The organism is Kitasatospora sp. NPDC022856 (assembly GCF_055561235.1).
Genome location: NZ_JBVHHE010000033.1, coordinates 1 through 57,671 on the forward strand (window position 1 = coordinate 1; position 57,671 = coordinate 57,671).

The following is a 57,671-nucleotide window of genomic DNA, read 5'->3' on the forward strand; positions in this document are numbered from 1 at the left end:
TGGCACGCTGTTGAGTTCTCAAGGAACGGACACTTCCTTCGGACCGCCTTCCAGCGGGCCCTCCGGGCGCTTCGTTCTTTCGTGTTTCCAGCTTATCAGATGTTTTCCGCTCCGTTTTTCGGAGTTTCATTTACCTGACCGGCTTTTGCCTTTCGGCGCCCCCGAACTCTAGCAGAGTTTTTCGGGCCGTTTTCCGCCTGTTGTTCTCGAATTTCGTTCGAGAACTTCCGGCAGGCCGTCCCGTGGGGCAACCCGGAGAACACTACGCACCGGGTCGCCCCACGTCAAACTGGCCGTGGGGAGGCTCAGACCTCGACGACGACCGGCAGGATCATCGGCCGGCGGCGGTAGTTGTCCGCCACCCACTTGCCCATGGTCCGGCGCACGAGCTGCTGGACCTGGCGGACCTCCAGGACACCGTCGCCCGCCGAGCGGTCCAGTGCCTCCTGGAGCTTGGCCGTCACCGGGGCGAACGCCTTGTCGTCGATGCCGGAACCGCGGGCCTGGATGGTCGGACCGCCCACGATCTTCCCGTTGGTGGAGTCGACCACCACGAAGACCGAGATGAAGCCCTCCTCGCCGAGGATCCGGCGGTCCTTCAGGGACGCCTCGGTGATGTCGCCGACGGACGAACCGTCGACGTAGACGTAGCCGGCCTGCACCTTGCCCACGATGCGGGCGACGCCGTTCTCCAGGTCGACGCAGACCCCGTCCTCCGCGATGACCGTGCGGTGCTTCGGGATGCCCGTCGCGATGCCGAGGTCGGCGGCGGCGCGCAGGTGGCGCCATTCGCCGTGCACCGGCATCAGGTTGCGCGGCTTGCAGATGTTGAAGAAGTACAGCAGCTCGCCGGCCGAGGCGTGGCCCGAGACGTGCACCTTGGCGTTGCCCTTGTGCACGACCTTGGCGCCCCAGCGGGTCAGGCCGTTGATCACCCGGTACACGGCGTTCTCGTTGCCGGGGATCAGCGACGAGGCCAGGATGACGGTGTCGCCCTCGACGATGCGGATCTGGTGGTCGCGGTTGGCCATCCGGGACAGCGCCGCCATCGGCTCGCCCTGCGAACCGGTGCAGATCAGCACGACCTCCTTGTCCGGGAGGTCGTCCAGCTGCTTGACGTCGACGACCAGGTTGCCGGGGACCTTCAGGTAGCCGAGGTCGCGGGCGATGCCCATGTTGCGGACCATCGAGCGGCCGACGAAGGCGACCTTGCGCTTGTACTCGTGCGCGGCGTCCAGCACCTGCTGGATGCGGTGCACGTGGCTGGCGAAGGAGGCGACGATGATGCGCTTGTCGGCGTTGGCGAAGACGTTCCGCAACGCGGCCGAGATGTCCCGCTCGTGCGGGATGAAGCCGGGGACCTCGGCGTTGGTGGAGTCCACCAGCAGCAGGTCCATGCCCTCCTCGGCCAGCTTGGCGAAGGCCGGGAGGTCGGTGAGGCGGCCGTCGAGCGGCAGCTGGTCCATCTTGAAGTCACCGGTGGCGACCACCATGCCGGCGGGCGTGCGCACGGCGACGGCCAGCGCGTCCGGGATGGAGTGGTTGACCGCGATGAACTGGCAGTCGAAGGGGCCGATCCGCTCGCGGTCGCCCTCCTTCACCTCCAGCACGTACGGGTGGATGCGGTGCTCGGCGAGCTTGGCCTCGATCAGCGCCAGGGTGAGCTTCGACCCGATCAGCGGGATGTCCGGGTTCTCCCGGAGCAGGAACGGGACGGCACCGATGTGGTCCTCGTGCCCGTGGGTCAGCACGATGCCGTCGATCTTGTCGAGCCGGCCCCGGATGTAGCTGAAGTCCGGGAGGATCAGGTCGACGCCGGGCTGCTCGTCCTCGGGGAAGAGGACCCCGCAGTCGACGATGAGAATGCGGTCCCCGAATTCGAGGACCGTCATGTTGCGGCCGATCTCGCCGAGGCCGCCGAGCGGAGTGATGCGCAGGGCGCCCTCCTTGAGGGCCGGGGGCGCGCCGAGTTCGGGATGCGGGTGGCTCAAAAGACTCTCCTCACGACGCACGCCATATGCCTGGGGTCCTCCCCGAGAGACATATGGCGTGCGTACTCAGTGTCGGTTTCCTACTGGGTAAGTACTCTCACGCCTTCGTTCCGGTCCAGCGGCGGCCCTCCTGGGAGGTCCGGCGAGCCGGGGCGCGCACGTCTTGTCTGTTACAGGTGTACCCCGCCGGCGGCGAGATCCTTCTTCAATTGCGCGATCTCCTCGGAAGTCGCGCCGACCAGCGGCAGCCGGAGCGGGCCGGCGGGCCGGCCCTGCAGCTCCAGGGCCGCCTTGGTGAGGATGACACCCTGCGTGCGGAACATACCGCTGAAGACCGGCAGCAGGCTCTGGTGGATCGCCGTGGCCTTGGCCACATCCCCGCCCAGGTAGGCGTCGAGCATGCTGCGCAGCTCCGCGGCGACCACGTGCCCGACCACGCTGACCACACCGACGGCGCCGACCGAGAGCAGCGGCAGGTTGAGGATGTCGTCGCCGGAGTACCACGCCAGGTCGGAGCGGGCGATGGCCCAGGCGGCGGCGCCGAGGTCGCCCTTGGCGTCCTTGTTGGCGACGATCCGCGGGTGCTCGCCGAGCCGGACCAGCGTCTCGTGGCTCAGCGCGACACCGCTGCGGCCGGGAATGTCGTAGAGCATGACCGGCAGGCCGGTGGCGTCCGCGATGTGCGTGGTGTGCCGGTACAGGCCCTCCTGCGGGGGCTTGCTGTAGTACGGCGTGACGACCAGCAGGCCGTGGGCCCCGGCCGCCTCGGCCTGGCGGGCGAGGTCGGCGCTGTGGTGCGTGTCGTTGGTGCCGACACCGGCCACCACGTGGGCGCGGTCCCCCACCGCTTCCACGACGGCGCGAACCAGCCGGGCCTTCTCGGCGTCGCTGGTGGTCGGGGACTCACCGGTGGTGCCGTTGAGGACGAGGCCGTCGTTGCCTGCGTCGACGAGGTGTGCGGCGAGGCGCTGGGCGCCGTCGAGGTCGAGCCCGCCGTCAGCGGTGAACGGGGTCACCATCGCGGTCAGGACCCGGCCGAACGGCGTCTGGGGGGTGGAGGTCGGAGCCATGCGTCCAAAACTACTCGTAGGCGGTGGGGCGGTACCCAGGCCGGTCCAGGGTTCGGACAGGTGTGGCGCGCGGAGCGGCACAAAGATGGGATTCCGGTGCTGCATGCTCGGGGGTTCACGCAGCACCGGAATCCGTGTCACGAGCGTAGGGAGCGGCTAGAAAAGCCGCAATCCAGACATGCCAGGCAAGCCGCCCATATGCCTGTCTCCCCAGGTCAGGGGGCGACCCGGCCGTGCTTCTCGAAGGCCGCATGGGTGAGCGGCATGAGCCGGGCCCACTGCTCCTCCATCTGCTCGGCGACCATCTCGATCTCGCGCTGCGGGAACGACGGCACCGCGGCGTTCTCCTTCTTGGTCCGCAGCGACAGGAAGTGCATCAGCGAGCGGGCGTTGCAGGTCGCGTACATCGAGGAGAACAGGCCGACCGGCAGCACGGCCCGGGCCACCTCGCGGGCGACACCGGCCGCCAGCATCTCCTGGTACGCCCGGTAGGCCCCCTGGTAGGCGGCCTCCATCTGCTCGGCGACCACGTCGAACTGCTTCGGCGTGCCCTCGACGAACTCGTAGCGCCCCGGGCGGCCCTGCTGGACGAGCTTGCGCTGCTCCCCGGGCACGTAGAACACCGGCTGCAGCTCGCGGTAGCGGCCGGACTCCTCGTTGTACGACCAGCCGCTGCGGTGGCGGTGGAACTCCCGGAAGACGAAGATCGGCGCGCTGATGAAGAAGGTCATCGAGTTGTGCTCGAACGGCGTACCGTGCCGGTCCCGCATCAGGTAGTTGATCAGACCGGTGGACTTCTCCGGGTCCTGCTGCAACGCCTCCAGGGACTGCTCCCCGGCCGTCGAGACCCGGGCCGCCCAGATGACGTCCGAGTCGGCGGCGGAGCTGCGGACCAGCTCCACGGTGACATCGCTGCGGAACCTGGGGGCGGTGGGTTCGTCGGTCACGCGGTACTCCTTGCGGGTTCGTTGGTGCGGTGCAGCCGGATCGCGTGCTGCATGGTCTTACGGGCGCGCGGGGTGTCGCCGGCGTCGGCGTACGCCACCGCGAGGCGGAAGAAGACCCGCCAGTCGCCGGGCGAGGCCTCCGCCTCGGCCTTGCGGCGGGCGAACACCGCGTCGGCCGAGTCCCGGTCGATCCGGCCGCCGGCGGTGCGCTTCAGCTCGTCCACCGGCAGGCCGCCCTCGGCCTCCAGCTCGCGGGCGAGCCGCTCGCTGGCCCGGCCGAAGCGGACGGTCTGGCGCAGGAACCAGACCCCGATCGGCGGGACGACGAAGGCGCACAGGCCCAGGCCGATGCCGAGCGGCTTGCCGGTGGCGATCAGCTGGACGCCCTCGCCGACGCAGACCAGGGCCACCAGCAGCAGCACGCCGGAGAGGACGAAGAAACCGGTACGGGAGGTCACCGGTCGCTCACAGGTCCAGGAAGTTCTCAAGGCCCACGGTGAGACCGTGGTTCTCGACGACCTTGCGCACCCCGAGCAGGATGCCCGGCATGAAGCTGCTGTGGTGCAGCGAGTCGTGCCGGATGGTGAGGGTCTCGCCGGTGTCGCCGAACATCACCTGCTGGTGCGCCAGCAGACCGCGCAGCCGGACGGCGTGCACCGGGATCCCGTCCACGTCCGCGCCGCGGGCACCGGGCAGGCTGTGCGTGGTCGGGTCCTGCTGCGGCGGGCGGCCGGCCTCGGCGCGGGCCGCGGCGATCAGCTGCGCGGTCCGGGTGGCCGTACCGCTCGGCGCGTCGGCCTTGCGGTCGTGGTGCAGCTCGACGACCTCGACCGACTCGAAGTACCTGGCGGCGGTCTGGGCGAACTTCATGCCCAGCACCGCGCCCAGCGAGAAGTTCGGCGCGACCAGCACACCGAGCGGCCGCGGCTCGCCGCCCGGCATCAGCCAGCCCTCCAGCTCGCCCAGCCGCGCGTCGTCCCAGCCGGTGGTCCCGGTGACGACGTGGATGCCGTGGTGGACGCAGTAGTCGAGGTTGGCCATCACCGAGTCGGGGTGGGTCAGCTCGACAGCGACCTGGGCCCCGGCCCGGGTCAGCTCGTCGAGGTCCGATCCCCGGCCCAGGGCGGCGACCAGCTCCAGGTCGGGGGCGGCCTCGACGGCCTTGACCGCCTCGGAGCCGATCCGGCCCTTGGCGCCGATCACGGCGACACGCAGCGTCATGGTGAGAAGTCCCTTCAGACCAGCAGGTCGGCGAGCCGGGCGGCCCGCTTGTCGTTGATCGGACCGATCAGCGCCAGCGAAGGCCGGTGCGCGCCCAGCACATCACGGGCCACCGCGTGGACGTCGTCCAGGGTCACGGCCGCGATCCTCGCCAGCATGTCGTCCACCGAGAGGTGGTGGCCGTAGCTCAGCTCGGCCTTGCCGATCCGGTTCATCAGGGAGCCGGTGTCCTCCATGCCGAGCACGGTGGAGCCGGAGATCTGGCCGATCGCCCGGCGCAGCTCCTCCTCGGTGATGCCGTCGGCGACCACCTTGGCGAGCTCCTCGCGGCAGATCCGCAGCACCTCCTCGACGCGCTTGGGCTGGCAGCCGGCGTAGATGCCGAACAGGCCGCTGTCCGCGTAGGAGGACGAGTACGAGTACACCGAGTACGCCAGGCCGCGCTTCTCCCGGACCTCCTGGAACAGCCGCGAGCTCATCCCGCCGCCGAGTGCCGCGTTCAGCACGCCCATCGCCCAGCGGCGCTCGTCGTGGCGCGGCACCCCGGGCACGCCGAGCACCAGGTGGGCCTGCTCGGTGGAGCGGTTGAGCACCTCGACCTTGCCGGCGGTGCGCACGGCCTTGACGCCGCGGCGGGCCTCGGCGGGCTCGGCCCCGGAGCGCGCCAGCAGCGCCGCGAAGGCCTTCTCGACCTGGCGGACCACCTTGCGGTGGTCGAGATTGCCGGCCGCGGCGACGACCAGGTGCTCGGGCTTGTAGCGGCGGTGGAAGAACCCGGCGATCTGGTCGCGGGTGAGCCCGTTGACCGTCTCCTGGGTGCCGAGGATCGGGCGGCCGAGCGGGCCGCTACCGAAGATCACCTTGGCGAAGAGGTCGTGCACCACGTCACCCGGGTCGTCCTCCGCCATCGCCATCTCCTCCAGGATGACGCCGCGCTCGGCCTCGACGTCCTCCGGGCGGATCAGCGAGCCGGTGAGCATGTCGCACACCACGTCGATGGCGAGCGGCAGGTCGGTGTCGAGCACCCTGGCGTAGTAGCAGGTGTTCTCCTTGGCGGTGAAGGCGTTCATCTCACCGCCGACCGCGTCCAGGGCGGCCGAGATGTCCAGCGCGCTGCGCCGCTCGGTGCCCTTGAAGAGCAGGTGCTCCAGGTAGTGCGTGGCTCCGTTGAGCTGGGGGGTCTCGTCCCGCGAACCGACTCCGACCCAGATGCCGAAGGTCGCGGAGCGCACCGTCGGCAGGGTCTCGGTGACGACCCGCAGGCCGCCGGGGAGGACGGTGCGGCGCACCGTGCCGGCGCCGTCCACGCCCTTGAGCAGGGTCCGGGTGGTGCCGGGGCGCTGCTTCGCCGCCGAGGCCTGGGCCACGGGGTGTACCTCCGTAGAAAGCATGTGCAACAACAGGGTGCGGCCCGCACGCCGACGGGGCGTGCGGGCCGCGGCCGCTTCTATCGAACCGGGGGGCTAGCGGCGCTTCACTCGGAAGCGGCCTCGCCACCCTCTTCGCCCTCGACGACCGGGATCAGCGAGAGCTTGCCGCGCGGGTCGATCTCGGCGATCTCGACCTGGACCTTGGCGCCGACGGCGAGCACGTCCTCGACGTTCTCCACGCGCTTGCCACCGGCCAGCTTGCGGATCTGCGAGATGTGCAGCAGGCCGTCCTTGCCCGGCATGAGCGAAACGAACGCGCCGAACGTCGTGGTCTTCACCACGGTGCCCAGGTAGCGCTCCCCGACCTCCGGCATGGTCGGGTTGGCGATCTGGTTGATCGTCGTACGGGCAGCCTCCGCCGAGGGACCGTCGACCGCACCGATGTAGATGGTGCCGTCGTCCTCGATGGTGATGTCCGCGCCGGTGTCCTCCTGGATCTGGTTGATCATCTTGCCCTTGGGGCCGATGACCTCACCGATCTTGTCCACCGGGATCTTGATGGTGATGATGCGCGGCGCGTTCGGCGACATCTCGTCGGGCGCGTCGATGGCCTCGTTCATCACGTCGAGGATGTGCAGGCGGGCGTCCTTGGCCTGCTTCAGCGCGGCGGCCAGCACGGAGGCCGGGATGCCGTTCAGCTTGGTGTCCAGCTGCAGCGCGGTGATGAAGTTGCGGGTACCGGCGACCTTGAAGTCCATGTCGCCGTACGCGTCCTCGGCGCCCAGGATGTCGGTCAGCGCGACGTAGTGCGTCTCGCCGTCGATCTCCTGCGAGATGAGGCCCATGGCGATACCGGCGACGGCGGCCTTCAGCGGCACACCGGCGTTCAGCAGCGACATGGTGGAGGCGCAGACCGAGCCCATCGAGGTGGAGCCGTTGGAGCTCAGCGCCTCGGAGACCTGGCGGATCGCGTAGGGGAACTCCTCGCGGGTCGGCAGCACGGGCAGGATCGCCCGCTCCGCCAGCGCGCCGTGGCCGATCTCGCGGCGCTTGGGCGAGCCCACGCGGCCGGTCTCGCCGACCGAGTACGGCGGGAAGTTGTAGTTGTGCATGTAGCGGCGACGCGTCTCCGGGGAGAGCGTGTCCAGCTGCTGCTCCATGCGCAGCATGTTCAGCGTGGTGACACCCAGGATCTGGGTCTCGCCGCGCTCGAACAGGGCCGAGCCGTGGACGCGCGGGATGGCCTCGACCTCGGCGGCCAGGGTGCGGATGTCGGTGACACCGCGGCCGTCGATGCGGACCTTGTCCTTGATGACGCGCTCGCGCACGACCTTCTTGGTCAGCGCGTTGTACGCGGCGCTGATCTCCTTCTCGCGACCCTCGAACTCCGGCAGGAGCTTCTCGGCGGCGATCGCCTTGACGCGGTCCAGCTCGTTGTTGCGCTCCTGCTTGCCCGGGATGGTGAGCGCCTGGGCCAGCTCGTCCTTGACCGCGGCGGTCAGGGCGGCGAGCACGTCGTCCTGGTAGTCCAGGAAGACCGGGAACTCGCCGGTGGGCTTGGCGGCCTGGGCGGCCAGCTGGGACTGCGCGGCGCAGAGCACCTTGATGAACGGCTTCGCGGCGTCCAGACCGGCGGCGACGACGTCCTCGGTCGGCGCCTCGGCGCCGCCCTCGACCAGCTTGATGGTCTTGTCGGTGGCCTCGGCCTCGACCATCATGATCGCGACGTCACCGTCGGGCAGGACGCGGCCGGCGACGACCATGTCGAAGACGGCCGACTCCAGCTCGGAGTGGGTCGGGAAGGCCACCCACTGGCCCTTGATCAGCGCGACGCGGACGCCGCCGATCGGGCCGGAGAACGGCAGGCCCGCCAGCTGGGTGGACGCGGAGGCGGCGTTGATGGCCACCACGTCGTACAGGTGGTCGGGGTTGAGCGCCATCACGGTGACGACGACCTGGATCTCGTTGCGCAGGCCCTTGACGAAGGACGGGCGCAGCGGGCGGTCGATCAGGCGGCAGGTGAGGATCGCGTCCTCGGAGGGCCGGCCCTCGCGACGGAAGAACGAGCCGGGGATGCGCCCGGCGGCGTACATCCGCTCCTCGACGTCCACGGTCAGCGGGAAGAAGTCGAAGTGCTCCTTCGGCTGCTTGGAGGCGCTGGTGGCCGACAGCACCATGGTGTCGTCGTCCAGGTAGGCCACGGCGGAGCCGGCGGCCTGACGGGCCAGGCGGCCCGTCTCGAAGCGGATGGTACGGGTGCCGAAGGAACCGTTGTCGATCACGGCTTCGGCGTAGAACACGTTCTCTTCCACCTGGAAGATCTCCTCTTTCGTACGTCTCCGGGAGAGCGCCCCCGCGCATCGCTGCCGGTGGCCCGGGGCCCTCGTGCGCTCTTGCGCAGAGGAAGGCAGTCGGGCCGGTCTTCGATCGAAGCCTCCGGTGGGCCCCGCTCGGTCTGCGGGGCTTCCGGCGGCCACTACCGAGGACCGGCGCCTCTCGGCTGCCGGGCCGGGGCGGGCGGTCCGCGTCTGGACGCTCTCTCGGATGCGGGCGGCTTCCGTTTGAAGCCTTCGTCCCGCGGGGGGTCGGGGTCCTTCGCCCGGGTGGCGCGGTGTCGCGCCATCACCCGGCATGCCCACAACCCTACGGTGCAATCCTCGGCCACCAGGGGAGGTGCGCGCGAGTTGTTATGCGGTGCCGGGTCGCGGGTCGGCGACCGCGGCATACGCGCGAGGGGCGGCTCCCCCGGTGTGGGGAGCCGCCCCGAGCGGCGGTCTTAGCGGGCGCCACCGGCGGCACCGCGGCGGATGCCCAGGCGGTCGACGAGCGTACGGAAGCGCTCGATGTCCTTCTTGGCCAGGTACTGCAGCAGGCGGCGGCGCTGGCCGACCAGGATCAGCAGGCCACGACGCGAGTGGTGGTCGTGCTTGTGGGCCTTGAGGTGCTCGGTCAGGTCCGAGATGCGGCGCGAGAGCATGGCGACCTGGACCTCGGGGGAGCCGGTGTCGCCCTCCTTCTGGCCGAACTCGGCGAAGATCTGCTTCTTGACGTCAGAGGCGAGAGCCACTGCAACTCCTTTGAGGTGGTACCGAGCGGGCCTGGTCTACGGCACAGGACTCTGCGAGAACTCGGTGTCGTGACTGAGTGCGGCCGGCGGTCGGCGACCCGCGAGGGGCGGACACCCTGCTGCACTCGAAGGGCAAGCGTACCAGTGTGCCCGGTGCGACCGGTCAGCCGGTGGCACCGCGGACCAGGCCGTAGACCTCCAGCACGCCCAGCGCCAGCGGGACGAGGGCGATCAGGGTGAGGCTGTCGACCAGGTCCAGGATGCGCCCCCAGAACGGCGAGACGCCGAGCCGGGGCACCACCAGGGCGATCGCGGTGAGCACCGCGGCGCCGAAGGCGATCGAGGTGGCCAGCCAGATGGTGCGCAGGTCCACGTCGGTGGAGCTGGCGGCCTTCAGGATGAACAGCGGGGTGTGCAGCGAGAGGCCGACGATCAGCAGCGACAGGCCGAACAGGCCGGCGATGGTGAGGCTGAAGACCTGCGCGGTGTAGCGGAACAGCCGGGCGCGCAGCATGGTGGCGATGCCGAGGGTGAGGGCGAGCAGCTCCGGGAAGAGCTCGTCGGTGAAGCCGAGGACGGCGCAGGTGCCGACGATCACCGCGGCGCAGCCGCCGACCAGGCCGACCAGCACCTCGTGGCCGCGGCGGGCCTGGTGGGCGATGCGCTCGTACTGGACGGCCTCGGCGCGGCCGGCCTCCTCGTCGTAGTCCCGGCTGCGGGTCCGGGTCTGGCCGGGGGCGCTGAAGCCGACGGGCAGCCGGGCGAACCGGGCGGAGAGGCCGGGCAGGAAGCCGATCACGGCGACGGCGGCGACGCCGGTGACCGCGGCGATGTGGTTGGCCGGGGTCGACGGCAGCAGGACGGCCGCGAAGGTGGCCAGCGCGCCGGCGGCGGACACGAAGGCGGCGGCCACGAACAGCGAGTCCTTCTCCGGCAGCAGGCCGACCAGCAGGACGGCCACCACCAGGACGGCGACGCAGCCGGTGAGGAACTGGAGCCGGCCCGGGCCGTCCCACGGGTGGGCGACCGCGATGAGGCCGCTGCCGCCGATCAGGGCGTGCGGCAGCGCGCCGAGGCCGAGCGCGAGCGCGGCCCAGGCGTCCTGGTACACCCGGGCGCGGACGCCGGCCAGGGCGGTGAGCACGACGGCGATGACGCCGGACAGGACGCCGGGCAGGCCGTGCATGTCGTGGCGCAGGTCGGAGAACCAGAGCGCGAAGCCGAGCAGGGTGAGCAGCACGCCGGCGCCGATCAGGCCGAAGGCCCGCATCAACTCGGGGCTCCAGAACCGGCGGTCGGCCTCGACGGCGGTGGCGATGGCGTCGGCGACGTCGTCGTAGACGGCCGGCGGCAGCGACTCGGCGAACGGGCGCAGGCTGAGCAGGTCGCCGTCGCGGACCTGCTGCGCGGCGAGCGGCAGACCGCTGTCGAGCACGGTGCCGTCGCGGCGGACCAGGTGGAAGCCGGTCGGGGCGCCGTCGGGCTGGGTCTGCCCGGAGAGCCGCAGCACCTCGGGGTAGACGTCGGCGAGCGGGACGTCCTCGGGCAGGGCGACGTCGATCCGGCTGTCCGGGGCGACGACGGTGACGCGGCAGAAGCCGGTCGCGGCGGAGGTGCTCATGCCCCCACCTCGCGGACGCTCGACGCGTGCCGGGAACGGCGCGCTTCCCTGACGAGTGGCTCGTTCCGCTCGCTCACTGCGCACCCCTCGATCGCTCGACGCACTGGGCGCTCCCCCTTGTTGACGGTGCCGCTGTACCGGCGGCGGTTCCTGCTGGCTGCTGGCGCGGGCCGGTCGGGGCTGGAACTGACTCGATCCGGCCATGAGTTGGCGCGGCGTTACCCTACCCGTTCCGTTCCGGCCCACCGGCGCGCAGGGGCCGGTGGAACGGCGGCCGGCGGGGCCCCGGGCACCACGGGGCCGCCCTGGCTGATCCGCCGGAACGCGCCCCAGTAGGATCGGCCCCTGCGCAAGGCGACGGGGGCAGGGGCCGCGCTCCTCCCCGGGTGCCTGCGGTCGGCGGAGCGGGGGCGGCGTCACACGGGGCGCCCTCACCCGTACGTATCCAGTTTGCGTGAGGGCTGATGCCGAAGTGAACGATCAGACCGTTCGAAACCGCGGGGTGGGGTGCGTATGAGCGTGATCACGGTCAAGCGCCCCGCGCGGGCCTATCCCCCGGCGGTGCCGGACGAACCGGTGGAGTTGGTCACCCCGCCCGAGCTGCCCCGGTCGGGCGGCGAGGACTGGATGATGAGCCTGCTGCCGATGCTCGGCATGGGCGGGTCGGCGGTGTTCTTCTTCTCGCCCGGCGCACAGGCCCCGATGAAGATCATGGGCGGCCTGATGGTCGTCTCGACCGTCGGCATGGCGCTGGCGCAGATCGTGCGGGCGCGCAAGGGCGGTTCCACCGCCACCGCCGACGAGCGGCGCGACTACCTGAAGTACCTGCAGCAGATGCGCCGCCAGGTCCGCCGCACGGCGGAGCGCCAGCGCGGCGCGCAGCTGTTCCTGAACCCGGAGCCGGACCAGCTCTGGTCGATCGTCGCGGACGGCCGCCGGCTCTGGGAACGCCGCACCGGGGACGCCGACTTCGCCCAGATCCGGGTCGGCCGGGGGCCGGTCCAGCTGTCGACCCCGCTGGTGGCGCCGCAGACCGCGCCGATGGAGGAGCTGGAGCCGCTCGCCGCGGCCGCCATGCACACCTTCCTCAAGGCCCACGGCACGCTGCAGGACCTGCCGTTGGCGGTCTCGCTGCGCGCCTTCTACCACATCACGGTGTGCGGCGACCCGGACACCGTGTACGGCAACGTCCGGGCGATGATCGCCCAGTTGACGACGCTGCACTCGCCGGACGACCTGCTGGTGACGGTGGCCGCGGCGCCGGGCGCGGTGGAGGAGTGGGAGTGGACCAAGTGGCTCCCGCACAACCAGCACCGCAAGGACAGCGACGGCGCGGGTTCGCGCCGGCTGATCGCCACCGGCCTCGGTGAGCTGGAGTACCTGCTCCAGGACGAACTGGCGGGGCGCCAGCGCTTCGTGCGCGACGCGGCGCCGTCCTCGGACCAGCCGCACATCATCGTCGTGATGGACGGCGCGTCCGTCCCGCACGACTCGCTGCTGGCCGGCGCCGAGGGCGTGCACGGGGTGACCATCGTCGAGGTGGTCCCGGGCGACCTGGACGAGCCGACCGGCCACCTGATCGTGACGGTGACCCCGGACGAGCTGGTGCTGCGTTCGGCCTCCGGCGCGACGTACTCCGGCACCCCGGACACGCTCTCCACCTGGCAGTCCGAGGCCCTGGCCCGGCAGCTGGCGCCGTACCGGATCTCGGCCGGCGGCGACGACGAACCGCTGCTGTCCAACCTGGACTTCACCGAGCTGATGAACTCGGGCGACCCGGGCTCGTTCGACGTGACGCGCAGCTGGCGGACGCGGGCGCAGCACGAGAAGCTGCGGGTGCCGATCGGCGTCGGGGCCGGCGGCGAGCACGTCTACCTGGACATCAAGGAGGCGGCGCTCGAAGGCATGGGCCCGCACGGCCTCTGCGTCGGCGCGACCGGCTCCGGCAAGTCGGAGCTGCTGCGCACCCTGGTGCTGGGCCTGGCGATGACGCACTCCTCGGAGACGCTGAACTTCGTCCTCGCGGACTTCAAGGGCGGCGCGACCTTCGCCGGGATGGCGGACATGCCGCACACCTCGGCGGTGATCACCAACCTGGAGGGCGAGCTCACCCTGGTCGACCGCATGCGCGACGCGATCGAGGGCGAGATGAACCGCCGGCAGGAGCTGCTGCGCTCGGCCGGCAACTACGCCAACCTCAACGAGTACGAGCGGGCGCGCGCGGCGGGTGCGGCGCTGGACCCGCTGCCCTCGCTGGTGCTGATCATCGACGAGTTCTCCGAGCTGCTCACCGCGAAGCCGGACTTCATCGACATGTTCATCCAGATCGGCCGGATCGGCCGTTCGCTGGGCGTGCACCTGCTGCTGGCCTCGCAGCGCCTGGAGGAGGGCAAGCTGCGCGGTCTGGACACCTACCTGTCGTACCGGATCGGTCTGCGCACCTTCTCGGCGGCCGAGTCGCGGGCGGCCATCGGCGTGCCGGACGCGTACCACCTGCCGCCGGTGCCGGGTGTCGGCTACCTGAAGTTCGGCACCGACGTGATGGACCGGTTCAAGGCCGCGTACGTCTCGGGGCCCTACCGGGCGCCGGGGCAGCAGCGGTCGACCGGCGGGCGGCTGGTGACGGCGCAGCCGGTGCTGTTCACCGCGGCCGAGGTGCCGGTGCTGGAGCCGCCGGTGCAGGAGGTGGAGCCGGAGGTCGTGGAGCAGGACGACGCGCTGGTCGACACCGTGCTGGACGTCTTCGTGCAGCGGATGGCGGGGCAGGGCCCGGCCGCGCACCAGGTGTGGCTGCCGCCGCTGGACGAGGCGCCCAGCGTCGACCAGTTGCTGCCGCCGCTGCAGGCGACCGCGGAGCGCGGTCTCACCTCGCCGGGCTTCGGCGCGCTGGGCCGGCTCAACGTGCCGGTCGGCATCGTGGACCGGCCGCGCGAGCAGCGCCGCGACGTGCTGCACCAGGACTACTCGGGTGCGGCCGGTCACGGTCTGATCGTGGGCGGCCCGCGGTCCGGCAAGTCGACGCTGGTGCGCACCACGGTGGCCGGGTTCGCGCTCACCCACACGCCGCTGGAGGCGCAGTTCTACCTGCTGGACTTCGGTGGCGGCGGCTTCCAGTCGCTGCAGGGCCTGCCGCACGTCGGCGGGGTGGCCGGCCGTCTGGACGCCGAGAAGGTGCGCCGGATGATCAGCGAGGTGCACGGGGTGCTGAACCGGCGCGAGGAGCTGTTCCGGGCGACCGGGATCGACTCGATCGCCACCTACCGGGCCCGGCGGGCCAGCGGTCAGCTGCCGGACGAGCAGTTCGGCGACGTCTTCCTGATGATCGACGGCTGGAACACCTTCAAGCAGGAGTTCGAGATGCTGGAGCCGGTGATCGGGGACGTCGCCCAGCGCGGTCTCGGGTACGGCGTCCACCTGATCATCACGGCGGCCCGCTACGCGGAGGTCCGCCCGGCGCTGAAGGACCTGCTGCAGAACCGGACCGAGCTCAAGCTCGGTGACGCGATGGAGTCCGAGGTGGACCGCCGGGTGGCGCAGAACATCCCGGCCCTGCCGGGGCGCGGCGTCACCTCCGGCAAGCTGCACTTCCTCTCCGGCCTGCCCCGGCTGGACGGCTCGTCCTCGGTGGACGACCTCCAGGACGGGGTGACCGCGCTGGTCGCCGCCGTGGACGCGGCCTGGACGGGCCCGCGCGCGCCGCAGGTCCGGATGCTGCCGGCGGTGCTGGACGGCCACTCGCTGCCGAAGGGCTTCGAGTACCCGGAGCGCGGGGTCGCCTTCGGCGTGGACGAGGTCGAGCTGGCGCCGGCGTTCGTCAACTTCGAGACGGACCCGCTGTTCATCGTCTTCGGCGACACCGAGTCCGGTAAGTCGGCGACGCTGCGGATGCTGATCAAGCAGATCACCGAGCGGTACACCCCGGACCAGGCCGGCATCGTGGTCGGCGACTACCGGCGCGCGCTGCTCGGCGCGGTGCCGCAGGAGTACCTGGTCGAGTACGCGGCCGCGCAGCCGGCCATGACCAGCATCGTGGAGATGCTGCGCGGGGCCTGCTCGCGCCGGCTCCCCGGTCCGGACGTGACCGCCGACCAGCTGCGCAACCGCAGCTGGTACAGCGGCAAGGACATGTTCGTGATCGTGGACGACTACGAGCTGGTGGCGACCGGTTCGGGGAACCCGCTGGCGCCGCTGGCCGAGTTCCTGCCGTTCGCCCGGGACATCGGCCTGCGCATGATCATCGCGCGGAGCGCGGGCGGCGCCGGGCGTTCGCTCTACGAGCCGGTGATGCAGCGGATGCGGGAGCTGGGCGGCCAGGGCGTGATCCTCTCCGGCAACAAGGACGAGGGCGCGCTGCTGGGCACGGTCAAGCCGCAGCCGCTGCCGCCGGGCCGGGGCGTGTTCGTCTCGCGTCGGATCACCAGCGGGCAGATGGTGCAGACGGGCTGGTTGCCGTCGGCGTAGCGGGAGCGGCCGCCCCCGGTGGCGGTGACGGAAAGTGAGGGAAGGGGTCGGGTTCCGAGGAGCCCGGCCCCTTCCGCGTCCACGTGCTGAAACGTTATGGAGATCTTTCCGGCCCTGGGCTGCGGTTCCCGCACCCCGGGCGGGCGGTGACCGGCGCCGGGAAGCCGCCTGGGCGACCTTCTCCGAGCCGGTCATCAGCCTTGGAATGAGCGCACGCAATGCTCCGTTCACCTTGGATTCAAGCGCGATGTGGCAGAGGTAACAAGTCGGACATGCGTGACAATCACCGTCGGTGATCATCGGATCGCATGTTTATGCCCACCTTCGCAACGGATTCCGAAGCATTTCCGGCATTGACGCAGTCATTACGGCCAGGGTTCCATGACGGCCCGGGAGCGAAGGACCAGAACCCCACAGCAGCAAGCCAGCGGAGGCGATACCGCTCCCTCTCCAGGACCGCACAGAGCCGATCGGAAGCCACATGACCGACACGCTTCGCCCGCCACACGCCGTAGCCCCCACTACGGCGGCCGAGGGCGCCGCCTCCCCCCAGACGCTCAAGCGCTCGATCGGCGTCGTGGGCGGGACCCTGCTCACGCTGTCCTGCGTCACCCCGGCCTCCACGCTCTTCGTGATCGTCCCGGAACTGTTCTCCAGCATCGGCAGCGCCACCGCGCTGGCCATCGCGATCGGCTCGGTGCTCTGCATCGCGGTCGCCTTCTGCTACTCCGAACTCGGCACCCTGATCCCCAGCGCCGGCGGCGAGTACGCGATGGTCGGCACCCTGGCCGGGCGACTGGCCGGCTGGCTGGTCTTCGTGCTCTCGCTGATCGTGGTGCTGATCGTCCCCTCGGTGATCGCCCTCGGCACCGCCGACTACCTCGCCCCGGTGCTGCACGTCGACAAGCCGATCGCCGGCGCCGCGGTGATGCTCGCCGCCACCCTGGCCGGTCTGCTGGACCTGCGCGCCAACGCCTGGATCACCGGCGTCTTCCTGGTCCTGGAGGTCGTCGCCGCCGGTGTGGTGTCGGTGCTCGGCTTCGCCCACGCCAACGGCGACGCGCCCAGCCTGCTGCACGGGGTGGTCGCCGGCGACGGCGGCGCCACCACCACGGTGAGCATCGGCGCCATCGTCGGCGCGCTCGGCATCGCCCTCTTCATCACCCAGGGCTTCTCCACCGCGGTCTACCTCTCCGAGGAACTGGAGGACCCGCGCCGCAACGTCTCGCGCACCGTGCTGTGGACCCTCGGCATCTCCGCCGCGGTCATCCTGATCCCGGTCACCGCGATCACCATGGGCGCCCCCGACCTGGCCACCCTGACCTCCGGCGACATCTCCGGCATGGTCACCGCGTGGAGCAACTCCGCCGTCGGCACCTTCATCAGCCTCTGCGTGGCGCTGGCGATCATCAACGCCGGCATCGTCATGGTCATCCAGAACTCCCGGGTGCTGTTCGCCTCGGCACGCGACAAGGCCTGGCCCGAGCCGGTCAACAAGGCCTTCTCCACCCTGGGCCGGTTCGGCTCACCGTGGGTGGCCACGCTGGCCGTGGGCCTGCCGGGCGCCGCGCTCTGCTTCGTCAAGGGCGAGCTGCTCAGCGAGATCACCGGCGTCGCCGTCACCGGGATGTACCTGCTGGTCGCGATCGCCGCGCTGCTGTCGCGCCGCGATCGGCACAAGCACGCCACCGCCTGGCGGATGCCGCTCTGGCCGGCCGTCCCGGTGGTCCTGATCGTCGTGCTGGTCTACATCATCACCCAGCTGGACACCGTGCCCCTGCTGTGGACCGGCGGCATCACCGCCGCCGCCACCCTCTACTGGCTCTTCTACCTGCGGCCCCGGCAGGAGACCCGCTGGGTGATCAGCCTGCCCGAGGACCAGCAGGCCTGACCCCGGCGGGGCCCCCCGACCCCCACCCCTCCCCCACACGGCGGTGCCCGGACCACTCCCCCTCTGGTCCGGGCACCGCCGTTCCGCACGCGCCGGCCACCCCGGGGTCGGCCGGTCGGACGCGGGCCGACCGGCCGGCGCAGGCTCGCGGCGGGGAGAAGGCTCCGGATCAGTCCGTGGGGCGCCGGCGGTGGTCGCGGAGCACCACGCCGCCGCCGATGAGCAGCGCGACGAGCAGGGCGCCGACGCCCAGGACGTAGGTCGCGGTGCGGCCGTCGCGGTCGGCCTGGGTCTCGCCGAGGCCGAGCGGCTGCGGCACGATCGGGGCGGCGGCCAGCTGGACGGGCTCGTCCGGCTTCGCCTTGTACGGCGGGTCCTCGGGTGCCTTGGTGACGGCCTTCACCGGGTCCACCACGCCCCAGCCGATGTACGCGTTCGCCTCGTGCCCGGTGCGCTGCGCGGTCTGCTCGATCCGGGCGCGCACCTGCGCCGGCTTCCACCTGGGGTGGGCGCCGAGCAGCAGCGCGGCCAGGCCGGCGACGTAGGGCGCGGCGAAGCTGGTGCCGTTGTCCACGCACTGGCCGCCCCGGGGGACGGTGGAGAGCATGTCGACGCCGGGCGCGACGACGTCCACGAAGTCGCCGTACTGGGAGAACGGGGCCCGCTCGTTGTTGCGGTCGGAGGCTCCGACGGCGAGCACGGTCGGGAACGCGGCGGGGTAGGTGTCGCCCTCCTTGCCGTCGTTGCCGGAGGAGGCGACCACCACGATGTCCTTGGCCTCGGCGGCCTCGACGGCGGCCTTCAGCTCCGCGTAGCCGCCGAAGTCGGCGTTGCCGGCGCCGCGCACGTCCTGCGAGATGTTGATGACCTTGACGCCCCGCTGGATCGCGATGTAGATCGCCTCGACCAGGGTGTAGACGTCACCGTTGCCCTCGGCGTCGTTCTGCCGGATCGACAGGATGCCGGCGTCCGGGGCGATGCCGACGAAGCCGGTCTGGTCGTAGTGGCCGGCCGCGATGATGCCCGCGACCTTGGTGCCGTGGCCGACGAGGTCGTCCTTGCCGGTGCCCTCGACCTTCTTCTTGTCCTTGTCCTTCAACAGCGAGCCGCCGTCGACCACCCGGTTCGCCAGCTGGGGGTTCTGGTCGTTGACCCCGGTGTCGATGACCGCGACGGTCACCCCCGCACCGGTGACGGTGCCGCCCTGCCAGAGCTCGTCGAGCACCATGCGCTGCAACGACCACGGCACGGCCTGCACGTTCTGGGCGTCCTTGGCGCAGTCACCGGCGGCGGCGATGCCGGGCCCGTCCGCGTGGGCCGGGGCGGCCAGCGGACCGCCGAGCACCGCGAGCGCGGCCACCGTCGCGGCCGCCTTCCGGTACCTGACTACGGACACCCTGCCACCCCTCTTGTCGTCCACCCGTGTTGCGCGCCAGGGGCGGGTGCCCGGACCGGGCACCCGCCCCTTCGGCGGAATCGATCGCCCCCACGACCGGGGGCGGGATCCGTCAGCCCCAGAGCTTGGCGTTGTTGTTCTCGGTGCTGTTGTAGCTCTCGGCCGCCTTGTCCAGCGAGCCGGCGATCTGGGACAGCACCTGCTGCAGGTGGCTGGCGCGGGAGTCCCACTTCGCCTGGTGGGCCTGGTAGCCCTGCTGAGCGGCACCCTCCCAGCTGGAGGCGATCTTGGTCACGCCCGCCTTCAGCTCCTCAAGCTGGGAGTTGATGCGGTTGGCGGTGGCGCGAACCTCGCTGCCGGCGTTCCGGACAGTTTCGAAGTTGACGAGAATGTGGTCGGACACGATGTCTCCTTGTCGAGGAACCGACGCGCTCCCTCACCAGGGGCCGCCGGTGAATGACCTGGCAGAGAGGGGATCAGATCTTGCCGGCGCCGAACGCCGCCTGCTGGTCCGCGTCGGTCGCCGAGTACTGCTTGGTCGTGATCTCGATCGCGCTCTTGATCGCCTTCAGCGACTTGTTGAGCTCGACCGCGTCCTCGTTGAACTGGCCCTGAAGGGTCTTGTAGGCCGTGGCCGCCTGACCCTGCCAACCGCCGGCGATCGAACCCACCAGGCTGTCGAGCTTGCGAATCTCGCCCTCGATCTGGCCGATGACCTCGTCCATGTGCTTGGCGAAAGCCAGCATCTCCTGAGCGGTCGTCTTGAACTGACCCATGCTCTACCGTCCCCCATGAGACAGACATTGTGTCCGGACCGCCGTTCCCGGCCGGTCCGCCGCATCACCGGTGTGATGTCCAGCAGCACTGTAGTCGGCACACGCAACTCGCCCAACACCGGGGAACCGCTAGTTACCAGACCATGACACTGGGGCCAATTCCGTTGCCGGAACGGGCCGGTCAGGCGTTCTGCTGCTGGGCCGCGGTCTTCGCGTTCAGCGCCGGACCGGACGGCACCAGGGCCGACCAGGCCAGCGGCACCGGCACCGGCTGCAGGCCCTGGTAGCCGAGCCGGGCCTGGTTGCCGCCGGCCTCGTCCTGCTGCTGACCCGGCTGCCCGGCGGCCGGGTCACCGGGCTGGACGGTCGGGGTCGCGGTGACGGTCGGGACCGGCTTGCCCGGCTGGGCGGACGGCGCGGCCTGCGCCCCCTTGCCGCCGGTGGTGTTGGCGGGGACGGCGTAGCGCAGCCCGGTCTCGGTGATCAGGTAGTCGCTGCCGGAGCCGCCCGCACCGCCGTCCAGCGCGCGGTAGAAGAGGCCCTGACCGGGAGTCACATAGGCCGAACCGACGCCGCTGCTGTGCTTCGCCGGGAAGTCCGGGCCGGCCCAGACACTGCGCCGCGGCGTCTTGCCGTCCTCGGCCATCCCGTCGAACGTGCTGCAGATCACCGGCTTCGCGTCCTTCGCCGCCTGCCAGTTGTTGGCCGGCGCCCCCGTCCTGGTCGGCCAGTCGTCGGCGTCCTTCAGCGGGGTGCTGGAGTTGAAGGCGGCGTAGTCGGCCGGCATCAGCTCGTCGATCCGCGGCGTCCGGTCGGCGTCCTGGTTGTAGAGCCCCTGCCACGCGGGATTCTGCCGGATCAGCTCGGCCTGGAGCTGGGTGACCACGAACAGCTGGTCCTTGCCCACCACGAAGTTCCGGTCGCCGTACCGGACCAGCCGACCGATCTTGCGGTCCTCCGGCTTCTGCAGCGCCACCGAGGAGTTCGGACCCTTGACGTCCGGGACCAGCCCGTCGATCTTGGGGAACTGGATCACCGAGCCGGTGACCAGGGTGTCCATCCACTCCCTCTTCACCGGCTGCGGCTTCGCGCTCGCCCCGAAGATCGCCGCCATCAGCTGCTTCTTGTCGCTCTCGGAGGTCTGCGTCCCCCCGATGGCGTGCTTGCGGCCCTGCGAGTCGATCAGGTAGAGGTTCAACTTGCTCTGGTCGATCGGCGGCTGGCCCGGGCCGGGCTGCGCGGCGACCTGCTGGTCGTCGATCTCCTTCACCAGCAGCGCCTGGTCGGTGTCCAGCACCCGGTCCTTGGCAGCCAGCGTCTTGGCGTCGGCACCGCCCGCGAGGAACAGCGCCTGATTGGCCGTCTCCTGCTTGTCGTCCGGACCGGGGCTGTCGCAGACCGACCACTTCATCGGCTTGCTCGCGTTCTCCTTGGTCGGCAGCCGGTCCGGCGCGTTCGGGATGCCGATGGTCGGGCCGTGGCTCGGGTACTTGTCGAGCACCTCGTCGGCGACCACCACCACCTTCGCGTCCACCGGCAGCACCAGCCGCGCCGAGGACATGTTCAGCACCTGGTGCAGCCGCTTGGTCTTGCCGTCCGGATCGGTCAGCACCACGTACCGGGTGGTGCTCTTCTTGCCCTGCACGATGTTCTTGCCGCTGTCCCAGCCCACCGGGGCGCTCGGCTTGAACACCCCCCAGACCCCGAACGCGCCGACCACCAGAGCGCCCACGATGACGCTCGGCAGGATCGCCTTCACCGGCCGCGGCGCGTCCTCGTCGCTGCCGCCCCCGTTGGGCAGCAGGAACGCGCCGACCGTTCGCTTCCGCGCGAAGGTGTAGGCGTTCAGCTCGTCCCGGCGTGATGCCATGCTCGTCGTCTCCCCTGTCTGACCGACATACCCCGTGGTCCGCACCCGCCGGGCGAGAGCGGCTTCGAACCCTCTACGATGCGGCAGCAGACGGTGAGTACGGTACGGGTACGGTTCGCGAACCGGCCAACCGGGCCGCGACAACTGATTCAGAGAGGGTCACTCGGGGGATGCCAAGCCAGACCGCTCCAGGGCGCCGCAGCACCGACGAGGGCAGGGGATCGCGCCGCTCCGGCCGACGGGCCCGGCCCGAACGGGGCCAGGTCGCCGAACCCGCGGCCGCCGTCGGGCCGACGGCCCCCGTACCGGTCCGCGTCCACCCCAGGCCCGGGCTGCTCGGCGGCCGGCTGAGGCTCCAGCAACTCGTGCTGGTCGAGGTCGCGGTGGCACTCGTGGCGGTCGGCTGGACGATCAGCAAGCCGGTGGCCGGCGGCTTCGGCGCCGTCGCCCTGGCGCTGGTCGTCCTCGCGGTCATCCCGCTGCGCGGACGCACCATCCCCGAGGCGGTGCGGGTGCGCGCCGCCCTGAAGGCCCGTCGCAAGCAGGCCCGGACGAACGTCCCGCCGGTCGGTACCGACCCGGCCATCGCCCCCGCGCTGGAGCTGGAACCCGCCCTGCGCACCTGCACCCACGCCACCGAGACCGACTTCGGCGGCCGGCCGATGCGCCGGGAGACCGGCATGGTCGGCGACGGCACCTTCCTCAGCTCGGTGCTGCTCGTCCAGGCCAAGGACCAGCCGCTGCGGCCGGTGCGCACCGCGCTGCCGCTGCCGCTGGACGTGATCTGCTCGGCACTGCGGGTGGACGACATCACGCTGGAGTCGGTCCAGATCGTCCAGCACACCCAGCCGGCGCCGGCCCCGCACCTGCCCGAGCAGTCGCTGGCCGCCCGCGCCTACCAGGAGCTGCCCGACGGCACCGCCACCCCCGGCCTGCGGCTGACCTGGGTGGCGCTCAAGCTCGACCCGGAGCGCGCGGCCACCGCCGTCCGCGCCCGCGGCGGCGGCGAGGAGGGCGCCCGCAAGGCCCTGCAGCGGGTCACCGACCAGCTCGCCGGGCGGCTCAACAGCGCCGGGTTCAACGCCACCGTGCTGGACGAGCGCGAGCTGATCGCCGCACTGGCCATCTCCACCTGCGCCAACCCGCTCGCCGTGGCCGGCCGCCAGGGGACCGGCAGCGGTGGCGGCAGCGGCCGCCGCACCCAGGAGAGCAACCGCTTCTGGCGGATCGACGACCGCTGGCACAGCACCTACTGGATCTCCCGGTGGCCGCAGCTCAGCCGCCCCGGCGGCGCCCCCGGCCGGATCGCCGCGCCGGACCTCGTCAACCTGATCACCGGCTCGCCCGCCCTGGCCAGCACGTTCAGCCTGACCGCCGGTCACGGCACCGGCGGTTCGGTGGCGATCAGCGGCCACGTCCGGGTGACCGGGCGCAGCGAGAGCGAGGTCGTCCAGGTCGGACGACTGGTGGAGGCCCGGGCGCAGAGCACCGGCCTCGGCCTCGCCCGACTCGACCTGGAGCAGGCCCCCGGCATGCTCGCCACCCTGCCCCTGGGAGGTGCTTCCTGATGGCGTACCAGACCTACCCGACGCCCGGCCCGCAGCCCGGTTCCACCGAGCAGCCCCGGGTCCGGCCGCGGATCCTGCCCGGCTTCGGACTGCGCGGCCCGCGCCGCGAGAAGCACGTGCTGACCACCGAGGACCTCGGCGCGCTCTCCTTCCCGGTCGGCGACGACGGCGTGCTGATCGGCGAGGACGTCCAGAAGCAGCCCGCCGTGCTCGGCCTCTTCCGGCCCAGCGCCTACGACCTGGTCCTGGTCGGCGGCGTCTGGACGGCCCAGGTCATCGCGTTGCGGGCGGCCGCCACCGGCGCCCGGATCGCCGTCGAGACCGCGCGCGGGCAGCTGTGGGGACCGATGGCGCAGGCAGCGGGCGGCGGCCAGCCGTGCGTGACCGTCCACCAGGTCGGCCGGCTCGGCCCGCAGGGCGCCTCGGTGACCTCGCCGGTGCTCGTGGTGCGCGACCTCGGCGCCCGCCCGCCGCGCAGCCGGCTCTCCGCCGCGCCCTGGCAGACCACCCTGACCCTGCTGCCCTACCTGGGCCCGAACGCGGCCCGGGTGCTGAACGCCGCCGACCTGGTCGGCGTGCAGCGGGTCTCGCCGCAGGAGGCCGAGCTGATCGGCCGGGTGCTCTCGCTCGGCCCGCAGGACATCGCCGCGCTGCCCACCCTCGGGGACGACATGACGCTCTGGACGACCCGGATGCGCCGCCAGTACGTACGGACCGTCGCCGGGCAGGCCGAGCAGCAGGTCCTGGGCGGGGCACGACGCATGGACTGACCTGCCGGGACCCGATCGCGCCCCGGGCGAGATGAGACTCCGCCTTCAACGGGGGGTGGTGCACGGCCTAGTCTTTGATGCGGCAACGGCACCGCGACGAGCGGCGGCGAACACGAGGGAGCCCTAGGTGAGCAGCGATCGGGACGGCGTCTACGTCGGCGACAACGCGGCGGAGGACGACGACGACTGGTCCGACGCGCCCGACTACACTCCCCCGTCCTGGTACGTGCAGACGGACTCCGCGGCGGCTCCGGCCGCCGGTCCGGGCCCTGGTCCGGGCGCCGGTCCGGCACCCGTCCAGGCGGGCGGAGCACCGGACGGGGCGGCCGCTCCGGCGGCGGGCGGCGGCCCGGCCGCACCGGCACCGGCACCGGCACCCGTCGTGGCACCGGTCCCCGCGCCCGTGCCCGCGGCCGAATCGTTCGTCGCACCGGCCGTTCCCCCGGCCGCGGACGGTCCGGCGGCGGCGCCGGTCGCCGCACCGGCTCCGGTGCCCGCCCCCGCGCCCGTCCCGGCCGCCGAGCCGGCCCCGGCCGTCGCGACCGCCCCGGAGACGGCTCCGCCGGTCCCCGCGCCGGCCACCCATGTCGAGGCGCAGCACGTCCCGTTCGCCGCGCCCACCGCCGGTGGGCCCGCGCCCGCCCCGGCGCCGGGCCCCGCCCCCGAACAGCCGCAGGCCGCGGCGGCCCAGCCGTGGCCGCCGGCCGACGTGGCCGCGCACCAGCAGCCCGGCCCGGCCGTGCCCCCGCCGCAGCAGCCGTACGCGGAGCCGCAGCCCTACCCCGGGCCGCCGCAGCAGGCCCAGCCGCCGGCCTACGCCGAGCCCCAGCAGCAGGCGCCGCAGCAGGCCCAGCCCCAGCCCTACGCGGACCCGCAGCCGTACGCCCAGCCGCAGCCCTACCCGGAGCCGCCGCAGCAGGCCCAGCCGTGGCCGCAGCCGGCACCGCCGCAGCAGCCGGCCGACCCCCAGGAGCAGCAGGCCGCCGCCTGGGCGGCCGCCCAGCAGGCGCCCGGCCCGCAGGCACCCGGCCCGCAGGCACCCGGCCCGCAGGCACCGCCGGTCGACCCCCGCCAGGGCGGCTGGCCGCAGCCGACCCCGTACCAGCAGCCGCCGCAGCAGCAGGCCCAGCCCCAGCAGCCCCAGCCCCAGCAGCCCCAGCCCCAGCAGCCGGGCCCCGCCCAGCCGTGGCAGCAGCAGTCCGGGGTCCCGCAGGCACCCGCCGCGTTCCAGCAGTCCGCCGCCCCGCAGCAGGTCTCGCACGGCGCACCGCTCGGCTACACGGCCGCCGTCGAGCTCTCCTCGGACCGGCTGCTGCGCAACCAGCCGAAGCAGCAGCGCCAGCAGCCGCGCTTCCAGTTCGGCGGCAAGGCCGCCGCGGCCGAGCGCGGCCGCAAGCTGGAGGTCATCCGGACGCCGGTGATGAGCTGCTACCGGATCGCGGTGATCAGCCTCAAGGGCGGCGTCGGCAAGACCACGACCACCACCGCGCTCGGCGCGACCCTGGCCAGCGAGCGCCAGGACAAGGTGATCGCGATCGACGCCAACCCGGACGCCGGCACCCTCGGCCGCCGGGTCAAGCGCCAGACCGGTGCGACCATCCGCGACCTGGTGACGGCCATCCCGCACCTGCGCAGCTACATGGACATCCGTCAGTTCACCTCCCAGGACCTGCACTCGGGCCTGGAGATCCTGGCGAACGACGTCGACCCGGCCGTCTCGACCACCTTCAACGACTCGGACTACCGCCAGGTCATCGACGTGCTGGGCCGCCAGTACCCGATCATCCTGACCGACTCCGGCACCGGCCTGCTGTACAGCGCGATGCGCGGGGTGCTGGACCTCGCCGACCAGCTGATCATCGTCTCCACGCCGAGCGTGGACGGCGCCTCCTCCGCGTCGACCACGCTGGACTGGCTCTCCGCGCACGGCTACGCCGACCTGGTGCAGCGCAGCATCACGGTGGTCTCCGGGGTCCGCGAGACCAGCAAGATGATCAAGGTCGAGGACATCGTCGCGCACTTCCAGACCCGCTGCCGCGGCGTCATCGTGGTGCCGTTCGACGAGAGCCTGGCGGCGGGCGCCGAGGTCAACCTCGACATGATGCGGCCCAAGGTCCGCGAGGCGTACTTCGAACTCGCCACCCTGGTCGGCGAGGACATCGTCCGCGCCCAGCAGGCCGCGGCCCAGCAGTCCGGCTGGCAGCAGCAGGCCCACCAGCCCCCGCAGCCCACCGCCCCCTACCCGGGCCAGCCGCAGCCGTACGCCGACCCGCAGCAGCCCTACCCGCAGCAGGCCCAGCAGCAGCCGTACCCGCAGCCGGGCCAGGGCGGCTACCCGGCCGGCGGACCCGCGCCCGGCGCGCCGTGGGCCCCGCAGCCGGGGCAGGCCCCGCCGCCCCCGCCCGGCTACGGGTACCCGCAGGCCCAGCCGGGGGCCCAGCAGCCCCCGCAGGACTGGCAGCAGCAGCCCCAGCCGCCGGCCGGCGGGTACGGCTACCCGCAGCCCCAGCCGGGCGCGCAGCCGCCGCCCCCCGCCGGGTACGGCTACCCGCAGCAGCCGCAGCCGTAGCGAACCGAAAGGGCCCGCCGGGCCGTCCACGGATCCAGGGGATCCGTGGACGGCCGGCGGGCCCTTCGGCATCCGCGACCGGTCCGGTCAGCCCCCGTCGGTGAGCTCGCGGGCCTGCTTCACGTCGTCGGCCATCCGGTCCAGCAGCGCGTCGATCGAGTCGAACTTCTCCATCCCGCGCAGGTAGGCGAGGAAGTCGACCGCGACGTGCAGCCCGTACAGGTCCAGGCCGACCCGGTCGATGGCGTACGCCTCCACGGTGCGGGCCGTACCGTCGAAGGTCGGGTTGGTGCCGACCGAGATCGCGGCCGGCATCAGCTCGCCGTCCGCCGTCAGCCAGCCCGCGTAGACGCCGTCGGCCGGGATCGCGCTGTGCGGCACCGTGTCCACGTTGGCCGTCGGGAAGCCCAGCTCGCGGCCGCGCTGGGCGCCGCGCACCACCACGCCCTCGACCCGGTGCGGGCGGCCCAGCACCTCGCCCGCGCCGGCCATGTCACCGGCCGCGACCAGCCGCCGGATGAGGGTGGAGGAGAACGGCTCGCCGTCCCCGGCCGCCCCGCGCACCTGGAGGTCGACCACCTCGACGTCGAAGTCGGCGGCCCGGCCCAGCTCGGCCAGCAGCGCGACGTCGCCCGCCGCGCGGTGCCCGAAGCGGAAGTTCGGCCCCTCGATGACCAGCCGCGCGCCCAGCGCGTCCACCAGCACCTGCCGGACGAAGGTCTCCGGGGACTCCTGGGAGAACTCGGAGGTGAACGGCAGCACCAGGACGGCGTCCACCCCGAGCGCCTCGATCAGCTCCGCGCGGCGCGGCTGCGGGGCGAGCAGCGGCGGGTGGCTGCCCGGGCGGACCACCTCGCTCGGGTGCGGGTCGAAGGTGACCACGACCGAGCGGACGCCGAGCTCACGGGCGCGCTCGACCGCCCGGTTGATGATCAGCTGGTGCCCGCGGTGCACACCGTCGAACGACCCGATGGTGACGACGCTGCGTCCCCAGTCCCCGGGGATCTCCTCCAGGCCACGCCAGCGCTGCACCCTGACCGCTCCTTGTTCCCTACGGCGCGTACCTTCTGTACGCTCAAACGCTCAAACCCGAACCCCTATAGCGTGCCATGCGCCCGCCCCTGCTTCGGCACCGGAAGGCGGGTTGGGCGCACCGCCGGCTGTCCGGTCCCGGACACCGGGGTGGGAACCGGCTCCGGCGGGGTCGCCCGGTCCGCCTCCCGCCCGGCCTCGGCGGCGGCCTCCCGCGGGTCGCGCCCGGCCGCCGCCGGCTCCCGCAGCCGGGCCGACCGGGGGTCGGCGGGCCGGGCCGGGGCCTCGCCCTCGGGCCACCGGGCCAGCAGCAGCGCGAACGCCGCCGAACGGCCCGCGCAGCGGGCCAGCAGCTCGTCCGCGTCCGTGAGCCCGGCCGCGGCGCGGGCCAGCACCGTCCGGGCCCGCGCCGGGCGCTCGGCCGCGCAGTGCTCGGCCAGCCGCTCCACGACGGCGGCGAGCACCTCCTGGTCGCCCTCGGTGGCCAGCAGGGTGTCCAGGAGTTCGCAGCGCAGGGCGTCGGCCTCGGCATCGGCCACCGGGACCGCCAGCACCTGGGCGAACGGCCGCCGCACCGCCACCGGACCGGCCGCCAGGGCGCTGCCGAGCAGCACCCGCAGCTCCAGCCGGGCGGCCGGTCCCCCGGCGGCGCCGCGCGTCAGCCGGCGGCCCAGGTAGTCGACGGCGACCGCGCCCGCCAGCGCCGGGCGCTCCCGCAGCAGCCGGGCCGCCAGTTCGGCGCCGCGCCGGGTGGCCTGCGGCGTCCGGGCGTCGGCCAGTACCCGCAGCGTCTCGGCGACGGCCGCGCCGGGGGCCGCCAGCCGCTGCGCGAACGCGGCCAGGACGGGCTCGGGGTCGCTCTCCAGCGCCGGGGCCAGCGCCCGGGCGGTCAGGAAGCGGTCCTCGCCGTGCCGGTACGCCGCCAGCGCGGCCGGGAGGTGCCGGGCCCGGGCCCGCGGGTCGCGCACCAGCAGCGCCAGCGCGGCGCCGTGCAGGCACGGCTCCTCCTCGCGGGCGAGCAGGGCCAGCGCGGCGAACCGCAGCAACTCCGGTCCGGCCCCGCGCGCGTAGGCCGCGGCGCGCAGCGCGTGCACGGCGGCGGCGACGTGCCGCTCGGGCCGCCGGTCGTGGCTCCAGCGGTCCACGGCGCGGCAGAGCGCCGACGGCTCCTCACCGGCGAGCACGGTGAGCAGCGCGTCCGCCCGGGGGTGCGCCGCGTCGGCCAGCGCCTCCGTCAGGTCGTCCAGGGCCAGCGCGCGGTGGTGGTACAGCAGGTCGTGGGCGAGGTCGGCGACGGTGGTGCCGGGGCGGCCGGGCAGCCCGCGCGGGTCGTCGAACCAGGCGCAGAGCAGCGGCATCACCCGGGCCGGGTCGGCGCGCAGCCGCTCGGCCGTGGCGGCGAGGAACGGCCGCGCCGGTCCGTCGGCGGTGACCAGTCGGCGCAGGAGTGCCAGTTCGCTCTCGACCGGCAGGCCCAGACCGGTCCAGAAGCGCGGACCGAAGCGGCCCAGACCGGCCGCCGGGAGCCGCTCGAACCCGCCGGCCGCCGGTGCCACCTCGGCGATCCGGCCGGCCAACTGGGCGAGCAGCGCCCGGTGTTCGTCCAGATCGGGGCTGGCGGCCAGCCCGGCGGCGAGCAACCGGCCGGCCCACCAGCCGGGTTCGCTGCCCGGCGGGCGCAGGTCCAGCGCCCGCCAGAGCCGGTGCAGCCACGGGTCCAGCGCGGTGGCGCCCCAGGTCTCGGCCAGCCGCCCGAGCGCGGACGCCACCGGGGCGACGCGGTGCCGGGGCACCGTACGGGCCTCCCCCGGCGGCGGGGTGTCCTCGGCCTCGCCGAGGAGCAGCCGCAGCGCCGCGTCCAGGTCCAGGTGCAGGCCCTGGAGCCAGTCGGAGAACTCGCCGTGGGCGAGCCGGAAGCCCGGGCCCGCGGGCACGAACAGGCCCTCCGCCAGCACCGCGGCCGCCCAGTTGCCGGGTGGGAAGAGCTCCTCGAAGGCGGCCCGGCCGAGCCCGCCCTGCTCCGCGCCGAGCATCCGCCGGGCCGCCTCGTGCACCCGCCCGGCCACCGCGGCGGCCAGCCTGCGCACCCGGCCGGGCGACGGACCCACCGGCCGCCCGGCACCCCGCCGGTGGGCGCCCGGGCGCCGGGGCCGCCCGTCGGCGGCGATCCGCTGGGCCACCCGCAGGCAGCAGAGGTCCAGGTGGGCCGCGAACAGCTCGCCGCGGCCCACCGGCTCCCCGCGCAGCCCCTGCGCCCACAGCTCCCCGGCCAGCCGGACGGCGAGCGGGTGGCGGGCGTCCGCGGCCGACGTCCAGTCCGGCGGCAGCCCGTAGCGGCGGCGCACCCGGTCGGCGGCCTCGGCCGGGAGCGGGCCGAGCCGGTGGACGGCGAAGCTCCCGGCCGCCCCCGCGCAGCGGCAGTCGGCCCCGGCCGGCCCGGCCGTGGTGCCGCCCGCCGGTAACTCGTCACCGTCCCACGGCTCCCGGTCCCACGGCGGGCCGTCCCCGCCGTGCTGCGGACACCCCGCCGGCGCCGTACCGGGCCCGGCCGCCGCGCGGTCGTCGTCGAGGCCCGCCAGCAGTTCCCAGGCCTCGTCCCCGCAGGCGGTGAGCAGCCGGGCCCCGACCGCCGTCAGCCACTCCCCGGCCTCCCGCAGCCAGGCCCGGTCGAGCGGGACGGGCGCCTCCTCGGGGCCGTCCAGCACGATCAGCAGCGGCCGCCGCGCGGCCGCGCAGAGGGCGGCCACGGCGTCCGGCCCGGGCGGCGGCCGGGTGCCGAGGCCGGCCGCCGCCGAGGCCAGCGCCCGCCGCACCGCCGCGGCGAGCGAGGCGTCCTCGGCGCGCAGGTCGGCGCCGCGCAGCCAGAGCGTGGGAAGCGCCCGGTCCTCGCCGCCGCGCCGGACGGCGAGGGCCGCGAGCTCGGTGGTCCGGCCGGAGCCGGGGGCGCCGACCAGCGCGGTGACCGTCGCCCGCGGATCGTCCCCGGCCAGGCCGTCCGGGCGGTCGACCCGGTCGGCGGCCAGGGCGGCCACCCGGCCGGGACCGGCCCCGGCGGCCGCCACCTGGGCGGCGGCCAGCCGCAGCACCCCCGCCAGGTTCAGCGCCGATCCGTACGCGGGGACACCGGCGGCGTTGCGCGCCAGCGCCTCGGCCAGCGCCGGCGCGCCCTCGCCCGACCCGCTGCCGTTCGCCGGGGCGGCGGTCAGCGCGCCGCCCTGCTCCGGTGCCCGCAGCGCCGGAGCGGCGACGCCGATCACGGCGCCGCTGCGGGCGTCCAGCACCGGCGCCCCGGCGGGCACCGGCCCGGTGCCCGTGACGACCGGCAGGTCCAGCAGCAGCACCCCGCCCAGCAGGTGGAAGCGGTCGGGCCGGGTGTAGACCGCGCCGGTGACGCCCAGCACGCCGCAGCGCAGGGCGACCGTCCGCTCCCCCTCGCCGGTGAACGCGGGCAGCAGCACCTCCCGCCCGGCGGCCACCGCGCCCGGCGCCGCGATCGGCAGCGGGGGCACCGGCAGCCCGCCGACCCCGTCGGTCCGCAGCAGGGCCAGGCCGTGCCCGGGCAGCGGCAGGACGCTGTCCGGGCCCAGCACCCTGGTCTGGCCGCCCGGGGTGTGCAGGACGATCCGGTCGAGGTCCGCGACGCTCTCGTGCGCGGTGAGGACGGTCCCCTGCGGGTCCGCGACGAACCCCAGCCCGCGCAGTCGTCCGTCGAGGTCGCGGATCCGCAGCAGGTAGCGCCCCGGATCGTCCGCCACCCCGTCGCCGTCCAGTGCTCCCGGCATGCGTGCAGCCCTCCCGGCAGGGCCGAGCGGCCCGGGAGGCGGACGCGTCGCGGCGACCTGCTCGCCGCCCGGGAGCCTGCCCGGTGCCGGGCAGGCCCGACCGCACCCGCGCCGCTCACCACCGGGATTCACCTCGCGCGCTCCCCCGTGCGGGTGAACCTCTCCGGCCCCGCTCCGCCAGGTGCCCGCGCGGAAGGCCGAGAGCCCCCCGCCGCCCCGGACGTGGGCGGCGGGGGGCTCGACCGGCACGCGGCCCGGAGCTCCCGGCGTCAGCCGACGAAGACGGCCACCGGCTTCGCCTGACCGCCGTGCTCCTCCACCAGCGCGAGGAACCGCCCGTCCGGCCCGTAGACCGCGATCGGACCGGCCACGCCCATCCCGGGCGCCTTCAGCCGGGCGCCGTGCGACAGCACCTTGGCCTGCTCGGCGTCGAGGTCCCAGCGCGGGAAGGCGGCCGCGGCGGCGTCGCCGATCGGCAGCACCTCCAGCGGAGCGCCGGCGTCACCGGTCACCGCCTCCTCCAGCTGCTCCAGGGTCCGGGCCGACTCCACGCCGTAGGGGCCCACCCGGGTGCGCCGCAGCGCGGTGAGGTGGCCGCCGACGCCGAGGCCGGCGCCGAGGTCGCGGGCCAGCGCCCGGATGTAGGTGCCGGAGGCGCACTCCACCGTCACGTCGAGGTCGATCACCGGGGTGCCGTCCTCGGCGACGGCGGCCCGCTGCTCGTGGACGGTGAAGGAGTGGATGGTGGTCGGCCGGGCCGCGAGCTCGAAGTCCTCACCCTCGCGCACCCGCGCGTAGGAGCGCTTGCCGTCGATCTTGATCGCGCTGACCTTGGACGGCACCTGCATGATCTCGCCGGTGAGGGCGGCGATGCCGGCGTCGATGTCCTCCCGGCGCACGCCGTCGGCCGGCACGGACGCCGTGACCTCGCCCTCCCGGTCGTCGGTGACGGTGGTCTGGCCGAGCCGGACGGTCGCCTCGTAGGTCTTGGCGGTCAGCATCAGGTGACCGAGCAGCCGGGTGGCCCGCTCGATGCCGATGACCAGCACGCCGGTGGCCATCGGGTCCAGCGTGCCGGCGTGGCCGACCTTCCGCGTCCCGGCCAGCCACCGCAGTTTGGCGACCACCCCGTGCGAGGTGATGCCCTCCGGCTTGTCGACGATGACCAGGCCGTCCGGGCCGGTTCCCTTGCGCTTCATCTGTTCTTTTCTCTGGAGGCTTCTCTGGAAGTGGTCAGCTGACGGGCCGCAGCGCGCCCCGGAACCGCTCCACCGCGTCGGCCACGGGCTCGCGGGTGGAGAATCCGGCCGCGAAGGTGTGCCCGCCGCCGCCGAGCCCGGCGCAGGCCGCCGCGACGTCCACCGCGCCCTTGGAGCGCGAGGAGCCCCGCAGCGTGCCGTCCGGGTCCTGCTTGAGCACCAGCGCGACCTCGGCCTCGGCCGGGCGGCGCAGGATGTCGATCAGGCCCTCGATCTCCTCGACGGTGACGCTGAACAGCGCCAGGTCCTGGTAGGGCACCCAGGTCCACACCAGGCCCAGGCCGCCGGCCGCGTCCGGCTCGTAGACGGCCCGGTCGAGCGCGGCCGCGAGCACCTTGAGGTAGCCGAAGGACGAGGTGTCCCACAGCTGCCGGGAGATCAGGTCGTGCCGGATGCCGGTGGCCAGCAGCCGCCCGGCGAGTTCGTGGGTGGCGGGCGTGGTGGCCCGGTACTTGAACGAGCCGGTGTCGGTGGCGACACCGGTGTAGAGGCAGGTGGCCAGGGACTGGTCCAACTCGACGCCGAGCCGGCGCAGCAGCTCGTCCACCAGGACGGCGGTGGCCGGCGCGCTCGGGTCGATCAGCTGGTGGGTGCCGAAGCCGGGGTTGGAGGCGTGGTGGTCGATGACCACCAGCACCGGCGCGGCGAAGGCCTTCTCGTGCAGCAGGCCCAGCCGGCTCTCGGCGGCCACGTCGAAGCAGAGCACCAGCTCCGGGACGGCGGGCACCTCGGAGGCCGGCACGATCAGCTCCTGGCCGGGCAGGAAGGCCAGCGACTCGGGCACGATCTGCGGGTCGTCCCCGAAGGAGACCCGGACCTCGTGGCCCAGCCCGCGCAGGGCCAGCGCGGCCGCCAGGGCCGAGCCGAGCGCGTCGCCGTCCGGGCAGATGTGGCAGATGAGGTCGATGGACCGGGCGCGCCCGATCTCCGCGACCACCTGCTGCCAGACCAGCTCGAAGCCGGGCGCCTCGGCGCGCGGCCCCGGAAGCACCGCGAGGGCACCCTCCACCGTGGTGGTGGAGGACGCCCCCGCGACTGCTCCGGCCGTCGAACCGGTCGACGCCGGCTCACCTGCCATGACTACTCGTCCTCGTCGTCACGCTCGGACGCCGGGACCTTGTAGGGGTCCGCGTCACCGGCGTACTTCGCGCCCGCCGCGGTGGTGCGCACCGCGGCGTCGATGGCCCTGGCCCGGTCGAGCAGGTCGTCGATGTTCCGGGCGTTCTCCGGCAGCGCGTCCGCGACGAAGGTCAGCGTCGGGGTGAAACGCACCCCGATCTTGCCGACCTCGGAGCGGATCACTCCCTTGGCGCTCTCCAGCGCGGCGGCCGAGGCCTCGCGCTCGGCTTCGTCACCGAAGACGGTGTAGAAGACGGTGGCCTCGCGCAGATCGCCGGTGACCCGGGTGTCGGTGATGGTCACATAGCCCAGTCGCGGGTCCTTGATCCGGCGTTGCAGGGTCTCGGCCACGACCACCTGGATGCGGTCTGCGAGCTTGCGCGCCCTAGCGGTGTCGGTCACGTTGCCTCCTCGTGCAATGGGCCGGGTAACTCGGGCGTACTGCCTGCCCGTCGGGGCCCACGCCCCAAAGTACCGGCCCGCGCCCAGCCTTGTGGGCGCTCTCGGTCCTGATCTGTGTGAGAACGGCGACTCGCGCCGGTCCGTTCCGCAGACCTCATTCGTCGTCGTCGTTGTGGTAGCGCCTCCTGGCGGAGAGCAGCTCTACCTCGGGGCGGCCGGCGACCAACCGCTCACAGCTGTCCAGGATCTCGGTGACGTACCCGGCTTCGCCGGACACCACCGCCAGGCCGATCTCGGCCCTGCGGTGCAGATCCTGGTTCCCGGTCTCGGCAGCGCACACGCTGTACTTGCGCTGCAGTTCGGCCACGATGGGCCGCACGATCGAACGCTTCTCCTTGAGCGAATGTACGTCGCCCAGCAGCAGGTCGAAGGTGAGTGTTCCCACGAACATGTATGACAGGTCTCGCCGACCTGGAGGCCTCGGGGGCAGCCCTGGACCGGGCCGCTTCTCGTCATCGCTGACTACCCCAGGACCCTACACAGCGAGACCGGGGCCGGTCGACGGAAATACCACCCGTCGACCGGCCCCGGACACCACCCGCTTACGCGCGCGGCTTCTCGCGCATCTCGTAGGTCTCGACGATGTCCTCGACCTTGATGTCGTTGAACGACCCCAGGGTCACACCGGCCTCGAAGCCCTCGCGGACCTCGGTCGCGTCGTCCTTGAAGCGACGCAGACCCTCGATGGTGAGGCTCTCCGCCACGACCTTGCCGTCGCGGATGAGGCGGGCCTTGGCGTTGCGGCGCAGCAGGCCCTCGCGGACGATGACACCCGCGATGTTGCCGAACTTGGAGGAACGGAACACCTCGCGGATCTCCGCGGAGCCGAGGCGCACCTCCTCGTACTCGGGCTTGAGCATGCCCTTGAGGGCGTTCTCGATCTCCTCGATCGCCTGGTAGATGACCGAGTAGTACCGGACGTCCACGCCTTCCTTGTCGGCCGCGGCGCGCGCACGGCCTTCGGCGCGCACGTTGAAGCCGATGATGATGGCGTCCGAACCCATCGCCAGGTTGACGTCGGACTCGGTGATCGCACCCACGCCGCGGTGCAGGATGCGGAGCTCGACCTCCTCGCCCACGTCCAGCTTGACGAGGGCGTCCTCGAGGGCCTCGACCGAACCGGAGACGTCACCCTTGATGATGAGGTTGAGCTGCTCGATCTCGCCCGCGGCGATGGCCTTGTCGAGGTCCTCCAGGGACACCCGGACCCGGCGCTGCGCGAACGCGGCGTTGCGGTCGCGGGCCGAGCGCTTCTCGGCGATCTGGCGCGCGGTGCGGTCCTCGTCGACGACGATGAAGCTGTCGCCGGCGCGGGGCACCGAGGTCAGACCGAGGAGCAGCACCGGGCGGGACGGGCCGGCCTCGGCGAGGCTGTTGCCGTTCTCGTCCAGCATCGCGCGGACGCGGCCGTAGGCGTCGCCGACCACGATCGAGTCGCCGACGCGGAGGGTACCGCGCTGCACGAGCACGGTCGCCATGGCGCCGCGGCCCTTGTCGAGGTGGGCCTCGATGGCGATACCCTGCGCGTCCTGCTCGGGGTTGGCCCGCAGGTCCAGCGAGGCGTCCGCGGTCAGGACCACGGCCTCCAGCAGCTGGTCGATGTTGAGGCCCTGGCGCGCGGAGATGTCGACGAACATGGTGTCGCCGCCGTACTCCTCGGCCACCAGACCGAACTCGGTCAGCTGACCGCGGACCTTGGTCGGGTCGGCGCCCTCGACGTCGATCTTGTTGACCGCGACCACGATCGGCACACCCGCGGCCTTGGCGTGGTTCAACGCCTCGACCGTCTGCGGCATGACACCGTCGTTGGCCGCGACCACCAGGATCGCGATGTCGGTGGACTTGGCACCACGGGCACGCATGGCGGAGAACGCCTCGTGACCCGGGGTGTCCAGGAAGGTGATCGGGCGCTCTTCGCCGTTCACGATCGTGGCCACCTGGTAGGCACCGATGTGCTGGGTGATGCCACCCGCCTCGCCGGCCACCACGTTCGACTTGCGGATGGCGTCCAGCAGTCGGGTCTTACCGTGGTCGACGTGACCCATGACGGTGACGACCGGCGGGCGCGGGGCCAGCTGGTCCTCGTCGCCCTCGTTGGCACCGAAGTCGATGTCGAACGACTCCAGCAGCTCGCGGTCCTCGTCGTCGCGGCTGACGATCTCCAGGATGAAACCCATCTCGCCGGCCAGCAGCTCGAGGGTCGCGTCGGAGACCGACTGGGTCGCGGTGACCATCTCACCGAGGTTGAACATCACGGAGACGAGCGCGGCCGGGTTGGCGTTGATCTTCTCCGCGAAGTCCATCAGCGAGGCGCCGCTGGACAGGCGAACGGTCTGGCCGTTGCCGCGGGGCAGCATCACACCGCCGACGGACGGGGCCTGCATGGCCTCGTACTCCTGGCGCTTCGCCCGCTTCGACTTGCGACCACGGGCCGGACGGCCACCGGGGCCACGGCCGAAGGCACCCTGCGTGCCACCACGGGCACCCGGGCCGCCGGGACGGCCGCCGAAGCCACCGGGACGCGGACCGAAGCCGCCGCCACCACCGGGGGCACCGCCACCGGGACGGGGGCCGCCGAAGCCACCGGCCGGGCGCGAGCCCGGACCGGCCGGACGACCGGCGAAGCCCGGACGGGCGCCACCGGCGCCACCCGGACCACCGGGACGGCCGCCGGGGCCACCGGGGCCACGGCCGCCGGGGCCCGGACGCGGGCCCGGAGCCGGACGCTGCGGCATCATGCCGGGGTTCGGACGCGGCATGCCGGACGGGCTCGGGCCACCGGGACGCGGACCGGCCGGGCGGGGCATGCCGTCGGGACGCGGGGCGCCACCGGGGCGCGGCGCGCCACCGGCGCCGGGGGCACCGGCGGGACGCGGACGGTCGCCACCGGGACGCGGACGGTCACCGGCACCAGGGGCACCGGCGGGACGCGGACGGTCGCCACCGGGACGCGGACGGTCACCGGCACCGGGAGCACCGGCGGGACGCGGACGGTCGCCACCGGGACGCGGACGGTCACCGGCACCAGGGGCACCGGCGGCCGGACGGGCACCGGGCGCGGCCGGACGGCGGTCGCCGGGGCGGGCCATTCCGGTCGCGCTGCCCGAGGTGAACGGGTTGTTGCCCGGGCGCGGGCCGGCCGGACGCGGGCCCGGACGGGCACCACTGCCGGCGGCGGGGCCGGCCGGGCGCTGGGCCTGCGCGGCCGGGCGCTGGGCCTGGGTCTCCTCGGCCGGGGCCGGGGAGGAGAACTCGGCCGCCGGAGCAGCCGGGGCCGCGGGCGCGGCGGCGGGGCGAGCCGCCGGGCGCGGGCCCGGGGTCGGGGCGCCGGCCGGGCGCGGAGCGGCCGGGGCGGGTGCGGCCGGGGCGGCGGGCGCCGCGGCAGCGGGGGTGGGACGGGGTCCCGGGGTCGCGGCAGGGCGCGGACCCGGGGTCGGGGCACCCGGCCTGGGTGCGGCCGCACCGGCGGCGGAACCGCCGGCGGGCTGGGGCGCCGCGGGCTTCCGCGGGCCAGGCTTGGCAGCGCCACCGGTGGGGGCGACTCCCAGCGCGTCAGTCAACTTGCGTACGACCGGCGCCTCGATGGTCGAGGACGCCGAACGGACGAACTCACCCAGCTCGGTCAGCTTGGCCATCACGGCCTTGCTCTCCAAACCAAGTTCCTTGGCGAGTTCGTAAACCCGGACCTTAGCCACTTCACTCCTGATCTATGAGTCCGGGGTGTCTCGTCCGCCGGACTGTCGCTACTTCATGGGCGTACCCATCGCGTACTCATCGCGTACTCATCGAGTGCTCATCGCAATCTCGACCTACTTCCACATCGCGAGGTACCTGACTGGTGGCACGGCGTGCGGCTGCCCGCGCACTGTGCTTGGTGCGGTGGTTCTCCGCCGCGTGGAGCGGCGGCCGTAACGGGGAGGTGCCCGCCAGAGGCCTGAGGAAGCTCAGGGCGCCGGGGTGTCGCCTGCCCGCTCCCCGATGTACTCGCGGAGCCGCTCGGTGTCGAGCGTGCCCTGGAGCCGGAAGGCCCGGGGGAACGCCCGACGGCGGACCGCGAGGTCGAGGCAGGCCGGATCGGGGTGCAGGTGTGCGCCCCGGCCCGGCAGCGCGCCACGCGGATCGGGGACGCAAACGCCCTCGACCGCCGTGACACGCAACAGCTGGTGCTTGGCCGCGCGCTTGCGGCAGCCCACGCAGGTGCGTTCCGGGCGTGCTCGGACGTGCGTCCGGCCAGACGAAGGCAAGTCTACCCCTCCGAAGGGACATGGCGCCGCCCCGCCGATCCGGAGTGGAACGGCGGGGGGCGGTGGAACGGTGGTGCCCGGGGCGCGACTACTCGGCCGAGGACTCCCGGCCGCCGTCGTCGGACTGCCCCTCGGTGTCCGGGCGGATGTCGATCCGCCAGCCGGTCAGGCGGGCGGCCAGGCGGGCGTTCTGGCCCTCCTTGCCGATCGCCAGCGACAGCTGGTAGTCCGGCACGATCACCCGTGCGGAGCGCTGCTGGAGGTCCACGATCTCGACGCTCGTCACCCGTGCGGGGGACAGTGCCGCGGCGACCATCTCGCGCGGGTCCTCGGACCAGTCGACGATGTCGATCTTCTCGCCGTGCAGCTCGCCCATCACCGCGCGCACCCGGCTGCCCATCGGGCCGATGCAGGCGCCCTTGGCGTTCAGCCCGGACCGGCGCGACCACACCGCGATCTTGGTGCGGTGACCGGCCTCACGGGCGATCGCGGCGATCTCGACGCTGCCGTCGGCGATCTCCGGCACCTCCAGGGCGAAGAGCTTCTTCACCAGGCTGGGGTGGGTGCGCGAGAGCGTCACCGACGCGCCGCGCACGCCGCGGCGCACGGCCACCACGTAGCACTTGAGACGGGTGCCGTGCCGGTAGTCCTCGCCCGGGACCTGCTCCTGCGGCGGCAGGATGGCCTCCAGCTTGCCGATGTCCACCAGCACGTTCTTCGGGTCGTTGCCCTGCTGGACGACACCGGTGACGATGTCGCCCTCCTTGCCCGCGTACTCGCCGAAGGTCTGGTCGTCGGCGGCGTCGCGCAGGCGCTGCATCATCACCTGGATGCCGATGCTGGACGCGATCCGGCCGAAGCCGCTCGGGGTGTCGTCGAACTCCTTCGGCTCGACGCCCTCGTCCAGCTCGGCCGGGTCCTCGGTCGCCCAGACCGTCACGTGGCCGGACTTGCGGTCCAGCTCGACCCGCGCGCGGCGGCGCGAGCCCTCGGTGCGGTGGTACGCGGTGAGGAGGGCCGACTCGATGGACTCGACCAGCAGGTCGAAGGGGATGTTCTTCTCGTTGACCAGCGTGCGCAGGGCACTCATGTCGATGTCCACGGCTACGCCTCCTCGTCTTTCGTCACGTTCGTCATGGTGCGGTCGGTGGGCAGGTCGTCACTGCGCACCGTCGTCCCCCTCCTCGGCGCCGTCGTCCGCCGAGTCGTCGTCCACGAAGTCCTGGGCCTGGTCGAGGAGCTCGTCGTCCTTGCGGTTGAACTCCACCTGGACGCGCGCCCGGGACACCTCGGTGTACTCCAGGCGACGCTCCTTGGGCCGGCCGCGGCCCTTCACCGGCTGCACCTCGACCAGCGCGCCGTCCTCGTCCGCCTCCAGCACCCGGGCGACGATCTCCCCGCCGTCGACCAGGTGGATCGCGGCCAGCCGGCCCTCGGCCCGGCGCCAGTGGCGGGGCTCGACCAGCGGGCGCTCCGCGCCCGGCGAGCCGACCTCCAGCACGTACGCGCCGGTGCCCATCACGTCGGAGGTGTCCAGGGCCTCGCCGACCACCCGGCTGAACTCCGCGATGGCGTCCAGATCCACGCCGCCGTCGGCGTCCACGTCGATCTGCACCTGGCGGCGGCTGCCGGCCTGGGTGACCTTGATGTCCTCCAGGTCCAGGCCCGCCTGGGCGGCCAACGGCTCCAGCAACGCACGCAGCCGGTCGATGTGGGTGGTGCTCATCCGGGTGGACTCCTCGGCCGCGTCTGCTGTTGTCAGAGGGCGCACCGCGCCGTCCGGCGCCGCTCGGGCGCAGGCCGGGTCGCGGCAGCTCGGCCCAAATCCTATCCGGTGAAGTCGCCAACCACCGATTCCGGACCACGTGCGGGCGCCCGGGCGCCACCCACTGCGAGCAAGGTCACACCGGTGGGGCGTGGTCCAGGGCCTGGGAATCCGGGGCCGGACCCGTGAGGATTCTGTAATCATTCACGCCAACGAGGGCACGCAGGCCGTCCTCCCGCACACGCCCCGGAGTGACCGCGATGCAGCCGCCCAGCCGACGGACCCTGCTGGCCCTCGGACTGTTCCTCGCCACCGGCGGCGCCCTCGCCGCCTGCACCGGCTCCCCCGACGAGGGCGGCACGGGCGGGGGCGAGCACCGGCGGCCCGACCCGGACGAGCCGGTCCGGCTGCGCGCCGTCGACGCCACCGACGCGCTGCTGGCCGGGTACGACGCCCTGCTGGCCGGGGCCGGGGCCGGGCAGGCCGGGCAGCTCCAGCCGCTGCGGGCCGAGGTGCTCCAGCACCGGGCCGCCCTGGCCGCCGGGCTCCCGGGCCCCTCCGCCTCCCCGTCCCTGTCGCAGTCCACGTCCCTGTCGCCGTCCGCCGGCGGGTCCGGGTCCCCCTCGGGATCCCCCGGGTCGTCGTCCGCCACCGCCCCGGCCCCGCCGGTGGCCACCCTCGCCGCGCTCGCCGCGCTGGAGCGGCAGACCGCGCAGACCCGGCTCGCCGACCTCGGCGCCGCCTCGCCGGGGCTGGCCCGGCTGCTCGCCTCGGTCTCCGCGGCCGGGGTGCTGCACGCCGTCGCCCTGGGCGACACCGCTCCGGCCGCCGCCCCGCTGCCCGGGCCCACCGACCCGCCCGGCGGGCCCGCCACGCCGTCCGGCACCGCCCCGGCCTCCCCGGACGCCTCCCCCGCCGCCTCCGGCGGCACGGCGGGCACCGCCCCGGAGGCGCTCACCGCCCTCCAGGGCGCGCTGGCCGCCGAGCACGCCGCGATCTACGGCTACGGCGTGGTCGGCGCCCGGCTCCCGGAGGACCAGCAGCGCACCGACGCGCGGACCGCCCTGGCCGCCCATCAGGCCCGACGGGACGCCTGGCAACGGCTGCTCGGCGGCGCCGGGGCCACCCCGGGCGCGGCGGCGGCCGGCTACCAGCTGCCCTTCGCCGTCACCGACGCGGCCGGCGCCGGCCGGCTGGCCGCGCACCTCGAAAACCGGCTCACCGCGGTCTACGCCGACCTGGTCGCCGCCGTCGCCGCCCCGCAGCGCGGCAGTGCCGCGGACGCGCTCCGCGAGTGCGCGCTGCGCGCCCGCCGCTGGGGCGCCGCCCCGACCGCGTTCCCCGGCCTGCCCGACCCCGCCGGGACGCCCGCCACGACGGGCCCCGCCACCGCCGGCCCCGACCCCGCCGGCCCGGCCGCCTGACCCCCGGCACCGCCCTGACCTGCGGGCGCGCCGCCACCGCTGCCACCCCGGATCGCTGACCTGCGGTTTCACCGCCATGGCCGACAATGGACGGGTAGCACCACGGGGGAAGCACAACCGGAAGGCCGGCATGTCGGGAGCACCAGGGCAGATCACCGTCCCCGCATGGCTGGCGCGCAGCGTCGGCGCGGACGAGGAGGGCCGGCGCTGGCTCACGGGCCTGCCGGCCCGGGTCGGCGCCGGGCTGGCACGCTGGGACCTCACCCTGGAGCGGGTGGCCGACCCGGGCGGCAGTCTGAGCCTGATCGCCTACGTGCACCGCGACGACCTGAGCCCCGCCGTCCTCAAGACCGGGCTGGTCACCCCGGAGACCGACCGGGAGCACGCCGCCCTCGCCCAGTGGGCCGGCCGCGGCGCCGTCCTGCTGCTGGCCGCCGACCCCGCCGAGGGGTCGCTGCTGCTGGAGCGGCTGCACGGCGACATCCCGCTGCGCTCGCTGGCCGAGCCGAAGGCGATGCTGGAGGCCACCAGCCTGCTCCACCGGCTCTGGGTGGAGCCGCCCGGCGACCACGGCTTCGCCACCCTCGCCGACCGGACGGCCACGACCGCCGCCGGACTGCGCCGGCGCGGCGCGCTGCCGGGCGCCGCCGAGGCCGCCCCGCTGGTCACCGAGGCGCTGGCGGTTGCCGAGGGGCTCTGCGCCTCGGCCGACGAGGAGGTGCTGCTGCACGGCGACTTCCACCACGGCAACGTGCTCGCCGCCGACCGCGCGCCCTGGCTGGCGATCGACCCCCGGCCGCTGGTCGGCGAACGCGCCTACGACCTGGCCCGGCTGGCCCTGGACCGGGCGGACACCCTGGTCGGCTCCCCTGGCGTCCCCGCCGCCGTCCGCCGCCGGCTGCACCAGCTCGCGGACGCCCTGGACGTGGACCGGGACCGGCTGCGCGGCTGGACGCTGTTCCGGGCGGCCGACCTCGGCCTGCGCGCCCTGGCCGCGGGCCGCCGGGAGGACGCCGAGCTCTACCTGGAGTTCGCCGGCGCGCTCTGAGCCGGTCCGGTCCCCCGCAGCGGCAGCTCCGCGCCCATCACCGCGTACAGGCGCTCGGTGTTGGGGAAGTGCACCGCCCGCGCGAGGTCCCGGTAGCCGAGCGAACGGTAGAGCCGGCGGGCGGGCGTCTCGGCGTCGATCGCGGAGAGGATGGTGCGCGACAGCCCGGAGCGCGCGCAGAGGGTCCTGATCAGGGTGGAGCCGATGCCCTGCCCCTGGAACTCGGGCAGCACGTGCAGTTCGGTGATCGCGAAGACCTCGTCCAGCCACGCGCCGTGGCCGCCGGCCTCCAGATAGGGCTGGATCACGGTGCTCCACCAGTGCTCCCGGCGGTTCGGCATGCCGTAGCCGAAGCCGACCAGCCGGCCGCCGCTGAGCGCGCCCAGCGCGATCACCCCGGGCTGCTGGGCGTGCCGCCCGACGATGTGCAGCCGGACCAGGACCTCCTCGGGGGTCAGCCCGAACGCCACCGCCTGGACGTCGAGCGCCTGCGGAGCCCATGCCGCAAGGTCGATGGCCTCGATCGTCACCCCGGTCAGCTGATCCATGCCCCGGACGTTACTACCCGTCCGGCCCCCCACGCGGGCGGAGGCGGCAAGGAGCTCAGAACAGCACGCTCATGAACGCCCCGACCTCGCGGAAGCCGACCCGGCGGTAGGCGGCGCGGGCCCGCAGGTTGTAGTCGTTCACGTAGAGCGAGACCACCGGGGCGACCTCGCGCAGGGCGATGTCCAGGACGGCGGCCATGCCGGTCTCGGAGAGGCCGCGGCCGCGGTGGGCCGGGTCGACCCAGACGCCCTGGATCTGGCAGGCGCCCTCGGTGACGGCCCCCACCTCGGCCTTGAAGACGACCTGGCCGTCCTCCGTGAAGCGCGCGAACGAACGCCCGGTGGAGATCAGTTCGGCGACCCGGGCCTGGTAGAGCAACCCGCCGTCACCGGCCAGCGGGGAGACCCCGACCTCCTCGGTGAACATCGCCACGCAGGCCGGCATCAGCGTCTCGATCTCGCTCCGCCGCACCCGCCGTACCAGCGGGTCGGGCGCGATCTCGGCGGACGGCACGGCCGTGGCGAGCAGCGGCTGGTGGGCGCGGACCTCGCGGGCCGGTCCCCAGCTGCGTTCCAGCAGGGCCCAGAGGGCGGCGGTGGCCTCGGCCGGGCCGACGATCGAGGAGCAGCGGCGGCCCTGGCGGCGGGCCCGTTCGGCGAAGGCCTGCACGGCCTGCGGGCCGGCGTCCACGAGGACCAGGTTCGCGCCGGCGTAGCAGAGCGCGTCCAGCTCACCGCGCTCGTCGTACCAGCCCCACATCTCGCCGCCGAGGCGCCAGGGGTCCAGCCCGACGGCCTCCACCCTGGTCGCGACGAAGGCGTTGGCGACCGGATCGCGCCGGAGCACCGCCAGGGTGTCCGCGAGGTCGGAGGCCTCCAGGACGCGCGTGGTCGCCAGGGCGCGGACGGCCTGGAACGAGCTGGGGAGCATCACACCTCGATCGAGCATCGAGACAGCACCTCACTGAGACGACTCTGGCCGCACCCTACTCCGTGGCCCCACCCGGCTACGGCCGCGGGGCCGTCCGCGCACGGACGGCCCCGCTTCCGGAAACTACTGCCCGCCGGTCACTCCGCGGCGGTCACGGTCGGCGCACCGGACTCGACGCCCTCGGCCTGCATCTGCTCGGCCAGCTTGAGGGCCTCCTCGATCAGGGTCTCCACGATCTTGGACTCGGGGACGGTCTTGATGACCTCGCCCTTGACGAAGATCTGACCCTTGCCGTTGCCGGAGGCGACCCCCAGGTCGGCCTCGCGGGCCTCGCCCGGACCGTTGACGACGCAGCCCATGACCGCGACGCGCAGCGGCACCTCCATGCCCTCCAGGCCGGCGGTGACCTCCTCGGCGAGCTTGTAGACGTCGACCTGGGCGCGGCCGCAGGACGGGCAGGAGACGATCTCCAGACCGCGCTGGCGCAGGCCGAGCGACTCCAGGATCTGGTTGCCGACCTTGATCTCCTCGGCCGGCGGGGCCGACAGCGAGACCCGGATGGTGTCGCCGATGCCCTCGGCGAGCAGCGCGCCGAAGGCGACCGCGGACTTGATGGTGCCCTGGAAGGCGGGACCGGCCTCGGTGACCCCGAGGTGCAGCGGGTAGTCGCAGGCGGCGGCGAGCTGGCGGTAGGCGTTGATCATCACGACCGGGTCGTTGTGCTTGACCGAGATCTTGATGTCGCGGAAGTCGTGCTCCTCGAAGAGCGAGCACTCCCAGAGCGCGGACTCGACCAGCGCCTCGGGGGTGGCCCGGCCGTACTTCTCCAGCAGGCGCTTGTCCAGCGAGCCGGCGTTGACGCCGATCCGGATCGGGACGCCGGCGCCCTTGGCGGCCTTGGCGATCTCGCCGACCTTGTCGTCGAAGGCCTTGATGTTGCCCGGGTTGACGCGGACCGCGGCGCAGCCGGCGTCGATCGCGGCGAACACGTACTTCGGCTGGAAGTGGATGTCCGCGATGACCGGGATGCCCGACTTCTTCGCGATGATCGGCAGGGCGTCGGCGTCGTCCTGGGACGGTACGGCGACCCGCACGATCTGGCAGCCCGAGGCCGTCAGCTCGGCGATCTGCTGCAGCGTGGCGTTGATGTCGGAGGTCACCGTGGTGGTCATCGACTGCACCGAGACGGGGGCGTCGCCGCCGACCGGCACGTTGCCGACCATGATCTGCCGGGAGGCTCGGCGCTTGGCGAGCGGCTTGAGCGGCAGGGACGGAATACCGAGCGAGATCGCGGTCATGTGCGCAGGGTTCCCCGGGGTTGAGGTGTGGTCGGTCCGGCCGTTCGACGGCCTGGGCCGGGCGCGCCGATGAAACGCGCACCCGGCCCCCAACGGTACGGCACGGCGGTGGCCCCGGGCACACCAGCCGTACCGGGCGACTAGCTGATCTTGACCGGGTTGACCAGGTCGGCGACCAGGACGAGCAGGGTGAACCCGATGAAGACGCTGGCCACGACGTAGGCCAGCGGCATGAGCCGGGCGACGTCGAACGGACCGGGGTCGGGCCGCTTGAACAGGCTTGCGAATCGGCGGCGCACCGACTCCCACAGGGCGCCGGCGATGTGGCCGCCGTCCAGCGGGAGCAGCGGCAGCATGTTGAACAGGAAGAGCGACAGGTTGATGCCGGCCAGCAGGTTCACGAAGTACGCGATCCGCTGGGTGCCCGGGATGTCGAGCGAGAAGACCTCGCCGCTGACCCGGGCGGCGCCGACCATGCCGATCGGCGAGTCGACGTCGCGCGGGGCGCCGTCCACCACCGAGTTCCACAGCCCCGGGATCTTGCCCGGCAGGGCCACCAGCGACTTCACACCGCTCTCGGCCATGTCGTACATCCGGTCGAGGGATTGCCCGACTCCGAGCCGGACGACACCGCTGGTCGGGGTGAAGCCGAGGAAGCCCGCCTGCACCGTCTCGCCCTTGACCGGCATGCCGTTGCCGTCGTACTTCTGGACGTCGTTGACGGCGATGGTCGGGGTGAGGGTGAGCTGCTGCCCCTCGCGCTCGACCACCACCGGCACGGTCTTCCCGGCCGAACGGCGGATGTCCGCCTGGAGCTGGTCGTAGTCGCCGATCCGGTCGCCGTCGAAGGAGACCACCTTGTCGCCCGGCCGCAGCCCGGCCTGGGCGGCGGGGGTCTTCGGCGCGTCGGCCGGGCAGCTGTCGGTCGGCTGGCCGGCCTTGACCACGCACTGCGCGACGGTGCCGATGGTCGGCACCGTCATCGAGACGCCGAAGCCCATCATCACGGTCAGGAAGAGCCCGAAGGCCAGGATCAGGTTCATGAACGGCCCGGCGAACATGACGATGACGCGCTTCCACGGCTTGCGGGTGTAGAAGAGCCGGCTGTCGTCACCCTCCTGGAGCTCCTCGTAGGAGGCCTCCCGGGCGTCCTCGATCATGGTCCGCCAGGGCGAACTGCTGCGCTTGGTGATCCGCCCGTCCGCGCCGGGCGGAAACATCCCGATCATCCGGATGTACCCGCCCAGCGGGATCGCCTTGACGCCGTACTCGGTCTCGCCCTTCTTCCGGGACCAGACCGTCGGACCGAACCCGACCATGTACTGCGGCACCCTGATGCCGAACAGCTTGGCCGTGGAGAGGTGGCCGAGCTCGTGCCAGGCGATCGAGATCAGCAACCCGATCGCGAAGACCAGGATGCCGACCACCGTCAAAACCGTTGCCACCGCAGGCCCTCCGTCATTGCGCTCCGCTCGTCGTCCGGTCGTCCGCCGGGAACCGTCAGCCCGACGCCAGCTCGCGGGCCCGGGCGCGGGCCCAGTCCTCCGCGTGCAGGACGTCCTCGACGGTCAGAGAAGTTCCCGCCGCGGCCCGCCCGCTGTCGTACTGTCCGTGCTCGGCCACGACCTTGGCAACAGTGTCCACGATTCCCGTGAAGGCGAGGCGGCCCTTCAGGAAGGCCTCCACGCACTCCTCGTTCGCCGCGTTGAACACCGCCGGCGCCGTCCCGCCGAGCGATCCCACCTCGCGGGCCAGCCGGACCGCCGGGAAGGCCTCGTCGTCGAGCGGGAAGAACTCCCAGGTGGCGGCCTTCGTCCAGTCGCAGGCGGGCGCCGCGTCCGGGACCCGGTCCGGCCAGCCCATCCCCAGCGCGATCGGCATCCGCATGTCCGGCGGGCTGGCCTGCGCCAGCGTGGAGCCGTCCGTGAACTCCACCATCGAGTGGACCACCGACTGCGGATGGACCACCACCTCGATCCGGTCGAAGGGCACGTCGTACAGCAGGTGCGCCTCGATCACCTCCAGGCCCTTGTTGACCAGGGTGGCCGAGTTGATCGTCACCACCGGCCCCATCGCCCAGGTCGGGTGCGCCAGCGCCTCCTGCGGCGTCACCCCCGCCAGCTGCTCGCGGGTCCGGCTGCGGAACGGGCCGCCGCTCGCCGTGACCACCAGCTTGCGCACCTCGGCGCGGGTGCCGCCGGCCAGCGCCTGGAACAGCGCGGCGTGCTCGGAGTCCACCGGCACGATCTGCCCGGGCTTCGCCACCGCCTTCACCAGCGGACCGCCGACGATCAGCGACTCCTTGTTCGCCAGCACCAGCACCCGGCCCGCCCGCAGCGCCGCCAGCGTCGGGCGCAGGCCGATCGACCCGGTGATGCCGTTCAGCACCGAGTGGCACTCCATCGCGGCCAGCTCGGTGGCCGCGTCCGGGCCCGCCAGCACGGCGGGCAGCGGACGCCCCGCCGCCTTCGCGGCCAGCGCCTCGCGCAGCGCGGGCTCGGCCGCCGGGTCGGCGACCGCCACGGTGTGCACGCCCAGCTCCAGGGCCTGCTCGGCCAGCAGCTCCACCCGGCCGCCGGCCGCCGACAGGGCGACCACGCGGAACCGGTCCGGGTTGCGGCGCACCACGTCGATGGCCTGGGTGCCGATCGAACCGGTCGAGCCGAGGATCACCAGCTCCCGGGGAGCGGAGGGGTCCTTCACCACGGGGGTGAAGCGCAGCTGCGGGTGGGCGAGCGAAGTCATGCGCCCATTGTGTCCTGCCGGCCGGACTCCACAGGACGCCGGGACGCGTCCCGGCTACCGTCGGAGCCATGCGTACCGTCATCGCCGGAGGCCACGGACAGATCGCGCTCAAGCTCGAACGGCTGCTCGCCGAGCGCGGCGACCGCCCCGCCGGCCTCATCCGCCGCCCCGAACAGGCCGGGGACCTGGCCGCCGCCGGAGCCGAGCCGCTGCTGCTCGACCTGGAGAGCGCCACCGCCCCCGAACTCGCCCGGCTGCTGGCGGGCGCCGACGCCGTGGTCTTCGCCGCCGGCGCCGGCCCCGGCAGCGGCGCCGACCGCAAGAACACCGTCGACCGCGACGCGGCCGTCCTGCTCGCCGACGCCGCCGAACTCGCCGGGGTCCGGCGCTACCTGATCATCTCCTCGATGGGCGCCGACGCCCAGGCGCACTACCCGGCCGACCCGGTCTTCGAGACCTACCTGCGGGCCAAGGGCGCCGCCGACGACGCCGTGCGCGCCCGTACCGCGCTCGACTGGACGGTGCTGCGCCCCGGCCGGCTCACCGACGGCGCGGGCACCGGCCTGGTCCGGCTCGCCCCCTCCGTCGAACGCGGCGCGGTGGACCGCGCCGACGTGGCGGCGGTGCTGGCCGAGCTGCTGCACGAGGCGGGCACCGCCGGGCAGACGCTGGAGCTGGTCGCCGGCAACGCCTCCGTGGCGGAGGCCGTCGCGGCCGCGGCCGGCCGGGTCTGAACCTCCCCCGGACACGCCGAGGGGCCCGGCACCACCGCAGCGCGGCGGTACCGGGCCCCTCGGGCCGTTCGGGCCCCTCGGCGTGCCGGGAGCCCTTCGGGATCGTTCGGAATCGTTCGGAATCGTTCGGAATCGTTCGGGATCAGAGGTCGAGGCCGGTGAGGACCAGGACCTTCTCCACGGTGTAGTCGTCCATCGCGTACTTGACGCCCTCGCGGCCGACGCCGGAGTCCTTGACCCCGCCGTACGGCATCTGGTCGGCGCGGTAGGACGGCGCGTCGCCGATGATCACACCGCCGACCTCCAGCTCCCGATGGGCGCGGAAGGCGGTCTGCAGGTCACGGGTGAAGACACCGACCTGCAGGCCGAAGGCGGAGTCGTTGACGGCGGCGAAGGCCTCGTCGGTGCCGTCCACCCGGTGCATCGACAGCACCGGGCCGAATACCTCGGCCTTGGCCAGGATCGCGTCGGCGGGCAGCTCGGCGAGCACGGTCGGGGCGAAGGTCGCGCCCTCACGGGTACCGCCGGTGAGCACCTTGGCGCCCTTGGCCACGGCATCGTCCACCCAGGACTCCACCCGCTTCGCGGCGTTCTCGTCGACCAGCGGGCCGACGTCGGTGGCGTCATCGTTGGGGTCGCCGGTGACCTGCGCCTCGACCTTGGCCACCACCTTCTCCACCAGCGCGTCGTACACCGACGCGTCGGCGATCACCCGCTGCACCGAGATGCAGGACTGGCCGCCCTGGTAGTTGGCGAACATCGCGATCCGGGTGGCGGCCCAGTCGAGGTCGGCCTCGGAGGACCAGTCGGCGAGCACCACGGCCGCGGCGTTGCCGCCGAGCTCCAGGGTGGTGTGCTTGCGCGGCACCGAGTCCATGATCTGGTAGCCGACCTTGTCCGAACCGGTGAAGGAGATCACCGGCAGACGCGGGTCCTGCACCAGCGCGGGCATCCGGTCGTTCGGCACCGGCAGGACGCTCCAGGAGCCGGCCGGCAGGTCCGTCTCGGCCAGGATCTCGCCCAGCACCATCGCGGAGAGCGGGGTGGCCGGAGCCGGCTTGAGGATGATCGGGGCGCCGACCGCGATCGCCGGGGCGACCTTGTGGGCGACCAGGTTCAGCGGGAAGTTGAACGGGGCGATGCCCAGCACCACGCCGCGCGGGAACCGGCGCACCACCGCGAAACGGCCCACGCCGCCCGGGTCGGTGTCCAGCCGCATCGTCTCGCCGTTGGTCCGGCGGGACTCCTCGGCGGCCCAGCGGAAGACGGAGACGGCACGGCCGACCTCGCCGCGCGCCCACTTGATCGGCTTGCCGTTCTCGGCGGTGATCAGCTGGGCGATCTCCTCGGTGCGCTCGGCCAGGCGCTTGGCCACGTGGTCCAGCGCGGCGGCACGGACGTGCGCGGGGGTCGCGGCGAACACCGGCAGCGCGGCCACGGCGGCGTCCAGCGCCTCCTCGACCTGGGCCTCGGTGGGGACGCTGACCTTGCCGACCAGGCGGCCGTCCCAGCTGTTGTGCACCTCGAAGTCGGCGTCGCCGCTCGCCCGGCGGCCGGCCAGCCAGAAATCGTACGTGGTGGTCACCGTGGTACCGGCCCTCTCCTCGTCGTCCTCACGGCCCCACGGACGTGGAACCAGAACCGAGGGTAGGGGCGGCGGCGCGCCGACCGGGTTGGCCACGGAGTAGCGTTCGCGCCCGCGCTCACTCCATCCCGTCCAGCGGACGGGCCGGGTTCCGGTGCTCCGCCGCCCGGGTGGGCGGGGCGGCCGGATGTCGCCCCGCCGGGCGGCTGCTCCGCCACTGCTCCGCTACTCGGCCACTGCTCCGCTGCTCCTCGCCTACTCTTCGCCGGAGCGAAGGGCCAGCCAGAGTTCCATCCGGACGTCGGTGTCGTCCAGCGAGCGGCCCAGCAACTCCTCGACCCGCCGCATCCGGTAGCGCAGCGTGTGCCGGTGTACGCCCAGGTCGGCGGCGGCCGCGTCCCACTGGCCGTGTCTGGAGAGCCAGGCTCGCAGCGACGCCACCAGGTCGCCGCGGGCGGTCCGGTCGTGGTCCCGCAGCGGGCGCAGCAGCCCCTCCGCGAACGCCGTCACCGCGTCCTCGCCCAGCAGCGGCAGCAGCGAGCCGGCGCCCACCTCCTCGTGGTCCACCGCACGGCGGCCGCCGCGCAGCGCCACCGCGAGCGCCCGCTCGGCCTGCGCGTTCGCGGTACCCGCCTCCTCCAGCGCGGCCGGCGCCGAGACCCCCAGCGACAGGCCCTCGTGCTCCTCCACCGCCCCCAGGCAGGCCCGGTGCACGGCACCGTTGTCCAGCGCCAGCACCATCAGCCGGGGCCCGTGCGTGCCGCCCTCCTCGCGCGCCACCAGCAGCTTCTCCCCCACCCGGGCGCCGGCCTGCTCGGCCCGGTCGCCCAGCTCGCCGAGCGCCTCCGTGGCGTCCACTCCCTGGCCGGCACCGGCCACCATGACCCGGACCGTCCCCTCCGGCAGACCGCCGAAGAGCCCGGCCGCCACCTGCCGGGCGGTCGCCACCTCGCCCGCCAGCACCATCCGCAGCAGCGCCGCGCCCATCCGCTCCTCCGCCTGGCGCAGCTCGCGCGAGCGCTCCAGGGTGAGGGTCAGCAGCGCCACCGCCGCGTTCAGCACGTACCGCTCGGTCGGGGTGATCCGGTCCTCGGTGCCGACCGCGAGGAAGCCCCGGGCCCGGCGGTCCGCCCCCAGCGACTGGACCACCACGTAGTCCTCGTCCGCGGTGTCTATCCCCGGCGAACGCCCCTGCAGCGCGGCGCTCGACGGCGCCGGGCGCCGGCGCAGCCGGTCCACCTCGGCCGCCAGCCGGCCGGCCCGGCGGGCCGCCCAGTCCGGGGCCACCACCGACAGCGCGCCCGAGCCGTCGTACAGCGCCGCCCAGCCGCCCAGCCGCGCCGCCAGCCGGCGCACCACGGCCGTGGTGCCGTCCTTGCCGAGCGCCGCCCGGGTCAGCTCCTCCTGCGCCTCGAAGCTGGTGGTGACCGCCTCGTACTGCTCGGCGGCCAGGGCCGCCGACACGACCTTGCTGATCGCGATGAACGGCGTCGGCTCCGGCACCCGCAGCAGCGGCAGCCCGCGCTGGGCGGCCGCGTCCACCAGGGGCTGCGGCACCTCGGTGTGCGACAGGCCGACACCGAGGCCCAGCCCCACCACGCCCGCGTCGGCCAGCCGGTGCACGTACGCCTGCAACCCGGCCGCGGTGCGGCCCAGCTTGATCCCGGTGGTGAGCAGCAGCTCACCGCCTTCGAGGAAGGGCGTCGGGTCGTCCAGCTCACTGGTGTGCACCCAGCGGACCGGCCGCTCCAGGTGGTCCGCACCGGCGAGGACCGTCAGATGGAGCGAGGTGTTGCGGACGACGGAGGCGAGTGTGGGAGGCATGGCACCTTCGGGGGACGACCTGACCGCGCCGTTGCGGCCGGGCGAGGAGAGGGCTGGGGAGTCTGGTGGGGGTCTCTCCCCTCATTATGGACGCTCCGGACAACCGGCACTGCCGAATCCACCTCGGAGGCGAGCTTCAGCCCCGCAGGTCCACCAGCAGCGGCGGCACCTGCTCGCCCGAGACCGCGGTCAGCGAGATCACCGCATGGCCCGCCGGCAACGCGTGCGCCAGGTCCGACGGCGACCAGCGCAGCCGCTCCACGTCCCGGGTGGTCACCGACTCGGTCTGCGCCGTCGTCCCCGACAGCGCCTTGCGCCCCAGCCGCCCGGCCCGGCGGACCAGCCCGCCCGAGGTGTCCGGCGCGTGCGTCACCGCCGTCTCCCGGACCAGGTGCGTGCCCCAGGCCTCGGAGAACATCCGGCCGTCCCACGGCGCGATCCCCGGGAACACCATCCGGCAGCCGACCGCCCCGAACAGCGGCGCCCGCAGCGCCTCGGGCAGATCGACCAGGGTCCGCAGCAACAGCACGGCGCCGGCGTTGGCCGCGCGCAGCCGCTGCAGCCCCCGGACGATGTGCGCGTCCAACGCCGTCGACGCGTCGTCGACCACCAGGCCGGCGAAGAGCGAACGGTCCTCCCGGGCCGCCGCGGCCTGCACGAACTGGCCCACCAGCAGCCGCGACAGCATCCGCGCCGCCTCCGGGTGGCTGCGCTCGGGCAGCTTCACCCGCACCCGCAGCGGGTGGTCCAGCACCCGCATCGCGAACGGCGGCCGGCCGGTACCGTCGGTCGCGAACGCCCCCTCGAAGGCCGGCCGGTCCAGCAGGGCCAGCCGGTCCGCCAGCAGCGCCCCCGGGTCGTCCGCCCGGCCGCGCTGGCGCTCCCGGTACTCCAGGTCCCGCTCGTACGCCGCCAGCCGGCCCGCCGCGCGCAGCGCCTTCACCAGCGCCTCCAGGGCCTCCGGCTCACCGCCGAGCAGCGCCCGCAGCTCACGCACCGCCGGGTAGCGGCCGAACCCGGCGTGGAACGGGCCGACCACCTGCTGCAGCGCCGTCCGGGCGGTCTCCGCCCGGGCCGTCAGCTCGTCCGGCAGCAGCGCCTCGGCCAGCCGGGCGGCCGCCTCGTCCGGATCCCGCACCGCCCCGTAGAGGTCCAGCCCGTACGCCGAGCCCCGGTCCCCCGGCGCGATCACCACGTCGTACCAGGCGTCCGGCCCCAGCTCCGCGTCGGCCGCGCCGATCACCACCGCGCACGCCGTACCGGCCAGCGCCTGGAGGCAGAGCGCCTCGGCGACCGGCCGGGCCAGCCGCGCGGTCTTCCCGGTGCCCGCCGGGCCGACCGCCAGCAACGAGGTGCCCAGCAGCGACGGATCCAGCGCGAAACCGGCCGACCGGTGCGTCAACGGGTTCTTCGGCACGTCCTGCGCCGTGCCCAGCCGCACCTGGCCCAGCAGCAGATCGTGCTGCTCCTCCCGCCCGGCCAGCTCGCGCGCCTCGGAGGGGTGGGCGAACGCCGCCGCGCCCCGGGCGGCCACCTGCTCGACGAAGGCCGGCACGAACACCGGGTCGGCCTGGGCCGACTCCCAGGCCCGCTGGATCCGCACGTAGTCGACGTCCCCGACGGGCTCGCCGTCCAGCCGGCCCGCCGCCGCGGCCGCCCCGCCGAGCCGCAGCGCCGCCCACGGGTCACGCGCCCACTCGGCCTGCGCCGCCACGCCCTCCTCGGCGGGCTCCTCCGTGGTCACCGTGCGCGCCATCAACGGCGCCACGTACCGCCGCCACACCTCCGGCCAGCGGCCCATCCGGCCGAACACCTTGATCACGACAGCGAGCACGAGCACGTTGAGAGTCAGAATGACCGATACGGCCACGAAGGCGGACTGGGTCGGAAGCACACCGATCAGCGTCGTCGCGTACTTGGCGAGTTCGACCCCGTACACATAGGCCAGCCATCCCACCACCGCGTTCAGCCCCGCTCTCAGCAGCAGGGGCCAGGTCGGGACCTTGGCGTCGTCCACCCGGTCGGGGTCGACCTGGTCGTAACCCTGCCGGTAGACGCCCGGGGCGGCGTCGGGGCGGGGGGCGGCGACCCAGGCGGCGAGGTCGAAGGGCGGGGGTGCCGCGGGGCGGCCGGGACGTTGGTGCGGCATGGGTGTCGCAGGTGCGGCGGTGGTCCGCTCGCCGTGGCCCCGTGCCCCGTCCAGTCCCATGTACGGCCCCGCTCCCTCGCCCGCCCGGCCCGACCACCGTCGGTCCCGCCATACCCATGCCGCCGCACCGGCGACACGCCCGCGCTCAATGTAGTGGAGCGTGGGCTGCCGGTAGTCGCACTCCCTGCGCTGGCCGCCCCGGACAAGTCGGACGGCCCAGTGCTACCGAGTGGCGCATGCCCGGCCGGGGAGGGCCGCCGTAGCCTGCGAAGCACCGAGCCGAGAAGTCTGGAGAAACCCATGAGCGCCGCAACGCCGCTCCCGCAGGAGCGCCGCCTGGTCACCGCGATCCCCGGTCCGAAGTCGCAGGAGCTGCAGGCCCGCAAGCTGGGTGCGGTGGCGGCCGGCGTCGGCACCACCCTGCCGGTGTACGTGTCCCGTGCCAACGGCGGCGTGCTGGAGGACGTGGACGGCAACTCGCTGATCGACTTCGGCTCCGGCATCGCCGTGACCAACGTCGGCAACAGCGCCGAGGCCGTGGTGGCCAAGGCGACCGAGCAGCTGGCCGCCTTCACCCACACCTGCTTCATGGTGACCCCGTACGAGGGCTACGTGGCCGTGGCCGAGCAGCTGAACGAGCTGACCCCGGGCGACCACGACAAGCGCACCGCGCTGTTCAACTCGGGCGCCGAGGCGGTCGAGAACGCGGTGAAGATCGCCCGCGCCTACACCAAGCGCACCGCCGTCGTGGTGTTCGACCACGGGTACCACGGCCGCACCAACCTCACGATGGGCCTGACGGCGAAGAACATGCCGTACAAGCAGGGCTTCGGTCCGTTCGCGCCGGAGATCTACCGGGTGCCGGTGGCCTACCCGTACCGCTGGCTGACCGGCGCGGAGAACTGCGCCGCCGAGGCCGCCGCCCAGGCGATCGACATCATCAACAAGCAGATCGGCGCCGAGAACGTCGCCGCGATCATCATCGAGCCCATCCAGGGCGAGGGCGGCTTCATCGAGCCGGCCAAGGGCTTCATGCCGGCGATCGTGGAGTACGCCAAGGCCAACGGCATCGTCTTCGTGGCCGACGAGATCCAGACCGGCTTCTGCCGCACCGGCCAGTGGTTCGCCTGTGACGACGAGGGCATCGTCCCGGACCTGATCACCACCGCGAAGGGCATCGCCGGCGGTCTGCCGCTGGCCGCGGTGACCGGTCGCGCCGAGATCATGGACGCCGCGCACGCCGGCGGCCTGGGCGGCACCTACGGTGGCAACCCGGTGGCCTGCGCGGCCGCGCTGGGCGCCATCGAGACCATGAAGGAGCAGGACCTCAACGGCAAGGCGCAGCGGATCGGCGAGATCATGCTCGGCCGTCTGCGGGCCCTGCAGGAGAAGTTCGCCCACCACGACTCGGTACGGATCGGCGAGGTCCGCGGCCGCGGCGCGATGATCGCCGTGGAGCTGGTGAAGCCGGGTGGCAAGGAGCCGAACGCGGAGGCCACCGCGGCCATCGCCAAGGCGTGCCACGCCGAGGGCCTGGTGGTCCTGACCGCCGGCACCTACGGCAACGTGCTGCGCTTCCTGCCGCCGCTGGTCATGCCGGAGCACCTGCTGAACGAGGGCCTGGACATCCTGGAGAACGCCTTCGCCACCGTCTGAGCGGCGGCGCCTCCACCGGGCCGCCCGTGACCGGATGACACCGACCCGCCGGAGGGATTCCGGACAGCATCGAACGGCCCGTGCGGACACCTCGTCCGCACGGGCCGTTCGGTCGCTACGGGCGGTTTCGTCCTGGTGTGCGGGGCGGGCCGCCGCACCACCCACCAGGGGTGAAGATGCTGTGCCGAATCGCTGAAGCTCCTCAGTGCGCCGCGGCCGTTGACGTAGTGTCATGACAGATGGACAGCGAGCCCCAGCCATTGGCGGACCCGTCCGCGGCACCGCCCCCACCGGCGGATCCGCAGGTCGCCCGCGAGGACAACCAGGCCGACCCGCAAGGGCCGGCGCACACCGAAGGCCGATCGACCGACCGTCCGACCCATACCCCCCGGGGCGCGCGGAACGGCGATCATCAGAGCCGCCCCGGAGCTCTCCCCCCTGCTCCGGGGCGGCCGCTTCGCGTTCCGGAGCGCCTGGCGGGCCCGGCCGGATCGGCGGCCCTGCCGGTGGCGCTGGCCACCGTGCTGGTGCTGATCTCCTGGCAGGTGGCCGTCGACGGGCCGCTGCTCGGACTGGACCGCTGGGTCCGCCACGGCGTCCGGGAGACCCGGCACGACCTCCACAGCACGCTGCTCAACCATCTCGGCGAGGCCCTCTCGGACCTCGGCAGCTCCGTCCCGGCGATCCCGGTCCTGCTGGCCGCCGGGGCATCGGCGGCCTGGCGGTCCCGCCGGGCCGGGGCGGCGCGCCCGTGGCTGCCGGCGCTGATCGCGGTGCTGACGACCGGGCTGATCCCACTGCTGGTCGTCCCGGCGAAGGCCGCGTTCGCCCGGCCGGGGCCGTTCGGGATGCCCCTGGCGCCGGACCAGTGGGGCTGGTACCCGTCCGGCCACACGGCGACCGCGACCCTCTCCTACGGGGTGGCCGCGTTCCTGCTGGCCCGCACCGCCGGCGCCCGCGCCCGCCGCCGCCTGTACGCGGCCGCCGCCCTGCTCGCGGCCGGCGTCGGCCTCGGGCTGGTGTGGAGCGACTACCACTGGCTGCTGGACGTGGTGGCCGGCTGGTGCCTCGGCGGGCTGGTGCTCCGGGCGCTCGCCGGGCTGCCACCGGCCCGGAACGGCCGCGACTCCCGGCGCCACCCCTAGATGATCGATTCCGAGGGATCGCCTGCGCGTGTGGGAGGAGCGAGTCCACCGTCACCGTGTGAAGACAGAGTTGGACTCCCTCGCGGCCGCACTCTATGTGATGACCGACGACCTGCTGAAGGATTCGCCGCAGTTCAGGCGTGCCCCAAGAAGGCAATTCCCGGCCACTTCCAGGCGGCCGGGACAGTGAGTTTCGGCGACACACGGGGTTCGGGGTGCACCGGGCCAGCTGGTCAGGTCCCCTCGGCTCACGGTCGGCGGCCGTCCTCGCTCCCCGTGCCGCAACTAGTGAACAGTCAGACCGCGCTGGTGGGGGTCGGCCGGGCGACCTGG

General features: G+C 73.5%; 42 protein-coding genes (1 of these 42 running past the window's edge). 10 read left to right on the plus strand and 32 right to left on the minus strand.

The window, feature by feature from the left end; translation table 11 throughout:
- Positions 1–305: 305 nt before the first annotated feature.
- The 9 genes from ACZ34W_RS30550 to eccD all read right to left on the minus strand — a co-directional run bounded on the left by ACZ34W_RS30550 (position 306) and on the right by eccD (position 11,287).
- The gene (locus tag ACZ34W_RS30550) at positions 306–1,991 is read right to left on the minus strand and encodes a ribonuclease J (protein WP_465608726.1); all 1,686 of its coding nucleotides are present in this window, start codon (positions 1,989–1,991) and stop codon (positions 306–308) included.
- A gap of 170 nt (positions 1,992–2,161) precedes the next feature.
- The gene (gene dapA, locus ACZ34W_RS30555; RefSeq protein WP_329487691.1) at positions 2,162–3,061 is read right to left on the minus strand and encodes a 4-hydroxy-tetrahydrodipicolinate synthase; all 900 of its coding nucleotides are present in this window, start codon (positions 3,059–3,061) and stop codon (positions 2,162–2,164) included.
- A gap of 215 nt (positions 3,062–3,276) precedes the next feature.
- Positions 3,277–4,008, minus strand: coding sequence for an FAD-dependent thymidylate synthase (gene thyX, locus ACZ34W_RS30560; RefSeq protein WP_465608729.1), 732 nt, complete (start codon positions 4,006–4,008; stop codon positions 3,277–3,279).
- Positions 4,005–4,466 (minus strand): tetratricopeptide repeat protein, encoded by a 462-nt coding sequence (locus ACZ34W_RS30565; RefSeq protein ID WP_329487693.1) that lies wholly within the window; start codon positions 4,464–4,466, stop codon positions 4,005–4,007. Before ACZ34W_RS30565 ends, thyX begins: the two co-directional genes overlap by 4 nt.
- Before the next feature lie 7 nt (positions 4,467–4,473).
- A complete protein-coding gene (gene dapB / locus ACZ34W_RS30570; RefSeq protein WP_329487694.1) occupies positions 4,474–5,229 on the minus strand; it encodes a 4-hydroxy-tetrahydrodipicolinate reductase in 756 nt (251 codons plus the stop codon).
- Positions 5,230–5,243: 14 nt separating this feature from the next.
- On the minus strand, positions 5,244–6,620 hold the full coding sequence (locus ACZ34W_RS30575) for a M16 family metallopeptidase (RefSeq protein WP_396491716.1): 1,377 nt from the start codon (positions 6,618–6,620) through the stop codon (positions 5,244–5,246).
- Positions 6,621–6,703: 83 nt separating this feature from the next.
- Positions 6,704–8,911 (minus strand): polyribonucleotide nucleotidyltransferase, encoded by a 2,208-nt coding sequence (locus ACZ34W_RS30580; protein ID WP_329487696.1) that lies wholly within the window; start codon positions 8,909–8,911, stop codon positions 6,704–6,706.
- Between the two features lie 464 nt (positions 8,912–9,375).
- The gene (gene rpsO / locus ACZ34W_RS30585; protein WP_030397713.1) at positions 9,376–9,666 is read right to left on the minus strand and encodes a 30S ribosomal protein S15; all 291 of its coding nucleotides are present in this window, start codon (positions 9,664–9,666) and stop codon (positions 9,376–9,378) included.
- Positions 9,667–9,829: 163 nt separating this feature from the next.
- Positions 9,830–11,287 (minus strand): type VII secretion integral membrane protein EccD, encoded by a 1,458-nt coding sequence (gene eccD, locus ACZ34W_RS30590; RefSeq protein WP_329487697.1) that lies wholly within the window; start codon positions 11,285–11,287, stop codon positions 9,830–9,832.
- 513 nt (positions 11,288–11,800) lie between these two features.
- Between eccD and eccCa the strand changes: the two genes are divergently transcribed.
- Both eccCa and ACZ34W_RS30600 read left to right on the plus strand, forming a co-directional pair.
- Positions 11,801–15,748, plus strand: a complete 3,948-nt coding sequence (gene eccCa, locus ACZ34W_RS30595; RefSeq protein WP_329487698.1) for a type VII secretion protein EccCa — start codon at positions 11,801–11,803, stop codon at positions 15,746–15,748.
- A gap of 481 nt (positions 15,749–16,229) precedes the next feature.
- Positions 16,230–17,639 (plus strand): APC family permease, encoded by a 1,410-nt coding sequence (locus ACZ34W_RS30600; protein ID WP_465608733.1) that lies wholly within the window; start codon positions 16,230–16,232, stop codon positions 17,637–17,639.
- A gap of 169 nt (positions 17,640–17,808) precedes the next feature.
- Here the strand turns inward: ACZ34W_RS30600 and mycP are convergent, their stop codons facing one another.
- The 4 genes from mycP to eccB form a co-directional block, all read right to left on the minus strand.
- Positions 17,809–19,035 carry a type VII secretion-associated serine protease mycosin gene (mycP, locus tag ACZ34W_RS30605; RefSeq protein ID WP_465608735.1) on the minus strand — a complete coding sequence of 409 codons (1,227 nt, stop codon included), beginning with the start codon at positions 19,033–19,035 and terminating at the stop codon, positions 17,809–17,811.
- Between the two features lie 112 nt (positions 19,036–19,147).
- Entirely contained in the window at positions 19,148–19,438 is a 291-nt protein-coding gene (locus ACZ34W_RS30610) for a WXG100 family type VII secretion target (protein WP_329487701.1), read from the minus strand.
- Positions 19,439–19,511: 73 nt separating this feature from the next.
- Positions 19,512–19,811: a WXG100 family type VII secretion target gene (locus ACZ34W_RS30615; RefSeq protein WP_329487702.1), complete on the minus strand. Its 300-nt coding sequence runs from the start codon at positions 19,809–19,811 to the stop codon at positions 19,512–19,514.
- Positions 19,812–19,992: 181 nt separating this feature from the next.
- Positions 19,993–21,681: a type VII secretion protein EccB gene (gene eccB / locus ACZ34W_RS30620; protein WP_352287997.1), complete on the minus strand. Its 1,689-nt coding sequence runs from the start codon at positions 21,679–21,681 to the stop codon at positions 19,993–19,995.
- Positions 21,682–21,851: 170 nt separating this feature from the next.
- Here eccB and eccE point away from each other — a divergent pair, with 170 nt between their 5' ends.
- The 3 genes from eccE to ACZ34W_RS30635 all read left to right on the plus strand — a co-directional run bounded on the left by eccE (position 21,852) and on the right by ACZ34W_RS30635 (position 26,588).
- Positions 21,852–23,249, plus strand: coding sequence for a type VII secretion protein EccE (gene eccE / locus ACZ34W_RS30625; protein ID WP_465608739.1), 1,398 nt, complete (start codon positions 21,852–21,854; stop codon positions 23,247–23,249).
- Positions 23,249–24,019, plus strand: a complete 771-nt coding sequence (locus tag ACZ34W_RS30630) for a hypothetical protein (RefSeq protein ID WP_329487705.1) — start codon at positions 23,249–23,251, stop codon at positions 24,017–24,019. Before eccE ends, ACZ34W_RS30630 begins: the two co-directional genes overlap by 1 nt.
- A gap of 127 nt (positions 24,020–24,146) precedes the next feature.
- Positions 24,147–26,588 carry a MinD/ParA family ATP-binding protein gene (locus tag ACZ34W_RS30635; protein ID WP_465608741.1) on the plus strand — a complete coding sequence of 814 codons (2,442 nt, stop codon included), beginning with the start codon at positions 24,147–24,149 and terminating at the stop codon, positions 26,586–26,588.
- Positions 26,589–26,675: 87 nt separating this feature from the next.
- On the opposite strand, the gene ACZ34W_RS30640 is transcribed toward ACZ34W_RS30635, so the two are convergent.
- The 10 genes from ACZ34W_RS30640 to rimP form a co-directional block, all read right to left on the minus strand.
- Positions 26,676–27,620 (minus strand): bifunctional riboflavin kinase/FAD synthetase, encoded by a 945-nt coding sequence (locus ACZ34W_RS30640; RefSeq protein ID WP_329487707.1) that lies wholly within the window; start codon positions 27,618–27,620, stop codon positions 26,676–26,678.
- A 65-nt stretch (positions 27,621–27,685) separates the two neighbouring features.
- Positions 27,686–31,402, minus strand: a complete 3,717-nt coding sequence (locus ACZ34W_RS30645) for a trypsin-like peptidase domain-containing protein (RefSeq protein WP_465608743.1) — start codon at positions 31,400–31,402, stop codon at positions 27,686–27,688.
- 269 nt (positions 31,403–31,671) lie between these two features.
- Complete coding sequence (gene truB, locus ACZ34W_RS30650) at positions 31,672–32,601, minus strand: tRNA pseudouridine(55) synthase TruB (protein WP_329487709.1); 930 nt, start codon at positions 32,599–32,601, stop codon at positions 31,672–31,674.
- A gap of 34 nt (positions 32,602–32,635) precedes the next feature.
- Positions 32,636–33,739: a DHH family phosphoesterase gene (locus tag ACZ34W_RS30655; RefSeq protein WP_329487710.1), complete on the minus strand. Its 1,104-nt coding sequence runs from the start codon at positions 33,737–33,739 to the stop codon at positions 32,636–32,638.
- A gap of 2 nt (positions 33,740–33,741) precedes the next feature.
- A complete protein-coding gene (rbfA, locus tag ACZ34W_RS30660) occupies positions 33,742–34,182 on the minus strand; it encodes a 30S ribosome-binding factor RbfA (protein ID WP_329487711.1) in 441 nt (146 codons plus the stop codon).
- 154 nt (positions 34,183–34,336) lie between these two features.
- Entirely contained in the window at positions 34,337–34,633 is a 297-nt protein-coding gene (locus ACZ34W_RS30665) for a DUF503 domain-containing protein (RefSeq protein ID WP_329487712.1), read from the minus strand.
- Positions 34,634–34,784: 151 nt separating this feature from the next.
- Positions 34,785–37,937, minus strand: a complete 3,153-nt coding sequence (gene infB / locus ACZ34W_RS30670) for a translation initiation factor IF-2 (protein WP_465608746.1) — start codon at positions 37,935–37,937, stop codon at positions 34,785–34,787.
- A gap of 249 nt (positions 37,938–38,186) precedes the next feature.
- On the minus strand, positions 38,187–38,435 hold the full coding sequence (locus ACZ34W_RS30675; protein ID WP_329487714.1) for a YlxR family protein: 249 nt from the start codon (positions 38,433–38,435) through the stop codon (positions 38,187–38,189).
- A 139-nt stretch (positions 38,436–38,574) separates the two neighbouring features.
- Positions 38,575–39,588 (minus strand): transcription termination factor NusA, encoded by a 1,014-nt coding sequence (gene nusA, locus ACZ34W_RS30680; protein ID WP_329487715.1) that lies wholly within the window; start codon positions 39,586–39,588, stop codon positions 38,575–38,577.
- 57 nt (positions 39,589–39,645) lie between these two features.
- Positions 39,646–40,212, minus strand: a complete 567-nt coding sequence (gene rimP / locus ACZ34W_RS30685; protein WP_465608749.1) for a ribosome maturation factor RimP — start codon at positions 40,210–40,212, stop codon at positions 39,646–39,648.
- A gap of 1,013 nt (positions 40,213–41,225) precedes the next feature.
- Here rimP and ACZ34W_RS30690 point away from each other — a divergent pair.
- Both ACZ34W_RS30690 and ACZ34W_RS30695 read left to right on the plus strand, forming a co-directional pair.
- Entirely contained in the window at positions 41,226–41,675 is a 450-nt protein-coding gene (locus ACZ34W_RS30690; protein ID WP_465608785.1) for a ferritin-like domain-containing protein, read from the plus strand.
- Positions 41,676–41,805: 130 nt separating this feature from the next.
- Positions 41,806–42,723, plus strand: a complete 918-nt coding sequence (locus ACZ34W_RS30695; RefSeq protein WP_465608751.1) for an aminoglycoside phosphotransferase family protein — start codon at positions 41,806–41,808, stop codon at positions 42,721–42,723.
- On the opposite strand, the gene ACZ34W_RS30700 is transcribed toward ACZ34W_RS30695, so the two are convergent.
- The 5 genes from ACZ34W_RS30700 to dxr all read right to left on the minus strand — a co-directional run bounded on the left by ACZ34W_RS30700 (position 42,696) and on the right by dxr (position 48,245).
- Positions 42,696–43,271, minus strand: coding sequence for a GNAT family N-acetyltransferase (locus tag ACZ34W_RS30700; RefSeq protein ID WP_329487718.1), 576 nt, complete (start codon positions 43,269–43,271; stop codon positions 42,696–42,698). The genes ACZ34W_RS30695 and ACZ34W_RS30700 overlap by 28 nt on opposite strands.
- A 55-nt stretch (positions 43,272–43,326) precedes the next feature.
- Positions 43,327–44,202 (minus strand): GNAT family N-acetyltransferase, encoded by an 876-nt coding sequence (locus ACZ34W_RS30705; protein ID WP_329492101.1) that lies wholly within the window; start codon positions 44,200–44,202, stop codon positions 43,327–43,329.
- A 137-nt stretch (positions 44,203–44,339) separates the two neighbouring features.
- On the minus strand, positions 44,340–45,500 hold the full coding sequence (gene ispG, locus ACZ34W_RS30710) for a flavodoxin-dependent (E)-4-hydroxy-3-methylbut-2-enyl-diphosphate synthase (protein WP_465608753.1): 1,161 nt from the start codon (positions 45,498–45,500) through the stop codon (positions 44,340–44,342).
- Positions 45,501–45,640: 140 nt separating this feature from the next.
- A complete protein-coding gene (locus ACZ34W_RS30715; RefSeq protein ID WP_329487720.1) occupies positions 45,641–46,945 on the minus strand; it encodes a M50 family metallopeptidase in 1,305 nt (434 codons plus the stop codon).
- A gap of 55 nt (positions 46,946–47,000) precedes the next feature.
- Positions 47,001–48,245: a 1-deoxy-D-xylulose-5-phosphate reductoisomerase gene (dxr, locus tag ACZ34W_RS30720; RefSeq protein WP_465608756.1), complete on the minus strand. Its 1,245-nt coding sequence runs from the start codon at positions 48,243–48,245 to the stop codon at positions 47,001–47,003.
- Positions 48,246–48,313: 68 nt separating this feature from the next.
- On the opposite strand from dxr, the gene ACZ34W_RS30725 reads away from it, so the two are divergent.
- Positions 48,314–48,979, plus strand: a complete 666-nt coding sequence (locus tag ACZ34W_RS30725; RefSeq protein WP_329487722.1) for an NAD(P)H-binding protein — start codon at positions 48,314–48,316, stop codon at positions 48,977–48,979.
- A gap of 142 nt (positions 48,980–49,121) precedes the next feature.
- Here the strand turns inward: ACZ34W_RS30725 and ACZ34W_RS30730 are convergent, their stop codons facing one another.
- From ACZ34W_RS30730 to ACZ34W_RS30740, 3 genes are all read right to left on the minus strand, one after another.
- Positions 49,122–50,564: an aldehyde dehydrogenase family protein gene (locus ACZ34W_RS30730; RefSeq protein ID WP_465608758.1), complete on the minus strand. Its 1,443-nt coding sequence runs from the start codon at positions 50,562–50,564 to the stop codon at positions 49,122–49,124.
- Positions 50,565–50,819: 255 nt separating this feature from the next.
- Positions 50,820–52,388, minus strand: a complete 1,569-nt coding sequence (locus tag ACZ34W_RS30735) for a PucR family transcriptional regulator (protein ID WP_329487724.1) — start codon at positions 52,386–52,388, stop codon at positions 50,820–50,822.
- 136 nt (positions 52,389–52,524) lie between these two features.
- Entirely contained in the window at positions 52,525–54,537 is a 2,013-nt protein-coding gene (locus ACZ34W_RS30740; RefSeq protein WP_465608760.1) for a type IV secretory system conjugative DNA transfer family protein, read from the minus strand.
- Between the two features lie 300 nt (positions 54,538–54,837).
- Between ACZ34W_RS30740 and gabT the strand changes: the two genes are divergently transcribed.
- On the plus strand, positions 54,838–56,193 hold the full coding sequence (gene gabT, locus ACZ34W_RS30745) for a 4-aminobutyrate--2-oxoglutarate transaminase (protein WP_359838425.1): 1,356 nt from the start codon (positions 54,838–54,840) through the stop codon (positions 56,191–56,193).
- 506 nt (positions 56,194–56,699) lie between these two features.
- Positions 56,700–57,338, plus strand: coding sequence for a phosphatase PAP2 family protein (locus ACZ34W_RS30750; RefSeq protein ID WP_465608763.1), 639 nt, complete (start codon positions 56,700–56,702; stop codon positions 57,336–57,338).
- Between the two features lie 296 nt (positions 57,339–57,634).
- Here the strand turns inward: ACZ34W_RS30750 and ACZ34W_RS30755 are convergent, their stop codons facing one another.
- Positions 57,635–57,671: the 3' end of a signal protein gene (locus tag ACZ34W_RS30755; protein WP_465608765.1), read on the minus strand. 635 nt of this gene lie beyond the right edge of the window; 37 of the gene's 672 nt are visible here — the last part of the coding sequence; the start codon falls outside the window, past its right edge — the gene reads right to left on this strand; it ends in the stop codon at positions 57,635–57,637.

Coding starts and splice junctions, on each gene's coding strand:
- dapA (WP_329487691.1), bottom strand. CDS start 3,061: ATGGCTCCGACCTCCACCCCCCAGACGCCGTTCGGCCGGGTCCTGACC.
- dapB (WP_329487694.1), bottom strand. CDS start 5,229: ATGACGCTGCGTGTCGCCGTGATCGGCGCCAAGGGCCGGATCGGCTCC.
- ACZ34W_RS30575 (WP_396491716.1), bottom strand. CDS start 6,620: ATGCTTTCTACGGAGGTACACCCCGTGGCCCAGGCCTCGGCGGCGAAG.
- eccD (WP_329487697.1), bottom strand. CDS start 11,287: ATGAGCACCTCCGCCGCGACCGGCTTCTGCCGCGTCACCGTCGTCGCC.
- eccCa (WP_329487698.1), top strand. CDS start 11,801: ATGAGCGTGATCACGGTCAAGCGCCCCGCGCGGGCCTATCCCCCGGCG.
- ACZ34W_RS30600 (WP_465608733.1), top strand. CDS start 16,230: ATGACCGACACGCTTCGCCCGCCACACGCCGTAGCCCCCACTACGGCG.
- ACZ34W_RS30615 (WP_329487702.1), bottom strand. CDS start 19,811: ATGGGTCAGTTCAAGACGACCGCTCAGGAGATGCTGGCTTTCGCCAAG.
- eccB (WP_352287997.1), bottom strand. CDS start 21,681: ATGGCATCACGCCGGGACGAGCTGAACGCCTACACCTTCGCGCGGAAG.
- eccE (WP_465608739.1), top strand. CDS start 21,852: ATGCCAAGCCAGACCGCTCCAGGGCGCCGCAGCACCGACGAGGGCAGG.
- ACZ34W_RS30630 (WP_329487705.1), top strand. CDS start 23,249: ATGGCGTACCAGACCTACCCGACGCCCGGCCCGCAGCCCGGTTCCACC.
- ACZ34W_RS30645 (WP_465608743.1), bottom strand. CDS start 31,402: ATGCCGGGAGCACTGGACGGCGACGGGGTGGCGGACGATCCGGGGCGC.
- truB (WP_329487709.1), bottom strand. CDS start 32,601: ATGAAGCGCAAGGGAACCGGCCCGGACGGCCTGGTCATCGTCGACAAG.
- ACZ34W_RS30655 (WP_329487710.1), bottom strand. CDS start 33,739: ATGGCAGGTGAGCCGGCGTCGACCGGTTCGACGGCCGGAGCAGTCGCG.
- ACZ34W_RS30665 (WP_329487712.1), bottom strand. CDS start 34,633: ATGTTCGTGGGAACACTCACCTTCGACCTGCTGCTGGGCGACGTACAT.
- rimP (WP_465608749.1), bottom strand. CDS start 40,212: ATGAGCACCACCCACATCGACCGGCTGCGTGCGTTGCTGGAGCCGTTG.
- ACZ34W_RS30695 (WP_465608751.1), top strand. CDS start 41,806: ATGTCGGGAGCACCAGGGCAGATCACCGTCCCCGCATGGCTGGCGCGC.
- ACZ34W_RS30700 (WP_329487718.1), bottom strand. CDS start 43,271: ATGGATCAGCTGACCGGGGTGACGATCGAGGCCATCGACCTTGCGGCA.
- ACZ34W_RS30705 (WP_329492101.1), bottom strand. CDS start 44,202: ATGCTCCCCAGCTCGTTCCAGGCCGTCCGCGCCCTGGCGACCACGCGC.
- ispG (WP_465608753.1), bottom strand. CDS start 45,500: ATGACCGCGATCTCGCTCGGTATTCCGTCCCTGCCGCTCAAGCCGCTC.
- dxr (WP_465608756.1), bottom strand. CDS start 48,245: ATGACTTCGCTCGCCCACCCGCAGCTGCGCTTCACCCCCGTGGTGAAG.
- ACZ34W_RS30725 (WP_329487722.1), top strand. CDS start 48,314: ATGCGTACCGTCATCGCCGGAGGCCACGGACAGATCGCGCTCAAGCTC.
- ACZ34W_RS30735 (WP_329487724.1), bottom strand. CDS start 52,388: ATGCCTCCCACACTCGCCTCCGTCGTCCGCAACACCTCGCTCCATCTG.
- ACZ34W_RS30740 (WP_465608760.1), bottom strand. CDS start 54,537: ATGCCGCACCAACGTCCCGGCCGCCCCGCGGCACCCCCGCCCTTCGAC.
- gabT (WP_359838425.1), top strand. CDS start 54,838: ATGAGCGCCGCAACGCCGCTCCCGCAGGAGCGCCGCCTGGTCACCGCG.